General features: G+C 44.8%; 52 protein-coding genes and 1 tRNA gene (1 of these 53 running past the window's edge). 20 read left to right on the top strand and 33 right to left on the bottom strand.

Annotated features, from left to right (window positions below; all coding sequences use genetic code 11):
- From rbsB to rbsD, 4 genes are all read right to left on the bottom strand, one after another.
- Positions 1-808 carry the 5' portion of a ribose ABC transporter substrate-binding protein RbsB gene (gene rbsB / locus KI742_RS21485; RefSeq protein WP_005373143.1) on the bottom strand. It extends 71 nt beyond the left edge of the window, so the window shows 808 of its 879 coding nt (coding positions 1-808); it begins with the start codon at positions 806-808; its stop codon lies off the left edge, out of view.
- 87 nt (positions 809-895) lie between these two features.
- Positions 896-1,879: a ribose ABC transporter permease gene (gene rbsC, locus KI742_RS21480; protein ID WP_005382618.1), complete on the bottom strand. Its 984-nt coding sequence runs from the start codon at positions 1,877-1,879 to the stop codon at positions 896-898.
- Positions 1,876-3,381, bottom strand: a complete 1,506-nt coding sequence (gene rbsA / locus KI742_RS21475; RefSeq protein ID WP_213916884.1) for a ribose ABC transporter ATP-binding protein RbsA — start codon at positions 3,379-3,381, stop codon at positions 1,876-1,878. Before rbsA ends, rbsC begins: the two co-directional genes overlap by 4 nt.
- Before the next feature lie 23 nt (positions 3,382-3,404).
- The gene (gene rbsD, locus KI742_RS21470; protein ID WP_005382620.1) at positions 3,405-3,824 is read right to left on the bottom strand and encodes a D-ribose pyranase; all 420 of its coding nucleotides are present in this window, start codon (positions 3,822-3,824) and stop codon (positions 3,405-3,407) included.
- Positions 3,825-4,297: 473 nt separating this feature from the next.
- On the opposite strand from rbsD, the gene KI742_RS21465 reads away from it, so the two are divergent.
- Complete coding sequence (locus tag KI742_RS21465) at positions 4,298-6,658, top strand: EAL domain-containing protein (RefSeq protein WP_054574642.1); 2,361 nt, start codon at positions 4,298-4,300, stop codon at positions 6,656-6,658.
- Positions 6,659-6,797: 139 nt separating this feature from the next.
- Here the strand turns inward: KI742_RS21465 and KI742_RS21460 are convergent, their stop codons facing one another.
- Positions 6,798-7,373, bottom strand: a complete 576-nt coding sequence (locus tag KI742_RS21460) for an imm11 family protein (protein WP_206954258.1) — start codon at positions 7,371-7,373, stop codon at positions 6,798-6,800.
- Positions 7,374-8,210: 837 nt separating this feature from the next.
- On the opposite strand from KI742_RS21460, the gene KI742_RS21455 reads away from it, so the two are divergent.
- The 3 genes from KI742_RS21455 (at position 8,211) to KI742_RS21445 (ending at position 10,048) form a co-directional block, all read left to right on the top strand.
- Positions 8,211-8,852 carry a murein L,D-transpeptidase catalytic domain family protein gene (locus KI742_RS21455; RefSeq protein WP_005373154.1) on the top strand — a complete coding sequence of 214 codons (642 nt, stop codon included), beginning with the start codon at positions 8,211-8,213 and terminating at the stop codon, positions 8,850-8,852.
- A gap of 327 nt (positions 8,853-9,179) precedes the next feature.
- Entirely contained in the window at positions 9,180-9,638 is a 459-nt protein-coding gene (locus tag KI742_RS21450; protein ID WP_017633653.1) for a hypothetical protein, read from the top strand.
- Positions 9,639-9,724: 86 nt separating this feature from the next.
- A complete protein-coding gene (locus tag KI742_RS21445; RefSeq protein WP_042522561.1) occupies positions 9,725-10,048 on the top strand; it encodes a hypothetical protein in 324 nt (107 codons plus the stop codon).
- A 124-nt stretch (positions 10,049-10,172) separates the two neighbouring features.
- On the opposite strand, the gene KI742_RS21440 is transcribed toward KI742_RS21445, so the two are convergent.
- The 3 genes from KI742_RS21440 to KI742_RS21430 all read right to left on the bottom strand — a co-directional run bounded on the left by KI742_RS21440 (position 10,173) and on the right by KI742_RS21430 (position 11,947).
- Positions 10,173-10,853: a DedA family protein gene (locus KI742_RS21440; RefSeq protein ID WP_206954257.1), complete on the bottom strand. Its 681-nt coding sequence runs from the start codon at positions 10,851-10,853 to the stop codon at positions 10,173-10,175.
- Between the two features lie 50 nt (positions 10,854-10,903).
- A complete protein-coding gene (locus tag KI742_RS21435) occupies positions 10,904-11,359 on the bottom strand; it encodes a hypothetical protein (protein ID WP_115386591.1) in 456 nt (151 codons plus the stop codon).
- A gap of 69 nt (positions 11,360-11,428) precedes the next feature.
- Positions 11,429-11,947 carry a DUF4136 domain-containing protein gene (locus tag KI742_RS21430; protein WP_053304498.1) on the bottom strand — a complete coding sequence of 173 codons (519 nt, stop codon included), beginning with the start codon at positions 11,945-11,947 and terminating at the stop codon, positions 11,429-11,431.
- Positions 11,948-12,318: 371 nt separating this feature from the next.
- On the opposite strand from KI742_RS21430, the gene KI742_RS21425 reads away from it, so the two are divergent.
- Positions 12,319-12,393, top strand: a tRNA-Gly gene (locus tag KI742_RS21425).
- A gap of 16 nt (positions 12,394-12,409) precedes the next feature.
- Here the strand turns inward: KI742_RS21425 and KI742_RS21420 are convergent.
- Both KI742_RS21420 and KI742_RS21415 read right to left on the bottom strand, forming a co-directional pair.
- Entirely contained in the window at positions 12,410-13,267 is an 858-nt protein-coding gene (locus tag KI742_RS21420) for a sterol desaturase family protein (RefSeq protein ID WP_005373167.1), read from the bottom strand.
- Between the two features lie 7 nt (positions 13,268-13,274).
- Positions 13,275-14,285 carry a DUF2804 domain-containing protein gene (locus KI742_RS21415; RefSeq protein WP_033906458.1) on the bottom strand — a complete coding sequence of 337 codons (1,011 nt, stop codon included), beginning with the start codon at positions 14,283-14,285 and terminating at the stop codon, positions 13,275-13,277.
- 305 nt (positions 14,286-14,590) lie between these two features.
- On the opposite strand from KI742_RS21415, the gene gdhA reads away from it, so the two are divergent.
- Positions 14,591-15,943, top strand: a complete 1,353-nt coding sequence (gene gdhA / locus KI742_RS21410) for an NADP-specific glutamate dehydrogenase (RefSeq protein ID WP_005373174.1) — start codon at positions 14,591-14,593, stop codon at positions 15,941-15,943.
- A 76-nt stretch (positions 15,944-16,019) separates the two neighbouring features.
- Here the strand turns inward: gdhA and KI742_RS21405 are convergent, their stop codons facing one another.
- From KI742_RS21405 to KI742_RS21395, 3 genes are all read right to left on the bottom strand, one after another.
- Positions 16,020-16,487: an OsmC family protein gene (locus tag KI742_RS21405; protein WP_017820322.1), complete on the bottom strand. Its 468-nt coding sequence runs from the start codon at positions 16,485-16,487 to the stop codon at positions 16,020-16,022.
- A gap of 99 nt (positions 16,488-16,586) precedes the next feature.
- Positions 16,587-18,944 carry an ATP-binding protein gene (locus KI742_RS21400; RefSeq protein ID WP_285385180.1) on the bottom strand — a complete coding sequence of 786 codons (2,358 nt, stop codon included), beginning with the start codon at positions 18,942-18,944 and terminating at the stop codon, positions 16,587-16,589.
- Complete coding sequence (locus tag KI742_RS21395; protein WP_017820324.1) at positions 18,937-19,905, bottom strand: cytochrome-c peroxidase; 969 nt, start codon at positions 19,903-19,905, stop codon at positions 18,937-18,939. Before KI742_RS21395 ends, KI742_RS21400 begins: the two co-directional genes overlap by 8 nt.
- A 498-nt stretch (positions 19,906-20,403) precedes the next feature.
- Between KI742_RS21395 and KI742_RS21390 the strand changes: the two genes are divergently transcribed.
- Positions 20,404-21,780 (top strand): nodulation protein NfeD, encoded by a 1,377-nt coding sequence (locus tag KI742_RS21390; protein WP_042523608.1) that lies wholly within the window; start codon positions 20,404-20,406, stop codon positions 21,778-21,780.
- Between the two features lie 10 nt (positions 21,781-21,790).
- Positions 21,791-22,573 (top strand): slipin family protein, encoded by a 783-nt coding sequence (locus tag KI742_RS21385; protein ID WP_005373196.1) that lies wholly within the window; start codon positions 21,791-21,793, stop codon positions 22,571-22,573.
- A 41-nt stretch (positions 22,574-22,614) separates the two neighbouring features.
- On the opposite strand, the gene KI742_RS21380 is transcribed toward KI742_RS21385, so the two are convergent.
- Complete coding sequence (locus KI742_RS21380) at positions 22,615-23,049, bottom strand: globin (RefSeq protein ID WP_149192078.1); 435 nt, start codon at positions 23,047-23,049, stop codon at positions 22,615-22,617.
- A 243-nt stretch (positions 23,050-23,292) separates the two neighbouring features.
- Between KI742_RS21380 and KI742_RS21375 the strand changes: the two genes are divergently transcribed.
- Entirely contained in the window at positions 23,293-23,949 is a 657-nt protein-coding gene (locus tag KI742_RS21375) for an NAD(P)H-dependent oxidoreductase (RefSeq protein WP_064354707.1), read from the top strand.
- 96 nt (positions 23,950-24,045) lie between these two features.
- Here the strand turns inward: KI742_RS21375 and choV are convergent, their stop codons facing one another.
- The 14 genes from choV to KI742_RS21305 form a co-directional block, all read right to left on the bottom strand.
- A complete protein-coding gene (gene choV / locus KI742_RS21370; protein ID WP_132937138.1) occupies positions 24,046-25,224 on the bottom strand; it encodes a choline ABC transporter ATP-binding protein in 1,179 nt (392 codons plus the stop codon).
- A gap of 2 nt (positions 25,225-25,226) precedes the next feature.
- Positions 25,227-26,069, bottom strand: a complete 843-nt coding sequence (choW, locus tag KI742_RS21365; protein WP_005392552.1) for a choline ABC transporter permease subunit — start codon at positions 26,067-26,069, stop codon at positions 25,227-25,229.
- A gap of 77 nt (positions 26,070-26,146) precedes the next feature.
- Complete coding sequence (locus KI742_RS21360) at positions 26,147-27,085, bottom strand: choline ABC transporter substrate-binding protein (protein WP_005382646.1); 939 nt, start codon at positions 27,083-27,085, stop codon at positions 26,147-26,149.
- A 36-nt stretch (positions 27,086-27,121) separates the two neighbouring features.
- Positions 27,122-28,837, bottom strand: a complete 1,716-nt coding sequence (gene betA, locus KI742_RS21355; protein ID WP_005373209.1) for a choline dehydrogenase — start codon at positions 28,835-28,837, stop codon at positions 27,122-27,124.
- A gap of 180 nt (positions 28,838-29,017) precedes the next feature.
- Positions 29,018-30,478, bottom strand: coding sequence for a betaine-aldehyde dehydrogenase (gene betB, locus KI742_RS21350; RefSeq protein WP_206954251.1), 1,461 nt, complete (start codon positions 30,476-30,478; stop codon positions 29,018-29,020).
- Between the two features lie 18 nt (positions 30,479-30,496).
- Positions 30,497-31,096, bottom strand: a complete 600-nt coding sequence (gene betI / locus KI742_RS21345) for a transcriptional regulator BetI (protein ID WP_064369302.1) — start codon at positions 31,094-31,096, stop codon at positions 30,497-30,499.
- A gap of 602 nt (positions 31,097-31,698) precedes the next feature.
- Positions 31,699-33,720: a diguanylate cyclase gene (locus tag KI742_RS21340; protein WP_373417464.1), complete on the bottom strand. Its 2,022-nt coding sequence runs from the start codon at positions 33,718-33,720 to the stop codon at positions 31,699-31,701.
- 462 nt (positions 33,721-34,182) lie between these two features.
- Positions 34,183-34,941 carry an SDR family oxidoreductase gene (locus tag KI742_RS21335; protein WP_154204290.1) on the bottom strand — a complete coding sequence of 253 codons (759 nt, stop codon included), beginning with the start codon at positions 34,939-34,941 and terminating at the stop codon, positions 34,183-34,185.
- Positions 34,942-34,950: 9 nt separating this feature from the next.
- Positions 34,951-35,847, bottom strand: coding sequence for a 3-hydroxyisobutyrate dehydrogenase (gene mmsB, locus KI742_RS21330; protein WP_206954248.1), 897 nt, complete (start codon positions 35,845-35,847; stop codon positions 34,951-34,953).
- Between the two features lie 19 nt (positions 35,848-35,866).
- Positions 35,867-36,997: an enoyl-CoA hydratase/isomerase family protein gene (locus tag KI742_RS21325; protein WP_285385183.1), complete on the bottom strand. Its 1,131-nt coding sequence runs from the start codon at positions 36,995-36,997 to the stop codon at positions 35,867-35,869.
- 10 nt (positions 36,998-37,007) lie between these two features.
- Positions 37,008-37,784, bottom strand: a complete 777-nt coding sequence (locus KI742_RS21320) for an enoyl-CoA hydratase (protein WP_053809174.1) — start codon at positions 37,782-37,784, stop codon at positions 37,008-37,010.
- Positions 37,785-37,833: 49 nt separating this feature from the next.
- Positions 37,834-38,988 (bottom strand): acyl-CoA dehydrogenase family protein, encoded by a 1,155-nt coding sequence (locus KI742_RS21315; protein ID WP_005373226.1) that lies wholly within the window; start codon positions 38,986-38,988, stop codon positions 37,834-37,836.
- A 93-nt stretch (positions 38,989-39,081) separates the two neighbouring features.
- Positions 39,082-40,575, bottom strand: coding sequence for a CoA-acylating methylmalonate-semialdehyde dehydrogenase (locus KI742_RS21310; protein WP_053304725.1), 1,494 nt, complete (start codon positions 40,573-40,575; stop codon positions 39,082-39,084).
- Positions 40,576-40,645: 70 nt separating this feature from the next.
- Positions 40,646-41,824, bottom strand: a complete 1,179-nt coding sequence (locus tag KI742_RS21305; protein WP_046264876.1) for a thiolase family protein — start codon at positions 41,822-41,824, stop codon at positions 40,646-40,648.
- A 209-nt stretch (positions 41,825-42,033) separates the two neighbouring features.
- Between KI742_RS21305 and KI742_RS21300 the strand changes: the two genes are divergently transcribed.
- From KI742_RS21300 to KI742_RS21270, 7 genes are all read left to right on the top strand, one after another.
- A complete protein-coding gene (locus KI742_RS21300; RefSeq protein ID WP_005373242.1) occupies positions 42,034-42,420 on the top strand; it encodes a MerR family DNA-binding transcriptional regulator in 387 nt (128 codons plus the stop codon).
- A 45-nt stretch (positions 42,421-42,465) separates the two neighbouring features.
- Positions 42,466-43,635: an isovaleryl-CoA dehydrogenase gene (locus tag KI742_RS21295; RefSeq protein WP_130546303.1), complete on the top strand. Its 1,170-nt coding sequence runs from the start codon at positions 42,466-42,468 to the stop codon at positions 43,633-43,635.
- 114 nt (positions 43,636-43,749) lie between these two features.
- Positions 43,750-45,357, top strand: coding sequence for a carboxyl transferase domain-containing protein (locus KI742_RS21290; RefSeq protein WP_285385188.1), 1,608 nt, complete (start codon positions 43,750-43,752; stop codon positions 45,355-45,357).
- Positions 45,358-45,461: 104 nt separating this feature from the next.
- Positions 45,462-46,244, top strand: a complete 783-nt coding sequence (locus KI742_RS21285; RefSeq protein ID WP_285385189.1) for an enoyl-CoA hydratase-related protein — start codon at positions 45,462-45,464, stop codon at positions 46,242-46,244.
- Positions 46,237-48,285, top strand: a complete 2,049-nt coding sequence (locus KI742_RS21280; RefSeq protein ID WP_285385190.1) for an acetyl/propionyl/methylcrotonyl-CoA carboxylase subunit alpha — start codon at positions 46,237-46,239, stop codon at positions 48,283-48,285. The genes KI742_RS21285 and KI742_RS21280 overlap by 8 nt, the downstream gene beginning before the upstream one ends.
- The gene (locus tag KI742_RS21275) at positions 48,266-49,168 is read left to right on the top strand and encodes a hydroxymethylglutaryl-CoA lyase (protein ID WP_285385192.1); all 903 of its coding nucleotides are present in this window, start codon (positions 48,266-48,268) and stop codon (positions 49,166-49,168) included. The genes KI742_RS21280 and KI742_RS21275 overlap by 20 nt, the downstream gene beginning before the upstream one ends.
- Before the next feature lie 173 nt (positions 49,169-49,341).
- Complete coding sequence (locus KI742_RS21270; protein WP_053349206.1) at positions 49,342-49,662, top strand: DUF1840 domain-containing protein; 321 nt, start codon at positions 49,342-49,344, stop codon at positions 49,660-49,662.
- Positions 49,663-49,760: 98 nt separating this feature from the next.
- On the opposite strand, the gene KI742_RS21265 is transcribed toward KI742_RS21270, so the two are convergent.
- Positions 49,761-50,627: a mechanosensitive ion channel family protein gene (locus KI742_RS21265; RefSeq protein ID WP_005373258.1), complete on the bottom strand. Its 867-nt coding sequence runs from the start codon at positions 50,625-50,627 to the stop codon at positions 49,761-49,763.
- A 334-nt stretch (positions 50,628-50,961) separates the two neighbouring features.
- Between KI742_RS21265 and KI742_RS21260 the strand changes: the two genes are divergently transcribed.
- Positions 50,962-51,510, top strand: a complete 549-nt coding sequence (locus KI742_RS21260; protein WP_285385193.1) for a sugar O-acetyltransferase — start codon at positions 50,962-50,964, stop codon at positions 51,508-51,510.
- Between the two features lie 9 nt (positions 51,511-51,519).
- On the opposite strand, the gene KI742_RS21255 is transcribed toward KI742_RS21260, so the two are convergent.
- Entirely contained in the window at positions 51,520-52,953 is a 1,434-nt protein-coding gene (locus KI742_RS21255) for a PLP-dependent aminotransferase family protein (protein WP_285385198.1), read from the bottom strand.
- Positions 52,954-53,089: 136 nt separating this feature from the next.
- Here KI742_RS21255 and KI742_RS21250 point away from each other — a divergent pair, with 136 nt between their 5' ends.
- Genes KI742_RS21250 through KI742_RS21240 form a run of 3 tightly spaced genes read left to right on the top strand, consistent with a single transcriptional unit; the run spans position 53,090 to position 55,639 of the window.
- Positions 53,090-54,454, top strand: a complete 1,365-nt coding sequence (locus tag KI742_RS21250) for a cytochrome ubiquinol oxidase subunit I (protein WP_285385194.1) — start codon at positions 53,090-53,092, stop codon at positions 54,452-54,454.
- 28 nt (positions 54,455-54,482) lie between these two features.
- Complete coding sequence (cydB, locus tag KI742_RS21245; protein ID WP_258483393.1) at positions 54,483-55,490, top strand: cytochrome d ubiquinol oxidase subunit II; 1,008 nt, start codon at positions 54,483-54,485, stop codon at positions 55,488-55,490.
- Positions 55,491-55,510: 20 nt separating this feature from the next.
- The gene (locus KI742_RS21240) at positions 55,511-55,639 is read left to right on the top strand and encodes a DUF2474 domain-containing protein (RefSeq protein WP_005373267.1); all 129 of its coding nucleotides are present in this window, start codon (positions 55,511-55,513) and stop codon (positions 55,637-55,639) included.
- Positions 55,640-55,708: 69 nt separating this feature from the next.
- On the opposite strand, the gene KI742_RS21235 is transcribed toward KI742_RS21240, so the two are convergent.
- The 3 genes from KI742_RS21235 to KI742_RS21220 form a co-directional block, all read right to left on the bottom strand.
- The gene (locus KI742_RS21235; protein WP_285385195.1) at positions 55,709-56,464 is read right to left on the bottom strand and encodes a PhzF family phenazine biosynthesis protein; all 756 of its coding nucleotides are present in this window, start codon (positions 56,462-56,464) and stop codon (positions 55,709-55,711) included.
- Between the two features lie 139 nt (positions 56,465-56,603).
- On the bottom strand, positions 56,604-56,945 hold the full coding sequence (locus tag KI742_RS21225) for a hypothetical protein (protein ID WP_130546315.1): 342 nt from the start codon (positions 56,943-56,945) through the stop codon (positions 56,604-56,606).
- 108 nt (positions 56,946-57,053) lie between these two features.
- Positions 57,054-57,671: hypothetical protein (locus tag KI742_RS21220; RefSeq protein WP_285445307.1), on the bottom strand; the 618-nt coding region annotated here is incomplete at its 5' end.

The raw sequence follows: 57,671 nt of genomic DNA, 5'->3' as shown, positions 1-57,671 counted from the left end.
CCGTTTCAACACCTAAAGCACCGATAAGGTCTGGTTGCTGAGCAATAGTTGCCGCTAGTTTGCCACGGTTAACTGCTGCAATGCCGTCTTCCGTACCATCAAAACCAACGATAACGACATCTTTGCCAGAAGCTTGAACTGCGCGAAGTGCACCTAGCGCCATTTCATCATTCTGTGCAAATACCGCTTGTACATCCGGGTTAGCCGCTAGCAGGTTTTCCATTACGTTTAGACCTTTTGTGCGGTCAAAGTCAGCTGGTTGGCTCGCAAGAAGATCCATATCGCTGCCCTTCACGGCATTCATAAAGCCTTCACCGCGCTCACGCGCTGCCGATGTGCCCGCAATACCTTCAAGTTGAATGACTTTTGCTTTTTCGCCGACTTTTTCCATGATGTAGTGGCCTGCCATTTCACCACCAATTACGTTGTCCGAAGCGATGTGACTCACAACTTCACCACGGCTTGCACCACGGTCTAATGTCAACACAGGGATCTTAGAACGGTTCGCCATACGAATTGCATTAGACACTGCATCAGAATCCGTTGGGTTGATAAGAATTGCTTTTACGCCGCGAATACTTAAATCCTCGATGTTCGACAGTTCTTTACTCGGGTCATTTTGCGAGTCCAGTACAATTAAGTCGTACCCCAATTCTTTCGCTTTTGCTTCCGCACCGTCTTTCATCGTTACGAAGAACGGGTTGTTTAGCGTCGAAACCACAATCGCCATGGTATCTTGAGCTTGCGCCGCTACCGATACGGTTGAAGAAAGAAGTGCAGCAGAGATAAGAGTTGCAAGTTTTTTCATCGTTCTAGTCCTTTGTGTAGGGTGAGCCAGTACACGTCCCCTGACTCGGTTTGTATTCACTGTTTTATATATACAGATTGTTATGAATTACTTGTTTTTGTTGTCTACCAATACCGCAAGCAAGATAACCACTGCTTTTGCAATCATTTGGTAGTAGGAAGAAACATCAAGTAGGTTAAGTGCATTGTTCAAGAAACCGATGATCAGCGCACCAATCAAGGTACCCATGATACGGCCTTTACCGCCCATCAAGCTGGTACCGCCAAGAACAACCGCTGCGATAGCGTCTAGCTCGTAGCCCATACCTGCTGTTGGCTGCGCCGAAGAAAGACGAGACGTTACGATAATACCTGCAAGCGCTGCTAGCATACCGCAGATGGCGTAGACACCAATCTTCACTCGGTCTACATTGATACCTGATAGGCGAGTCGCAGACTCATTGCCGCCTAGTGCGTAAACATAGCGACCAAAGCGCGTGTGGTTAAGTAAATACCAAGCCGCAGCGAACACAACCACCATTAACCAAACAGGAACTGGAATGCCTAGCGCGTAGCCAGTACCAAACCATGCGAACGCATCCGCGGTGTCAGTAAAGCCTGTCGAGATTGGACGACCTTCGGTGTACACCATGGTCACACCGCGTAGTAACGTCATGGTAACCAGCGTAGCGATAAATGCCTGCACCTTACCCTTCGCAATAATGATACCGCTGATCGCACCTAACGCTGCACCTGCGACTAAAGCAGTTGGAACCGCCACTAGCACCGGAACCTCAAGCGCAATCATGCTTGCCGCAAAGGCACCACACAATGCCAATACCGAACCAACACTTAAGTCGATGCCTGCTGTTAAAATAACTAATGTCATACCCACTGCGATAATGGCATTCACGGAGGTTTGACGAAGAATGTTGAGAATGTTGTCGACCGTAAAAAAGTTCGGGTTCAAAAATGACACAACAACGATCAGAAAGATCAAAGCTATCAGTGATTTTTGCTCAATCAGCCACTCTTTTGTGAACAACTTCTTGTTGCCAGTTTCGGTTGGTTTGCTCATGGTATTCGTACTCATGCTGCTTCCTCATTGATCTCTTTGCCTACGGCACAGGCGAGTAATTTTTCTTGATCGGCGTCTTTCGCATCAAATTCGCCAGTGATACGACCTTCATGCATCACTAAAATACGGTCGCTCATGCCGAGCACTTCAGGCATCTCGGAAGAAACCAAGATGATGCTCATGCCTTCGGCCTTAAACTTGTTGATGAGCTGATAAATCTCTTTTTTTGCTCCGACATCAACACCACGTGTTGGCTCATCCAGAATCAGAACTTTAGGTTTCGTCATTAACCCTTTCGCAATCGCAACTTTTTGCTGGTTACCACCAGATAAGTTGCCGATGATTTGATCTCGCGTTGGGGTTTTAATGTTGAATAACTTAATAAAATCTTCCACTGCAATCACTTCGTCGCTGTGTTGAATCTGGAAGCCTTTGGTCAGCTGGTTTAGCGAACAAAGTGACATGTTCTCCTTAACTGAAAGACCTAAAACCAAACCATCGCCTTTGCGATCTTCAGAGATGTAAGCGATACCATTTGCCAAGCCATCTTGCGGGCTAACCGGGTTAATAGTTTTGTTATCAAGATTGATAACACCATGCTCACTAGGTAATGCGCCGTAAATGACTTTCATGAGTTCAGTGCGGCCTGCGCCCATCAAGCCAGAAATTCCAAGAATCTCACCACGCTTGAGAGTAAAGCTCACATCCTGAACGCCAGATCCAGTCAAACCAATGACTTCAAGACAAGCTTCGCCATGTTGGACATCAATACGTGGATATTGCTCTTCTAATTTTCGGCCAACCATCATTTCAATTAGGCCATCTTCATCAGTGTCGGACACCTTGCACTCACCGATAAACTTACCATCACGAAGTACGGTAATGTCGTCACAGATTTCAAAGATTTCTTTAAGACGATGCGAAATGTATACGATGCCGCATCCTTGCTCGCGAAGCTCATTAATCACTTTAAACAGTGATTCCGTTTCGGTATCGGTCAATGCGTCCGTTGGCTCATCCATAATGATGACTTTCGACTCAAACGAAAGTGCCTTTGCAATTTCCACCATTTGTTGTTCACCAAGGCTTAAATCGCCAAGCAATGTTTTTGATGAATGCTTTACATTGAGACGTTTTAAAAGCTTGTCAGCTTCGTCATACATTTTGCCCCACTGGATACGCCCTAAGGATCCAGTGAACTCTCGTCCCAAGTAAATATTTTCGGCAATCGTCAGTTCAGGAATCAGGTTCAGCTCTTGGTGAATAATACTAATACCAGCTTCCTGTGAATCGCGTGGCCCTTTAAAGGCCGCCGGCTGACCTTGATATTGAATGCTCCCCGTATCCATGTGGTAAATGCCTGTCAACACCTTCATTAACGTTGACTTGCCTGCTCCATTTTCACCCATCAGCGCCATAACACGGCCTGGATAAACATTCAGGCTTGCTTTGTCGAGTGCTTTTACGCCCGGAAACGCCTTCTCAATTTCGCTTAGTTGTAGAATGGCTTGAGTCATAATCTGTCCTCAATATCTCTGGCTTAAAAAACCACGCCCGCTTGGAAAATAACGTTCGCATATGGCGAGCATTCGCCGGTTCTTACGATAGCGCGACTTTGCGCCGTACGTGCTTTAAACGCTTCATGTGACACGTAGCTCACTTCAATAGATTTGCCCGTTTCTTCACTCTCTTTGCTCAGTTCGTTGAGCAACGCTTCATGCAAAACTGGGCTTGCATCAGAGAACTCTTCCGCAATGATGACCCCTTCGATTTGGGACTCAGATAGAATTACGCGAACAGTATCAAGAAAACTTGGTACCCCATGCGTTAGCGCCAAATCGATTCGCTGAACATGCTCTGGGATTGGTAGACCAGCATCACATATCGTGATCTCGTCGGTGTGGCCTAGCGTCGCCACCAAGTAAGAAATATCTGAGTTAATTAGGGTACTTTTTTTCATCTCATCGACCTTTCGGTTACACGTTCATACAACCATGAGCGCCTGTTTTAAAGTGTTTTCGTTATTAACAGAAAACTCATCGAAACGTTTCGATGAAATAATAATTCGTCATCGCAATTTGACCAGTGTGAGATCGATAAGGTGTGAGAATGATCTGTAATTCAATTGTCATTGAATAGGAAAAGTGCACTTGAGTCACACTTTACCATCGAAACGTTTCGATGACGGTATTTCCCTGTCATTACGGTTAGGTTTTATACAGGGAGGAAGGAAAAGAGACGTCCTACTACTGAGAAAACCTCTAGTTAATAAGCTCGAAACCTTTCACGTCATCACAATTCTTAGATAGCTGCCTGATTTTGGAGAACGCTCACCTTACAATCTGGTTACAATTTGCCAAAACACATCATCCGTTCAGTACCTTACCTGGTACGCGACGTTTGTAGGGACACAAACGGAAACTAAGAACCATAATGAAGTTAAGCAATAGAGTCATTTTGCTTGTCGCGCCAGTGATCTTATTAAGCGCGTTAGTATCTAGCTATATTATTTATAGCATTCAAAAAGTGACGCTCATCAAGCGGGAAGACAGCTATATTCAGTTGCAAATGGAAAAGCTCGCCGGGCAGTTTCGACAAGCGAATATTTTTCTTAATAGTTATGCCTATACGCTCAGTAAAAGTGATGTATTACAAGACTATTTGGTAAATCATAACAACCCCTATCGTGAACGAGTCTTGTTTAACCGATTAGACGAGACCGCTGAAGTATTGAGCCATGGTTACAAAGGCGATGCAAGCATGGCGATCCTCGACGGCAAACAAAACCTTCTCTACTACACAGAAAACAAATATTACGAATCATCGGGCGTGGTCGACCCAAAGGTGTTAGAGTACATATCACGAAGTTTCAATGAGAGAGAGGCTTTCAGTCACACTGGCTTTATTTATAACTCCAGTGGACAAAGCATTCTTCTTCAATATGAGGTCGTCGACAAAAGAACGGGGACTCACCCTTTGAGCTTTGACTCGAAAAATGTGTTTTTTGTGGTAGTTTCCGTATCACTTGAAGCCTTTAACGAGATTAAGCATGACATCGAGTTTGACACGCACAGCGTGATTACTTTCGCCGACAAACCCATTTATCTTGATATTCCTCTCGCTCAAACCATTGAGCTGCTGCCGCACTTTTATGCCGTGCTTTCTCCTGCCGAATATTTAATGTGGAATAAAGTCGATAAAGTGTGGCTAGAACTTGCTTTCTCCTTTGGCGTAGCGGCGTTTTTCACCATCACATTAATCATTTTGGTGTTGTACCGCTATGTGTTGCGCCCTGTTTCTCGCCTTGATAAGCAGCTGAACGAACTTGAATCTAATCAACGTGACAATATTGAAAAGCTAGAAACAAACGATGAAATAGGACGCCTCTCTGCACGCTTTTTTGATATGTATGAGGAACTTAATGTCATCTATAAAAAGACAAAACGCCTAGCTGAAACGGATCACCTGACGCAACTCGCCAATCGCCATCGTTTTCATGAGCTTGCCACTCGTGAACTTATCTCCCCTTCGCAGTTTCTGTGGGTTGTTTACGTCGATCTTGATAACTTTAAATACGTGAATGATAAATACGGGCATGAATTGGGAGATAACTTATTAAAAGTGTTCTCATCACACATCAAGAATGCCTGTCAAAAGTTCTCGCACGATTACAACAGCCCCTGCTTTGCCGCCAGGTTATCTGGTGACGAATTTGCAATTTTGCTGAGCTCAAATCAAGAGGTAAAACGCTTGCCTGATTTGCTTGCATCAGAGTTACTAAAACCGATTAGTAATCTCAGTTCATCTTGGAGTAATTCATTTCCCGTTACGGCAAGCGTAGGTATTGCACAATATCCTCAAGACGGTACTGACATCGCGAAGTTACTCTCCAGTGCCGATGCGGCTATGTATCAAGCAAAACGGGCAGGGAAAAATCAATACGCCTATTATTCAGCCGCTCTCAATATTGAGTCTCAAAGACGAAGTCAGCTTGAACGTGCGCTCCGAAAAAGCAATGTAGAGGAAGAATTCCACCTTGTTTTTCAACCCTATATGAACAATCGAAGCAACGAAATTGAGGGGTTAGAAGTCTTGTTGCGCTGGGAAGCCGAAGGTATCGGCCCTATCCCCCCAAAGGAGTTTATTCCAATTGCAGAGCAAGCCGGATTATTTGATAAAATTGACCGCTGGGTTTTCGCCAATGCAACGGCGGAATACCATCAATTAAGGAATATTTTCGGTAAGGATATTGTTCTTTCGGTCAATCTTTCATCAGCAGAGCTAAACTCGATAGAAATGGCAAACTACATCCATGAACAAGCGACACTGCACAGTGTTAAACCAGAATGTATTGAGATAGAAATAACCGAAACCTTTGCCGCAGAACAACAAGGCACGGCCCTACTTGATGAGCTATCAAAACGTGGCTACCGTCTTGCAATTGATGACTTTGGTTCTGGTTACACATCGTTAACTCAGCTCGTTCAGTATCCGGTTCAAAAAATCAAATTTGATCGAGAGTTCCTCGTTACATTGATGAACACCAACAACGGACATGTGATCAAACCTATTATTGAGCTATGCCATGCCCAAAATAAAACGGTTACAGCAGAAGGTATTGAACACAATATGATGCATGAATGGTTATCGGCATACCGCTGCGACTATATGCAAGGCTATTTATTTGGCAAACCAATGACTAAAGAACAATTGAGCTTGTGGTGGCAATCGGCAAATGACGACAGTCGATTTGATGCGTCCATGGTCAGCTCAATTAGGGTTTCAAGAACATAAGTTAAGGGGAGAAGTACAGCAGTCACAGCTGTGGCGGCTGTATTTAGTTGTATATGAGCTTAATTGATAGATGCTCAGCTTTTGTTCCCCCATACCTATATCTATGACTTTAGTTGAGTAAATTACTATTTATTCGTTTTTAAACCAGCACTTCCTTGAAATCCAAACCGGTCAAATTCAGCGCTTTGACTCTATCGTACAAGCCACCTTTTTTGTCCGTGCAAAACGTTCTGAGCCCAGCACCTTTTACTCTGAACAAATCAGATTCATTAACGGCTTCTCTATTCAAAACGAGTTTCTTAAACGGTCTAACACGACTTAGCTTACCATGACGAAGATTATACTCGGTAGCAGAGGTATCAATGGCATCAATTTGAGTGACAATGTTTAATGCTCGCCAAGGCTTTCCTTGTAGATTTAATGGTAAAAATTCGACATTCTCGCTTAACACATTGAGCTTATCCGCAATAGAAGCGGATACAGCAAGAGTAAAAGATCCCCATGCTGCAATATCAGGCCTGGGTAATGGCTTTTCACCCTTAACGTCTAACCATTCAATATCAATACTTTTCCAACTGGCTTTAACAGGCTCTCCATAGAGTTGGATAGGTTTGCTTGCCGTTACTTGAAGAGACATTTCCAATGACGACTCTCGCAACATTGCAAAATCATTAACATTGGGAGTGACAATAAACACTTTATTAAATGCTGTCATAACCGTCCTTAAATCAATTTGAGCGCTTTCAAACCAAACCAAACCAAACCAAACATAATAGATAGAGTTTACTTTCATGTTCAAAAATTTAATGAATTCAGATCTGGCGTTCTTATATTTTAATTTCTAAGTTTTATTATTTATATATTTTAATCCACACGATAGAATTATTTTTTCAATTTTTACTATGTACCCTTCCTTATGTAATCGAATAAATTAGAGAATAAACAATAGCACGCATCACTTCACTTTTGTCGAGCTCATCACTCTCACTTAAACGATACATTCACAAGTTCAATTTTTGTACGACTTAGACTTGGCTTTGTCAATCGTGAATTAAAAACAACCGATTCACCGCTGTTTTACTGCCTTTTCTTACCACCCTGTTGTTTATTCATACATTATAAATGCACTTATACACATAACGATTCGGCGTTACGATTTGTTACGAGTTAAATCACAAACTTTTGAGGTATTGGATAAAGCGTAGAAAAAGAAAACACATTGAAATAAAAAGAGTTTCTAAAGTACGAAAAATAAAACGCCGTTTTTATAAATTAGCAACTTCACAAATATCCTTAAACACAGTTTTATTAATTACATATATCAGATATTATTTACGCCGAAGTTTATAGAAACCATCGTTAAACTTCATATTTTATATAAGTTTCAATTAGTTAGTTTTTAACTCGAAAACTTATCGTCAACCCAATATCAAGCACCTAAGCGTGCAATAAGAAACATTGGGAATAGAATTATATTGATGTGCATGTTGTTTTAACGAATGCATGAAGCAATCGGTAAATTTGTAACACCATAGAGTTTTATTTAGCCAAGATGAAAAAGTTAATTTTATTATTTACATGTGCGCTGTTGTCTGTCTCACCTTTTGCTTTTGCAAAACAATCAGATAACGAACCCAGGGATCATTTACGACCAAAGCAAGTTGAACATGTGTTTAAACAAGCCAAGCTAGATGGCATAGTAGACTTTAAGTTGTTCAGTGACGCTTACATCGCTTATCAGAAGACACCCGATAGAAAGAAGTCGGTACTAACGATCATCGACTATAGTAAACCATCAACTGAAAAGCGTTTTTATGTGGTTGATTTAGATAAAAAGAAGCTAATCTACAATACGTATGTTTCTCACGGCGTGAACAGCGGAAAGAAAACAGCGACACAGTTTTCAAATGTCGTGAACTCGCGAAAAACATCATTGGGCACTTTTTTGACTGATACCACTTACTACGGCTCAAATGGCTATTCACTTCGATTAGATGGGCTAAGCTCTGGATTAAACGACAAAGCTCGCGAGCGTTACATTGTCGTGCACGGTGCCGATTACGCAAACCCTTCCTTTATCAAGAAGAATGGATACCTCGGACGCAGTTGGGGTTGCCCTGCTTTACCAGAGAAGTTGTCTCGCGAGATCATTGACACTATAAAAGGCGGCAGCGTTATTTACGCAAGCGCGTAATACCTATGTGACACATATGGGGAAGAAAAAAGAAGATTCTATTTCTTCCCCAGTAATAATCCTGTTAGCTTAATCGTCCTGTGCAACGACTCTCTTTCCATTTTCGCTTACTCGAAAGCGAAAATTATTGTGTTATTCGCTCATATACCTAAGTGCGATCAGAAAACTCTGTTCATCCCCCTTCCATCTCGTTAGTATACGCTGAGTTCATCAGACACTGGCTTTCATCGTTATCATAGTTCCACTAAGATTCCTTAATCATGGTGGGTAACTGTGGCTTTATATGTTTAGGGTTACTTCTTGCGTTATCTACACCGTATATTATTGATGCTTTCTTTGTCCCTGCTCTCAGGGCTCATCACAGCTTCATATGCGCATGAGTGGCACCACACCAAACATTACACTTCCGAGCGTTTACTTAAACTCTCACAACAAGACGATTTTGAGCTAGCACACACTGATTTTCATGCCTCAGCTTCTCTGAGTTCTTGGGGATCAGAAAGTTACTACCTACATATAAAGCGCGAGTTGTTCGGGCTTGTCTCCTGTCGCCGAACATCAGCTACTGATGGCGTTTTATCATCAGATTTTACTCCTGATTATTTTTTACTTATTGCTTTCTCTTCTCCACCACTACTGGAGTTGGCAAAACAAGCATCTCGCTTACCTCTAGACAGTTATGGCGGACTCATGAGTCAACGCTCTCTTTATCGCCTCTCAGGAAGAAAGGAAGCGAACTTAATGTACGTCTTTACTCATGGTCGCAACGCCTTCTCTGTTGTTTAACTTTTTATGACATACAGAGAACACGAAAATGTAACGATAAGAGCCAATATGCTCATTGTTACTAGAACCAATTTGAGGTCCATATAATGACAAGAATCGCTACAACAATCGCACTAGCATTACTATTTTCAGCGGGCTCAACCTTTGCAAACACAGAAACTAAGCCAGAAGAAATGAGTAACGACACTCTGTTAGAGTGTGCCAACGTTTCTAACGCACGTATTGCAGTTCCGGAACACAGAGCGATGTTCAGACACTACTTAATGTCTGAGAGAGACTACAGCTTTGACCAGCTATCGTCTGCCGAACTTGAATTTAAAGCAGCAGATAAGAATGAGTCTGAAGTAGAGAACATCTACAAGTCTCAGTGCAAAGAAGTTGGCGAATACTTATATAGCATTGGCTATTAAATTCGAAACCCTAACGACACTCAAAAAGAAAGGCGCAATGTATGCGCCTTTCTTTTTACTGATAAAAACCTGTCGATTAGATGTCTAATCTGCATACAAGCTTAAAAGTGCAAATCAAGTAAACTTACTGAGAAAACTCAGACACATCCTTGGGTTTACAGAACGCTCGACGTGCTTTAACAAACAAGAAACTAAGCACTCCAATCACAAGAGTAATTATTGGTGCCGCCATTAATAGCATTGTGATTGCTTTGCTCATATTTTCCGGTAGCAAAGGAAGTAATGAACCAAAACCGCATAATATCAGTGTCCATAAAATCGCACTCAGCCACGCAAAGTAATGGAATTTACTAATACGTTTCACTCGCAACCCCATCATTAATGGCAATAGGGAACGAACAACCGGAATAAACCGCGTGCACAAAAGCGCAACCAATCCATGTTTACTGAGTAATACGTCGACTTGTTCCAAACGCTTTTGAGGAACCGCGCTCACCCAGCCTTGGACCTTAGGTAAGCGATTTAGCCACTTGCCTTGTAAATAAGCCGCCCAACTTCCCAATCCCGCACTAACAGCTATCACCAACATGATCATAATTGGGTCAAGGACGCCAACCGCCGCCAGCGTACCGGACAATACGACGACACTGTCGCATGGGAAAGGTGCAGCGGGAATAAAACCACTTTCCAAAAAGATAATCACAGCAACAACAAAATAAACTAAACCTGCACTGCCTGGCGCCATTAACGCCGTGAAATCTTGATGCCAAAAGGCACTCAAGACCTGAATTATCGAATCAAACATAAACCGCTCCTAAGCATAATTAACCAAAAGTTTCAAAAACATGGAATGTGTTAGCGAGCATGTATAAAGCGGTATATCAAATTCGATTCTTTTCTCACGCCGATTCTGTATTTAGAGTGATTAAAAATACTTTCAATACAACAATCTAAAGCCTCATTGCCGATGCGTTTTAGCCGCTTCATCGAGTAAATTGCCGAACGATGCGCCCACCATGCTACATCAAGCATTTCAAACCATTCGGGTTCTACATCGTCGTTCGAGCTCATTTCCTTAGCATGGCTAACCCTCAATATATTCCGGCTGTTTAAACTCGGATAGTCTTGTTGTATTGGAGAGACAGGATGTTCTGAAAAGTGCTTCGACTTAGCGTCAACAGCGATATTCTGGTTATGAAAGGAAAGAAAATTTGGGTGTGAGTGCGCCAGGCTCATGCTCGGAGCCAACAAGCAGAAAAGTAGTCCGAGTAAAGCAATCAGAATCGTACGCACAAAGGTAACTAAAGCCAAAATAATAAGTTCTTTTAACCCTGTGCGTAACTATTGGCAATTAGTATTCTTAATCGTTAAGAATACTAATTATTTTTCACCGTAAGGGTAGCTTTCAAACATCTTCGCGATTTCTTCTTGGATGAGAGATTCTCTTTTCTCAGAGCTCATTGACTCAGACAGTTTACGACTTGAAACGCCTTTCCAAACGACTTGATTAGCCTTTGCATCAACCAGTTCAACTACCAACTTCCCATACTTACGTTCTTTATATCTTTCTGGGCTTGAAGTGATCACACCAAAGCTATTCCAGCCATAGCCAAAGCTCACCGACGATCCTGAAGAAACAAGCTCGGATTCTTCTACGATATCATGATGTACGTAAAGGTCACCGCCACTATTTACCTTATTTAAACCCTTACCCTCAAGCTGTTCAGCAAGCCCTTGCTCAATACGTCGACCATCAATACTGGTAGGAGCTTCCGCCTGAGCACCGAAGTCAAACGTTCTGTAAGCTGAAAAGTCGGCTTGTTTATCTACATCGGTTGTAACGGTAGTACAAGCAGATACCAGCATCACCACCAGCCCTAATATCAAACCTCTCATCATGTTAAATCTCCTTTGGTTAAGCTGACTGTTTCAGCAGAATTACCCTGTGTTATACATACGCATCAACAGTAAAAAGTAATCATTTCAATATCTAGTCTTGACCATGAAACGTGACTGTTCAATAAACGAGATTAACCTTTACACAGAAAATCTTGAATATCATCAACATCTAAACACCTAAGAATTCGGTGTTTACGACCTAATTGGAAGCCTCTAGGCTTAGTAACGAAATCGCGAGTACCACAAAAAACCAGAGACAATGAACACTTTGACATCAGTCCGCTACTTTTTTAGGCAACTGACAAACATTTGATGAGAAAAGACTTTTCTTTTTCGTCCAGTGTGGCATATTAACCGAGTCCTATCGATGCGCGGGCATCGTATAATGGCTATTACCTCAGCCTTCCAAGCTGATGATGCGGGTTCGATTCCCGCTGCCCGCTCCAATCTCTTTATCTCAGTTTACTCATAAAAATCCGATGGCGGAGCGAACAAACGGCGGCAGCGTTGTTTCCATGATAAGTTTGGTCGAGTTACGTCATAAAACATGTCTTTCCATTCTGCAAACGTCACGCGGATGGGATTAAAGCTGTTTACAGGTTTAGAAACCCCATACCGAACCGTTTCCACCTCTGGTTCAAACGTTCCGAACATTCGATCCCAAATAATTAATACACCCGCATAATTTTTGTCGATGTACTGACGGTTCACACCATGATGAACGCGATGATGAGACGGCGTGTTAAATACCCACTCTAGTGGCCCGAGCGAACGAATTGATTGGGTGTGAACAAAAAACTGTAAGCCCAGATTAAACAACACAACGAAGACAACCCATTTTGGCTCAAAACCAATAATCACCAAGGGCAACCAAAAAATCCACATCCCCGCTAGCGGATACATTAAACTTTGACGAAAGGCGGTACTAAAGTTCATTCTTTCCGAACTGTGATGAACAACGTGCGCGGCCCACATCCAACGAATACGATGGCTAGCCCGATGAAACCAGTAATAGAAAAAATCTTGCAGGACAACAAGTAAAAGAAAAGCTGAGACGCTCATTTCGATATCAAACAAACGCCAATCGAACCACCACAAATACAACTGAGCAATCAGTAAACCCGTGAGTATGTCTGTCGCTTGGTGTAAGCCCGCAAGAACAAAATTACACGCTACTTCAGGGAAGTAATACGTCGCGCTTTCAGGCAAGCGTCCCCTTCTTTGTCCGAACCAATATTCGGCAAGCATGCAGAAAAAGAAAACTGGAGCCAGAATCATCAGAAGTAATTCTGGGCGGTCCATCAACTGCGTCCAATCCATTGTGTTTCTACCATTTTGCATAGTGATCTTCAGTAAGACCCATAACTTCTTCTAACTGATGTTTGATGCCATTTCCATCGATAATATAGCCAGAGAAATAACCGATGTACTGACGAAAGTTACTTTTGAGAAGCCAAAAATTTTTCTTCTCTGAGCGTCGATTCAAAGGCGTGAACTGTAAGTTAACTCGTTTATCTTCAGACGTAATATGCCACTTTTGCCCTTCATCACTTCGTGAAAACTGAAACTGCACAGGTTGCAAAAAGTGACGCTGACCATTAATCCACAATACATTTTCGCAATAGCCAGTTTCATTAACGCCAGCTGCCAAGTTCAACCCCAGACGCCTGTCATCCTCAAAGCAATTGATACTTGCCCAGCGCCAACTTGTTTCTCGCCGCATGTACCCAGCGGAAAAATCGTAACCAGCAGCCACCTCTGAAAGATCTTGCTCTTTTCCTAATATGAACAAGTTACCGTCTACTGCTAACGCATTGTGCTTCTGAGTATATGTCCAACCCGCATAACCTGTTGGCGTACACAACATTAATGGCAAACTCATATTTTCTGGACGTAAATAGAGATCCGCATTGACTGACTCTGTCACAAAGTGGACGTGCCAAATACCATCCTTAATAGAAAACTGAACTCTTTTGTTAGCAAGATGGGCAAGACTGCACCAACTGGAAGGCTGAGTTTGATAACCTATATTAAAAGGTTTCAACCATTGTTGCTCAATCAACTTATTCTTTTTAATATCAAACAGGTAGCAAAAGCCGGATGCTAAATACCGTATATCAGCAATCGCTACTCCAATGACGTAATTAGGTGTGACCAAATTGACGAACTGAAACTGCTTATAATCGCGATAACGGCGCCACTTAGACACCGGCTTATCCATCTCATCGAGGTAGGTAAATTTATCTAGCTGTAACGATGTTGGAATTCCATCAAGGTGGCCAAACGCTGGTAGGCCATTCTGCTGAATAAACGAGTTCAGAACCTTAAGCTCATCCATATAGTTGTCTTTTCACAAGTTATCACACACAAAAACTTTAACATGACGTTAACATAAACAATTTGCGTAACTGCACAACAACATCGACTAAAGTGATTTCTGCTTGTTATATGTGAAACTGATCACTCAACCATCCGCTTACTTAGCTAGCCCTGCCTATTTCAACCAACACAGCCTGGGTTAGAAGCTGCACATTCTCATCCGCAGGAAAGACCACTACAACCATTGAATCTTGGTCAAAATCACTATTTAATGGAAATACATTCATATAAACTGATTGCCTATTCACATCAAGGAAGAAATCTATGTCATACATACACGATACTATTGTTGCGTTGCAACACAGTAGCCCTGCGCAAAAAGAATTTTACCAAGCGGTAGAAGAAGTATTAACTTCTCTCGCGCCGGTAATAGAAGGCAATAATAAATATAAGGAACAAGCGATTATCCAGAGGATCGTCGAGCCAGAACGTCAAATCATGTTTCGAGTTCCTTGGGTTGATGATGCTGGAAATGTACAAGTAAACAAAGGTTATCGAGTTGAATTCAACTCTGCTTTGGGGCCGTACAAAGGAGGATTGAGATTCCATCACTCAGTCAATGCGAGCATCATAAAATTTCTCGGCTTTGAGCAAATCTTTAAAAACGCACTGACTGGCCTTCCTATCGGTGGCGGCAAAGGCGGTTCAAACTTCGATCCTAAAGGAAAATCCGACGGCGAGATCATGCGATTTTGCCAATCATTTATGAACGAGTTGTACCGTCACATCGGTCCTACCACCGATGTGCCCGCAGGCGATATCGGTGTCGGGGCGCGCGAAATTGGCTATATGTTTGGTCAATACAAACGATTGACGGGCCGCTACGAAGGTGTGCTTACAGGCAAGAGTCTGCTTTGGGGTGGCTCACTCGCCAGAAAAGAAGCGACAGGATATGGCGCCGTCTATTTTGCAGAGTGCATGCTCAACGACCGCAACGATTCATTGAAAGGGAAAACTTGCCTCGTTTCTGGTGCTGGCAACGTGGCTATCTACGCCATTGAAAAACTGTACCATATGGGAGCAACGCCAGTTACATGCAGCGACTCTCGAGGTACGATCTATCATGAGCACGGTATTGATCTTAAGCTCCTAAAACAACTGAAAGAAGTGAAAAGAGCAAGCTTAGAAGAATATTTAGAAACTTACCCTGAAGCAGAATACACACCAGAGGGCGACTATCCTAATGAAGGACATGCTGTTTGGCGATATCAGGCTGATGCTGCCTTCCCTTGTGCGACTCAAAATGAATTAACGTCAGACGACGCACTGGCTCTTATCGAAAACGGATGTATTTTGATTAGTGAAGGGGCGAACATGCCAACCACCCGTGATGCTGCCAATATTATCGTGGACTCGGACATAGCTTATGGGCCTGCAAAAGCAGCCAATGCAGGCGGCGTTGCAACCAGTCAACTTGAAATGGCGCAAAACGCCAGCATGCAAAACTGGACGTTTGAACAAGTGGATAGTCAGTTGCAAACCATCATGAAAAATATTTTCATCAATGCAAACGAAACCAGTAAAGAGTTTGGCCAACCTGGAAATTTAGTTTTAGGCGCCAACATTGCAGGCTTTAGAAAAGTCGCTGATGCAATGATTGAGCAAGGTGTCGTCTAGATGAACGAGCCAGCAGGATGACTGCTGGCTTAATATAACTCCGCAATAGGCCGCGCTTTTTGATAAAGAGCTCCACTTAATTCGCAATAAGCGTTGTCACTTCTGTTTTAACGGAGTTGGCGATAAAGCAATTCTCATGGGCCATGTGGTGCAGTTTTTCTAATTGAGATGGTGTCGGTTGTTTTTCACCTGAAAATGTTATCTTAGGGTTTAACGTTACCTTTGATACCCACTCTTTTCCGTTTTCGCCTTTTTCAAGCTCCCCTACCGCTTCATCGAAGTAACTGTCCACAACATAACGTCGCTTTGCTGCAATAGACAGGAAAACGAGCATATGACAACTAGAAAGTGCCGCGACAAACGCTTCTTCTGGATCAACGTTTTCTTCTACGGATAGTGGTAATGGTACTACGTGGGGAGATGGAGATGCTGGGACTTGCAACCCTCCATCAAATTGCCAAATGTGTGCCCGACTATACTTATTATCACTAAACTCTTCGCCAGCTTTACGATGCCATTTGATTAAAGCGGAATGCTTACTCATTCTAACTCCCTGATTTTCCGACGACGAATCAACACTATCCGTCCTTGCCACAGTAAACCACAACAAAATGAGTTAAGGAAAGCATCGCACTCACAGGGACTATAAAATCTGTTGAGGATCGGCATTGTTCTTCTGGATATCATCCAAAAGTCTATGAGACTGATGGATGTTGACCTGTAACCGATTGATCAGCATCTGTAACTGCTCAATCTCGGGACTTTGGTTGGCTTTAAGTTGAGTTTCCAGGGTCTCCGTTTGGCTCGCCAAAATAGGTAAACTTAGGTTCAGTGCCATCCCTTTCGTTTTGTGCAACGTCAGCGCTAATGAAGCAAAGTCTTCAGCCATAAAGTATTCAATAAGTTCATCAACCGAAGTCTCAAAATCGACAATAATGCTTTTTAGCAACTCGTCGAGCGCTTCTGGCTCATCTCGTAAAGAAGTAAACATGCCTGAGCGGGAGAGTTCTTCCTCTGTTAACCTTAAGTTCTCGATTGGCTTACGTTGCAATTGAAGCACATTGCTGTCACTCGTTAGTGGCGGATTCTGTTTCGGTTCGAGTCTGGCGGCAAACTGTTTGAGAGCGTCTGAAAAGCTCTCATGCTGTAGCGGTTTCGTAAGCACATGGTCTGCTCCTGCTTCAATAAAGCTATCGTGAGCTTCACGAAATACGTCTGCCGTGTACGCAAAGAGTAATGTCTTGATACCTAACTCTTGTCGGATAACGCGTGTCGCCTCAACGCCATTCATCTCGGGCATATGGTTGTCCATCAAGATCAGGTCGTACTCGTTCTCTTTCGCCTTTTTAACCGCGATTAATCCATTTTCTGCAACTTCCACTTCATGCCCAAGCTTTTCGCAAAACCCTTTTGCCACAATGGCATTCACACGGTTATCATCAGCAAGTAGTATCTTTAAATGGTGTGATTTTGCGCGAGGTTTCGGTGCTTCTTGCTGCTTTTTCGGAGCAGATTCTACCCAAGGAATCGGCAACTCAACGATAAATTGACTTCCAACGCCTTCTATACTCTTCAGAGTAATATGGCCACCCATCAAATCGGTTAGTTTTTTGACGATGGCTAACCCAAGCCCTGTTCCGCCGAACCTTCGAGTCGTTGATGAGTCTGCTTGCTCAAACGAGTTAAAAATATGCTCGTGCTTGTCTGGCGCAATACCAATACCGGTGTCGCTCACGCGCATGACCAACAACTGATTCGATTCATCTAACTCAGTTCTAACCAGCACATGCCCTTCATTGGTAAACTTCACCGCGTTACCGGCGAGATTAAACAAGATCTGTCGTAAACGCGCACAATCTCCAGTAAATTCAGTATATTCAGAAACCTCGTTTTCCAAGATTAACTCGATATTTTTTTCATCAACAAGTGGTTTTATTGCGCTACACACCGGAGAAAGCACTTGATCGAGCTTAAACTTAGCTTGCTCAAATTCCAGTTTGTTTTCTTCAACTTTAGAAAAATCCAAAATATCGTTGAGGATAGTCATCAGATGCTGGCCAGAATCAAGAATAACCCTAATATGCTCTTTCGTCGTCGGCTCTTTGGTCTCTTCTGCAATCATTTGAGAAAGCCCTAGTACACCATTCATCGGCGTCCTTAGTTCGTGACTCATTGCAGCGAGAAAATTTGATTTCGCTTTTGCCGCTCGCTCGGCTTTGTTTCTCGCCTCTTCAATTTCAAGATTCAACTGTTTTAAGTTATGCATTCGGTGATGTGACTGATAAACAAACGCGCTAACTAGAAACATCACCGCAATAAATACAAACAACCACGTAAAACGCGCCTCACTTTGAGCAATATTGAGTAACCGATGCTCTGAGCTTTCGACAAACTCAATATAAGTGTGATCAAGCAGTTCATTCGTCAGCAATTCAATTCTTTTATCACTCGTTTGAAGCCGCTTAAGGAAGTTCGCTTCCTTTTCACTCTCAACTTCCGTTTGTGTTAGAAGCAACTGGTTGAGAAATTCAAAATAACGACTGCCACCCAATGATTGACCGCTCTCGATAGAAACATCTTGCTGATATAAATTGAACAACATGAGTAATGCATACCGATTTTCTACCTGAACACCAATTAACATATCAAGCTTCAACGTTGTTTGAAGCACTCGCTCCTTAAACTGTTCAAGCGTATCCCTAACTTTTATACGATTGGGTGTCACGGGAAACCAAACTGATGCCTTTGATGATTCCAACAGTGCCTGTGCTGCGATTTCTATCTCTACTAAAGATGTTGTTAACTCATAGTTTTTTCTATCTTCAACGGCATATCGGTTCACGATAACATCACGCTCTTCAATCAACTCATGTCCGATGTTCATTAGCTCTGCATGAAATTCTTGAGCGTTTTTTGAGTTCATATACGACATATACGCCAGTGTGCAGCACGTCAGTATCCCAATAAAAAAGCAAAAGTTGATCAGTTTGAATTTATTCATTTTCCAACACCTCTAAAATTATGGGTCTAGGTGCTGTCAACGACTGCAAGAATGCTTCAATGTCCGCGACATTCTCATCGTTCATCGTTATACCGAGCTGGGTTTTAGCCATGATTTGTATCGCGTCGGATAACTTATCGACTTGCCCATTATGAAAATAAGGACTCGTTAGCGCGACATTGCGTAAACTGGCTACTCTAAAATAGAATCGCTCTTCATCCTCTATCGTAACGAGTTGCCTGCCCGAGTCCTCTACGACTGGCTTATCCTTGAAATAGGCGAACCTTTGGATCATCGCTCCGCCGATATTTTTGCCCTGATGACACTGCACACAACCTGAAGTCTGAAATGTTTTCCAACCTCTGATTTGCTGTTCACTCAATACATGCGTGTAACCCAATAAGTAAGCATCGAATGGTGCGCCAGGCGTCTGCAGCCCTTCAACAAACTCCACAATAGCGGACTTGATATTATGAACGTTAATCGGCAATTCACCGTCACGATTAAATAGCGCTTGATAATGTTCACTCTCTTTTACATATTGCTCTATTGTTTGCCAGTTTGAGTCCATTTCCATTGGATTATGGATTGGACCATCAATCTGAGCCATCAAGGTGTTTTCCGTACCATCCCATAAAAAACGATAATTTAACGCTGCATTAAACACTGTTATAGAATTTCTAATTCCATCACCTTTCACCCCCGTAGAGACTGGTGTATTTTCAGCGCCATTGGTTTGCAGATTGTGGCATGTCGCGCAGCTGACATTACCATTTGACGATAATTGAGGATCGCGGAAGAGATGCCAGCCAATTCTCGCTAGCTTAATATCCACATTAGGATCACCCTGTATGGGCTGAACTAGGGAGATATCACCTAACATCTTCGCGTTTCTTGCGGTTGTTGTTTGGCTCAAAATGAGTGTTACAACAGCTAGTGCGATTGCGCTGAATTGCCTCATCAACTACATACCTTAAACTTGTCATTGATATGAATTTAGTTGCATTTTGGCGTTTTTTCCACCGACAGGAAGTTGAAAAAACGAGTTAAGTATTGCTTTGTTTAAGGCTTTGGTTGAAGAGGGAGTAATAAGGCGAATAGGAAGAAACCTATCGCCTTATGAGTAGCTAACGTATTGAAATCTGAGTTTAGTGTAGAAAAGCCAAAAACCGTTGAAACCAAGTCACCTCTCCATAGGAGATCAGATCGAAAATAGTAAAGAATACGGCACAGATAACGGCCAACTTAATCAAACGCTGAACAATAAACATAAACATCACAATTACCAATAATTTGCTTTAGTTTACTATCTCACACAGCGTTTATATATAAAAAAGTAGTCTCCTAATTAGCCTCGGGAACTTATTCATTAGAACCTATACTCAAGCATCTCTAAGTTATTTGGATATACTTGAATTAGGATTTCAAAAAGTCCCTGTGACCACACAAGGAGGACTGCATGAAACGACTATGGATATGGTTCTTACCTTTACTCTTGATTGCCAGTCAAGCACTGGCGAATACCGTTTGGATTGTTCCTGTCAAAGGCGCTATAGGGCCTGCTACTAGCGACTATTTATCTCGTGAAATAGAAGAAGCTCAACTAAACGGTGTCAGTTTAGTGATCTTAGAGATGGACACACCAGGCGGCTTAGATAGCGCAATGCGAGATATTATTCACGCGATTACCACCTCCTCGACTCCCATTGCAACTTGGGTCGGCCCATCTGGTTCTAGAGCTGCCAGTGCAGGAACATACATCTTGCTCGCTAGTCACGTAGCCGCCATGGCTGAAGCGACAAACCTCGGAGCTGCAACGCCCGTCGCGTTAGGTGGTGCGCCTCAACCTCCTTCATCGGATGATGGCAAAGATCAAAACGCGGAAGAAACGCCAGAAGGAACCAACGAAAGCTCAGAGAAAGTTCCCGCTAAAACCGCAATGGAGAAAAAGGTAATTAACGATGCCAAAGCCTACATTAAAGGCTTAGCAAAACTTCATGGACGAAATGCAGAATGGGCAGAGAAAGCAGTAAGCGAGGCGGCGAGCTTGGATGCAACAGAAGCATTAGAATTAAACGTGATCGATTACATCGCCAATTCGCCAGAGGACTTAGTCAAAGCCATAGATGGGCAAACTGTTAAAGTAAACAATCGCACTGTGACATTGTCACTTGAAAATCCAACATGGGTTGAAAGAACGCCAGATTGGCGAGCAGAAATGTTAGCCGTTATCACCAATCCAAACGTTGCCTACATCCTAATGCTCATCGGCATCTACGGTTTACTTCTTGAATTTTACAACCCAGGAATTGGCTTACCCGGTGTGCTAGGTGGGATTTGTCTGCTTCTTGCCATGTACGCACTACAAATGATGCCCGTCAACTACGCAGGTCTTGGTCTGCTGTTACTCGGTATTGCACTAATGATAGCGGAAGCATTCAGCCCGAGCTTTGGTATTTTGGGCTTAGGCGGCGTTGTCGCCTTTGTACTCGGTTCGATATTTCTCATGGACAGTGAGTTACCAGGATTCCAGATCGCCCTTCCTTTGATTTTTGGTATTGCCATATTTTCCGTGGCTCTAATCGTGCTGACCGTCGGCCTGCTGCTCAAAATTCGTCGCCGGCGTGTAACGACGGGTTTAGAGACTTACCCTGGGAAGGTCGCCGTGGTAAGCGATGACTTTATCGATGGCGAAGGACGCGTTCAACTCAACGGTGCGTTATGGCGAGCTAAAGCCAAAGACCATCAACAATTCAAACAAGGTGATCACGTCACCATTGTTAATGTTAAAGGGCTGACCTTAACTGTGATGCCTGATGACCGCCAAAATAAATAGGAGGCGCTTTATGATGCTCTATACCGTTGCGGTGATCGTGGTGCTGCTGTTCGCACTAGCGACCCAAATGTTCAAGGTTTTGAGAGAATACGAACGTGGGGTTGTGTTCTTTCTTGGTCGATTTCAAGAAGTCAAAGGACCTGGTTTGATCATCCTTATCCCATTTATTCAGCAAATGGTGAGGGTTGATTTACGTACTGTCGTTTTGGATGTGCCGACACAAGATTTGATTACCAAAGATAACGTTTCTGTGCGCGTCAACGCGGTCGTTTATTTTCGCGTAGTCGATCCTCAAATGGCGATTAACAATATTGAAAGCTACAGCGATGCCACCAGCCAGTTAGCACAAACCACGCTGCGCTCGGTATTGGGTCAGCATGAACTCGATGAATTGCTATCAGAGCGAGAACGCCTCAATAAGGATTTACAATCCATTCTCGATCAACAGACTGATGACTGGGGAATCAAGATTGCTACGGTTGAAGTCAAACATGTTGATTTAAATGACAGCATGGTCAGAGCCCTAGCCCGTCAGGCAGAAGCAGAACGTAACCGTAGGGCGAAGATCATTCACGCTACTGGTGAGTTAGAGGCTTCAAATAAATTAAAAGAAGCAGCGCAAATGCTCAACGAAGCACCGAATGCACTGCAATTACGTTACATGCAGACACTCACTGAAATCACTACAGACAAAACATCCACTATTATTTTTCCAATGCCGATCAATCTTGTCGAAGCTGTCAGTGATATCGCCGAAGCGGTGAAAAAGAATAAAGAGACACAAGATAAGTAAGATTCTGCCCCTAGGAAGTAACGACCACTCACGTTACTTCCTTATTTGGTACTCGCTTTAAGGATGTGCCTATCTTCTTTATCACATTCTTGTTTCATTACTTCTAAGCCCGTTTTAAAGCATGTTCGCCAAGCGGTTTCAACATCGGCATCATACCCGGAATCACACTGTCGAACCGTTTCTAACAAACTCTCAAGCCAAACATCAAAATCCTGCGGCTCTATACCAATATCTGCACTTGCATGCTTTTTCCCATACTTTTCCACCATTTTGTGCGCTTCGGTCGAGGTATCTGCCATCATAAAAAATACAATAGACCCTCTAAGCATTCTCACTTGTTGGTGCATGTCTATACCGTCAAACTTCTGTCTAAAGTTGGCACTTTTCGACCATAAATTTTTGTAGAACAAGTCGAAAAACTCCTGATCTGAAGTACAACGTTCATAGCTATCATTAAAAACTTCAATCACGTTCATGTTGCTTTCCCCTACGCCTCAATATGAGTTTAATTTAATATCAAATAAAAGCTTCCAAATAAGGACTTTTAAGTTTCAAATCGATCAACTCACATCGATTTTCAACAAAAAGTAAAAAGTGATTTAAATAAACACCCTCTTATCAATGAAAAAATATCCATTATCATGAACCCATATTCGAGGTACGCATGGTTGTCGATGCTAGTGCATCCTCATCTGTCATCACATAAAGAGGATATAAACGTGTCCCATCAAATCATTACAGATCTAAATAGCCGTTACACTGCAAAAAAATATGATGAAACCAAGCGCGTTTCTCAAGAAGACATGGCGATAATCAAAGAAGCACTGCGTTTGTCGGCGTCTTCTATCAACTCACAACCATGGAAATTCATCGTTATTGAAAGTGATGAAGCGAAGCAACGTTTCCACAATACGTTTGCAAATATGCATCAGTTTAACCAACCACACGCGAAAGCCGCATCACATACGATTCTGTTTGCTTACGATCCTAAATTTACTAAAGAGAAATTTGCGAAGCGTGTGGATGCAGAAGTAACATCTGGCCACTTGCCAGCGGAGATGTACAACAACTTTATGGGTGCTTACGCTTTTGCCGATGCAAATACGGACGAAAATGGCTTCAACGGAAACTGGACAAAAGCACAAGTCTATTTGGCACTAGGCAACCTACTACACACATTGGCACGACTAGGCATTGATTCAACACCGATGGAAGGTGTCGATCCGGCTCTGATTGGAGAAGAGTTTAAAGAAGAGCTCGAGGGCCATATTTGTGAAGTTGCGCTGGCGATTGGCTACCATAAAGATGGGGAAGATTATAATCATGGTCTTCCAAAAGCACGCCTTGCAATGGATGACGTAATTACGACTCTATAGTCGACCATTGTCTTAGCTTAGCGACTTAACTCATTGTTTAAACTAAAAAGAGCCGCATTAATGTGCGGCTCTTTTTTACTTGGTTCTGCGTCAACGTTACGCAACTTGCTCTGACTTAAAATTACCAAGCAATGCATCGTAAAGCTCATTGTCGCTTAACACACCAACCAACTTATTATCTTCAACCATAAGCAGAGGCTGATTGCTACGCTGTTTAAGTTCAATCGCTTCTCGCATACTGATTTCTGGACTAACCTGAACCAGAGAGTTTTCATTAACTTCGTCAAGGTTCGAAGAGTCGCTCTTCCATTGAATCAACGATTTATCTTTATCCGCTAAACTTAACCCCTTGCTCTCTTGTATCACCCAAATATCTTTGTCAGGGCAAATTAGAACACGCGTATCTTCGCGAACCAAATCGTCACGCATTAAGGAACGTCCCTTCAGCACATTTAATGGATTAGTGTGAGCAACAAAGTCCGCCACATAATCGTTTTCTGGAGCAAGAATGATCTGTTCTGGCTTGCCATGTTGAATCAGCTTTCCTGATTCCATAATGGCGATGTTGTTGCCGATTTTAAGCGCCTCATCCAAGTCGTGACTCACAAAAAGAATGGTTTTGTTTAGCTTTTCTTGAAGCAGAATCAATTCATCTTGAAGCTGAGCACGAATCAATGGATCAAGTGCTGAAAACGGTTCATCCATTAACAAGATATCAGTGTCCATCGCAAACGCTCGCGCTAGGCCAACACGCTGCTGCATACCACCAGAGAGCTCGTGCGGGAATTTCGTTTCCCACTCAGACAAACCGACCATTTCGAGCTGTTCACGCGCTTTTTTACGGCGCTCTGCTTTGCCAATGCCTTGCATTTCTAGACCAAACGCAACGTTATCTAATACCGTTAACCATGGCATCAATGCAAACTTCTGAAACACCATGGATACGCGGTGAGTACGAAGGTGGCGCAACTTCTGTTCGTCACAGTTAGAGAGCTCAACCATGTCGTCGCCGTCTTTAATTTTCAGAGAGCCACGAGAAATTTCGTTCAACCCGTTAACTGTTCGCAGCAAACTTGATTTACCCGAGCCTGAAAGCCCCATCAAAACACAGATCTCACCCTGTTTCACGTTCAGCGAAACATTATCAACCCCAACCACTTGGCCAGTTTCGTCGATGATTTCTTGTCGAGACTTCCCTTGATCTAACAGTGCTAGCGCCTGTGCTTGTTGCTGACCAAAAACGACATCAAGATTGTGAATAGTAATAGCGTCCATGATTATGCCTCCTTCTGGTTTGGTGCTTTACACAAGCGATCAAGAATGATGGCAACGAGTACAATCGCTAAACCCGCTTCAAAACCTTGTGAAATGTTTACCGTATTCAGTGCACGTACGACTGGCTTACCAAGCCCATCAGCACCAACAAGCGCCGCAATGACAACCATAGACAAAGACAACATAATACATTGCGTAACGCCAGCCATAATACTTGGCAATGCCGCAGGTAACTCCACCTTAAACAGTAGCTTCATGCGGCTGGCACCAAATGCTTTACCCGCTTCAAGTAGCTCCTCCGGCACTTTAATAATGCCGAGGTACGTCAATCGAATTGGCGCAGCGATAGCGAAAATGATGGTCGAGATTAGACCAGGGACAATACCTAAGCCAAACAGAACCAAGGTTGGAATTAGGTAAACGAATGTCGGTACGGTCTGCATCAAATCGAGTATTGGCCGCAACAAGGTGTATAACCAAGGACGGTGCGCCGCCATAATGCCCAACGGCACGCCAATTAATACGGAAATCGTTGTCGCTGCAAACACAAGGACAAAGGTTTCCAGCATTTCTTGCCAGTAACCAAGGTTGAGAATTGCGAGTAAGGCCAACACGATAAATACGACAAGAGGAATGCTGCGATGTAAGAACCAAGCAATTGCCGCCGTCATAATGATTGGCGCTGCAGGTGGCATCCATTTAAAAATGTCCACCACGAAAAGAATGATCGTTTCAAGTGTAATAGAGATTGCATCGAAAAAACCCGATGCATTGATGGTTAACCAATCGACGCCAGTTTCCATCCATTGGCCCAACGGTAGTTTGTTGTCCGTAATAAAATTCAAAATAAAACCTTTGTGTTAATGAAGCGGGCAAAACTCTGCCCACTTTCTTTTAAAAAAACGAGCTCAAATACTGCTTATTAAGCGTTTGTTTTTAAGTAGTTTGTAATAGCTGTTAGCGCATCTTGGCCATCTACCGTTTTCACGCCCTCTAGCCACGCTTCAATTTGCTCTTGGTTTGCATTCAACCATGCTTGCGCTGCTTTTGATGGCTTCTGTTTCTGGTTAAGAATCGCTTCCATCAGTTCATTTTCCATTTCTAGGTTAAACTCTAGATTTTTCACTAGCTGACCTACATTTGGACACTCAGCGAGGTAATTTTTACGTACGTTTGTGTAGACGTTCGCGCCGCCGTAGTTAGGACCGAAGAAGTCATCACCACCCGCTAGATATTCCATTTCAACGTTACTATTCATTGGGTGCGGCGCCCAACCTAGGTACACAATCCATTGATTGCGGCGTGCGGCACGTGATACTTGAGAAACCATGCCAGCTTCACTGGACTCAACTAGGCTGAAATCTTTTAGGCCGAATGCGTTGCTATCAATCATTGACTGAATTAAGCGGTTGCCATCGTTTCCTGGTTCAATGCCGTAAATGCGGTCTTTAAATTTGTCGGCATGTTTTACTAGGTCAGCGAAGTTGGTTACGCCTGCGTCATAAACGTATTTTGGAACCGCTAGCGTGTACTTTGCGCCAACGAGGTTCGCGCGTACGGTTTCAACAGTACCTGCATCACGGTATTTCGCGATATCACCTTCCATCGTTGGCATCCAGTTACCTAGGAAAATGTCGATATCGCCATTAGCCATAGAGGAGTAAGTTACAGGCACAGACAGAAGATCGGTCTTCGTTTTGTACCCCAACCCTTTAAGTAACTCTGATGTAACGGCAGTGGTCGCTGTGATGTCAGTCCAACCTACATCTGCGAAACGAACCGTTTCACATTGGTTGGCGTAAGCGCCTGTTGCTAAAGTACTTAGTGCAATTGTTGAGAAGATTTTTGTCATCTTAGACATGTTGAATTCCTTGTAATGATTACTGACTTTTTCATTTTATGAGATCGAATCGAGATCTCTTTTTGGCGGATGCATTCGTTGCATCTCTTGCCAGTCCGGTGCAATCCAAACTGGTACGTTGTTCGACGTTTCTAGGGCGTTATCCAAAATCATATCCGCGGCGCGTTCTGCCACCATAATCGTTGGCGCATTTAAATTACCGTTCGGAATGGTTGGGAAAATAGAAGAGTCCACCACACGCAAGCCTTGAATACCGCGTACTTGGCATCGCTCATTTAAGACGGCTAATGGGTCGTTATCTGCGCCCATTTTGCAGGTACAAGATGGATGGTAAGCACTCTCGACGTTTTGCTTCACCCATTCATCAATCTGTTCATCCGTTGTGATGTTCAGACCGGGTTGGATCTCATCCCCACGAAACTCATCCATGGCTGGCTGATTGAGGATCTCGCGAGTAAGGCGAATACAATCACGCCAATCCTGCTTATCTTGTTCAGTGGAAATGTAGTTAAACTCAATCTTCGGCTTATCATTCGGATTCGCAGAGACAACTTCGACCGACCCGCGACTTTCTGGCTTGTTAGGTCCAACGTGCACTTGGAAACCATGACCATCAAAAGCAGCTTGCCCGTCATAACGCATTGCCGCTGGCAAGAAGTGATATTGAATATTTGGCCACTTTAGCCCTTCTCGAGAGCGGATAAATGCACACGATTCAAAGTGGTTAGTAGCACCAAGGCCTTTGCGAGTTAATATCCACTCAGTGCCAATCAAGCCCTTGCTCACCAACCCTAATTTGCTGTTGAGCGTGATAGGTTGTTTACAGTGATATTGGAAGTACACTTCTAAGTGATCTTGCAGGTTTTTACCTACTCCCTCCAACGAGTGTTTCACCTCAATGCCCGCTTTTTCTAAAACTGCCTTAGGGCCAATGCCTGAAAGCTGCAACAGCTGAACGGAGCCAACCGAACCCGCACTCGAAATCACTTCATTATTCGCAAAACATTGCTGAATTGAACCTGACTTTTCAAATTCAACGCCTACCGCTTTCTTGCCTTCTGCACCAGTTTCTTCTAATAAAACTCGATGAACCGTCACCCTCTTCATTAGGGTGAAGTTTTTGCGTTTTTTAGCACGGCTTAAGTATGCATTAGAGGTTGAAGCGCGTACGCCTTTGTCGACGGTCATATGCATTGGGCCAAAGCCCTCTTGCTGATAACCGTTGTAATCTTTTGTTTCTGGGTAGCCCGCTTCTTTGCCTGCATCAATAAAAGCTTGGTACAGCGGGTTGAGCTTCATATCGTTGCCGTTACATGTGCCGACTGGACCGTGATCGCCCCGATATTCATCAGCACCACCAATCCAAGACTCTGCTTTACGGAAATAAGGCAAACACGACTGATAATTCCAGCCTTTCGCGCCTTCCTCTTCCCACTGGTCAAAGTCACAAGCGTGTCCGCGAACGTAAACCATGCCGTTGATAGATGAGCTACCGCCCAGAACTTTTCCGCGAGGACAATGAAGTTGGCGACCATCCAACCCTTGCTCTTCAACCGTCTCAAACTGCCACGCGTATTTTTCAGTGTTCATCGGGTAAGAAAGCGCTGTTGGCATTTGGATAAAAATACTTTTATCCGACCCACCCGCTTCGAGTAATAGGACCGAATTTTGACCACTTTCACTTAAGCGATCCGCTAACACACAGCCGGCCGAACCCGCACCGACGATGATGTAATCGTAGTGTTGTTGCATTTTTATTCTCCTAGGAGTTAATACTCATCACCGTAGATAAGTGAACGAAATTAGCGTAGGAAAAATGCTTGAGAACAAGGCGGAAATTTTGATAAGTAGTTAACCTACAATCAAAATTGACAACGTAGTTATCGAGCATTTTAACAAGCTAAAGTGGTCAGTTATCTACTATGAGTAGTATCATTTGTAAGGGCTTTCGAAGTCGCTTAGCTGAACCAGAACACTCTTCGTTTGTGTGTAATGTTTAAGGGTTTCGACTCCGTTTTCACGGCCAACACCTGATTGCTTGTAGCCGCCAACTGGCATTTCCGCAGGTGAGTCACCCCATGTGTTCACCCAACAAATACCCGCTTGAATTTGATGGATCACACGGTGCGCACGAGATAGGTTTTGAGTAAATACACCTGCCGCTAAGCCATAATCGGTGCCATTTGCACGCGCAATCACTTCCGACTCATCGCGGAATTTCAGAACTGACATTACCGGGCCAAAGATTTCTTGTTGAACGTGGCTCATGTCATCATCGCAATCGACAAATACGGTTGGAGCAACAAAGTTACCATTGGCTAGGCCATTGTCTGTTACTTTGTAGCCGCCAGTCAGTAACGTCGCGCCACTCGCTTTCGCGGCTTCAATCGCTCCTAGAACTTTCGATTCATGATCTTTAGAGATTAGCGCGCCAATTTGCGTGTTCTCATCAAGCGGGTCGCCGACGACTAACAGCTCGGTTCGGGCTTTAAGTTGTGCGATAAAGTTGTCATAAATACCTTCATGGACAAATACGCGTGTACCGTGCGTACAAACTTCACCTTGGGTGTAGAAGTTCGCCACCATGGCCGCAGAAACGGCATCGTTTAACTTCGCATCATCAAAAATAATCAGCGGAGACTTACCACCAAGCTCCATCGTTACTTGTTTTAGAGTCTTAGCGCTGTCACTCATGACGACTTTACCGGTGCCTGACTCACCCGTGAATGACACTTTTGCGATATCAGGATGCGCCGTTAGCATCTGTCCTACTCGGTAATCCCCTTGCACGACATTAAATACGCCATCTGGCATGCCCGCTTCTGAATAAATTTCGGCGAGCTTAAGCGCCGTTAATGGTGTTTCTTCTGATGGCTTGAAGATCATTGCGTTGCCCGCAGCCAGTGCTGGCGCCGATTTCCACATCGCAATTTGAATTGGATAATTCCAAGCGCCAATACCCGCGCAAATGCCCAATGGCTCACGACGTGTATAGAAAAACTGATCGTCGCTGAGTGGCTGCTGTTCACCTTGTAGACTTGGAGCAAGGCCAGCGTAGTACTCAAGAACATCGGCACCTGTTGTGACATCAACCGCGATAGCTTCTTGAATTGGCTTACCAGTATCTGCCACTTCCAATGCAGCCAGCTCGTCATTACGCTCACGTAAAATGGCAACGGCTTTGTGTAAAATACGGCTGCGCTCAATCGCAGTCATCGCCGACCATGCAGCAAAACCTTTCTTTGCCGATTCAATCGCTGCTTGAAGATCGTCTTGGTTCGCTTGTTTAATGTTGGCCAATGGCTCACCATTCGCCGGATTGTAAGTGGTGAAGTGTTCATCTGAACACCCGTCGTACATCGCACCATTGATATAGTGTGCTTTCATTTCCATTTTGAAGACCTGTAACTTTTATATTTTTTCAGAATAAAACGTAAGTTGTTTTTCGAGATAATCGTTGATGATGACTCTCGCTCTTTCTGCATCAATGCCTTGCGGGTTGAGCGTTCCGCGCAGCCAAATTCCATCAATAAGTGATGCAATACCATGAGCAACCAATTCAGCCTGCTCTGCATTTAATAATGCTTTGAGTTCTTTTCTTAGGTGGGACAATAGACGTCGTTCGTTGACACGCTGCAAACGCTTGAGCTGCTCGTCATGCATTGAGTACGACCAAAACGCCAGCCAAGTCTTAGCAACTTGGTTTTCTGCCTGATAGCCGACAAAGTTACCATCAATGATGGCGTTAATTCTTTGGTGATGAGCATCACTTGGCAGCTCACGTAACTTCTGTGTGATAGTGGACGAAAGCTGACGCAAGATTTCTCGCATCGTTTCCTCCAGCAATCCGTGCTTACCACCGAAATAGTGGTTGATAATCCCCGTTGATACACCGGCTTCTTTGCTGATTAACGAAATACTCGCCGCGTGTAAACCGACTCTATCAATCACTGACATTGTCGCTTTCACAAGCTGCGGTTTTCTGATTTCAGGCATCCCCACCTTTGGCATTTTGCGTCCCTGTTATTTTTAATTGAACGGTTAGTTAAATATAAAATGCCTGAAAATTAATTCGAACTCAAATTATTTTTAAAGAAAATTCTTAGTAAAAAAGGATGAAAAGTTGAGGGTGTACGAAAAATTGCTCAGCAAGAACTTGTCGGGATAACTAGATTTTAGTTTAAGAAAAAACAAATAAGATAAAAAAATCAAATAGTTAACTATTAATCTATTTTTAAAACGATGATGAACGAGTTGATTTTTGAACAACAAAAATCTGTGCCACAAAAAATTTATATCGACCACTAATCATTTCACCTGTACACGGTTTGTTTGCACAAAGAATAGACACACTAGTTTGTTATAGTTTTGTAGACACAAGTGGCATTCGCACTTTGAAGGTGAAGAAGGCAAAGAGAGGTTATATTGAACGCCATGAATATGCGATTCGATACCCTTAAGCCATTTTTAAGTAATATCGCCAAGTGACTTTAAGATGTTAGATTCAGCGTTTTATATTCGAAGCAAGGATCTCAAAGTCACTTGGCTATCAAAGTAAATGGGAGGGATAAGTTCAGATTCATCGTGCGATGAGCCTGAACTCTTGATTTCTGTTAGGCTAGCGAGCGACCTTTCACGCAGTTGCGTCCGTTCGCTTTCGCTTGATAAAGCAATTTATCGGCCTGATCGCAAAGTGATTTAAAACTCATCTCATTATCTTCAGTGGTAACGACTCCAAAACTACAGGTCACTCTCACTTCTTCTTTCTGTTCCGTAACAAAGCCATGTAGGGATAAAGCGCTACGTAAACGTTCTGCAGTAATAAGGGCGTTTTTATGGTCTGTATTGGGCATAACAACAACAAACTCTTCACCACCAAAGCGAGCAACAATGTCGTTCTCACGTACAGTTTCCTCCAACACTTTGGCAACGCCCGTTAGTACGGTATCTCCAAACACATGCCCATAGGTATCATTTACCTGCTTGAAATAATCCACATCGATTAACGCTAAAGTTACTGGCCCCGATTGTGGTTTATTTGGCACCATTTTCTGTTTATCGAGTTTGCTATCTACCCATTTATTTAAAGCTAGATAACCGTACTTAACTTGCTCGACTTGCTCAAAAACAAAGTGTTGTATCTTTTCTTGCTTAGATTGAGGTACCGGTTTCTCTTTTCGCTCACGCCTCACTTCTACTGGCTTAGTGAACCAGTCCTCTAAAAAACGGCGATTGAACAACCCTGTCAATGTGTCTGTCTTTGCGAGGCGACGCATTCTCAAACGCGAGCGATTGACGACGAGAAATACTACCGCCATCAAAAATAGAACACCGATGAGCGCAAGTAGCGCTTCACCCAATAAGTAAAAAGTACGACGGTTATTTTCTAGCTCCATACGCTGCAACACATTGTTCCAGTTGAGATCTTCGTTCTCATATTCAAGTCGTTCCAATTCAAATAACGTCTGCTGGCGCTCAAGATTTTCAACTTCTCTTTGATTGCTAAATTGGATAAATTTATCGTGATAGTTACCGTAAGTTTCGAATGCTAGTTTAAAGTCATTGCTTCCCGCATAGGCCATAGCGGCGACTTTTAGTAGCTCCATTTGCTGTTGCTTGACGTATCGACTCTCTATAATCTCCGGCAGCATTGGCGCGATCATCGCTAAAAGTATTTCAAATTGCTGCTGCTCTAACATATATTCGGCTTGTAACAACTTAAATGTTGCCAAATACGCGCTAGACGTTTCTCTGTACTGTAAATTCTCCGCCAGCTTCAAGTGGTTAACCATCTTCTTTTCTTGATTCGTCTCGCGATATAAAGCTGCAAGTTCAAGGTTAACTCGAAATCTAAAGCGTCCATCACCGATAATTTGAGCCAGCTTTAACGCTCGCTGATATGACGCTATCGCCTCTTCGTATTGGAACTGTGCTTTATGAAGTTTCGCTATCGTCAAAACGCTCAACAACTCATTGAACGACATACGCCTATCCCTAAAATAGCGATATGCTTGTTCCAAAAGCGCCTCAGATCGGTCGTAACCCTGAATTTTGACAAGTACGTCACCTAGCTCTAGTGCTGCACGTTCTACCAGCCCGTGAACACCTGAAGATTCAGCCGCATCCATGGACGACATAAGTGCAGCATAGGATTTTTTAAACTCACCTTGCTCATCGTAATAGCGTCCTTTTAGCAACAGGATTTCTGATTCAAGTTGCTTATCACCATTCTCACGCGATGTTTCCAACAAGCTATCCAACGCAGAAAGCGCGGTATCGATATTGCTCTTTCCAACCATAGTTCGCATCTGAATCAACTTAAACAGGAGATACTCATGGCTCTGTGGACGTACAAGCTCCAATCCTTTTTGAACGACACTCTGACTCTCTTCTACGCGCCCTAGCAGCTCTAAAACCGTGGCCTTGGCAAGCCAGTAACGCACCAACAGCGCTGTTGGTTGGTTTTGTAGCAAAGACTCTTCTTCTAACGCTTCAATCAAAGCTAAAGAACTCTGAGGTAATGCGTAAATTTGATTTTCGATGCCTTCTAACGACTGTAAAAACTTACCTTCCTGTTCCACCTTTTCTGTGGAGGCCTGAACAGAAAAACACAGACACCCCAATAATAGCGGCATCGTCCTAAGCGAATGAAATAGTGACATTATTGCTCTTCCCTAATGGGTAGTTACTTCAGTGTAATTGAGAATTCTGATTATTTATTATTAAGACAACTGAAGGTTATTCAGTCAGCCTCATATTCCCATGTATTTTGCGCTGAATAATAAATCACCATCTTTAGATGCCGAAATAGTTTTCGGTCACAATATAACCAATGAGAGTGTTTTTTACACACCAAGAATAATGATCTCGTTAGTGAGACAAAGGATCGTCTTAGTTGTGAGTTGATACATTTACATGACAAGCAATATAGAACTAGCCATTCACATTAGAAATAGAATCAATTTTTATACCGTTCGATGAGATAGCAGTCGACCATGCATCCAATACATTTTTCAGATAGAAGCAATAAAAGAAAGGAGAAAGTGGAAGGAAGCGGACAATCAAACTCGCTCCCCTTTTTTATGTTGCAGAGGGGGTTACATTCGCATTCCGCCATCGACTTCGAACACTCGTCCGGTCACGAATTCGTTGGTTAACACGTATTTTATGGTCGATGAAATTTCATCCGCCAAACCTAAACGTCCAACCGGAATCATTCCGATTAAACGTTCCATCGCTTCAGGTTTTATTTGGTCTGTCATGGCAGTTTTGATGACACCCGGAGCAATCGCCACTGAGCGAATTCCGAAACGCCCTAACTCTTTCGCCCACACCGTTGCCATGGTGGCTACCGCCGCTTTAGATGCTGAATAGTTGGTTTGACCAATATTCCCGGCACGCGCAACGCTGGATATGTTGATCAGAACCCCTTTGCTATCGGTGTTCAGCATTACCTTGCTCGCTTCACGGCCACACAGGAAAGTGCCTGTTACATTCACATCTAGAACAGACTGAAATTGTTCCAGCGACATCGTGTTAACCTGACCATCTTTGACTTTAATGAACATACCATCACGCATAATACCTGCGTTATTGATAACGCCGTTGAGCTGCTTGAAATCTACCTCAATTTGCTCAAAAGCAGTGCACACCTGCTGTTCGTCAGTCACGTTCGTCACATAAAAACGAGCGGTAACGCCGAGAGATTCACATTCCGCTTTCGTTTCAGCCAGTTGATCTGAATTGAGGTCGATAAGCGCAAGATGAACGCCATTTTCCGCCAGTGACAGTGCCATTTGTTTACCCAGCCCCTGCCCTGCCCCCGTGATCGCAATGACCTTATTTGCTAACTCCATAAGCGCTCCTTAGGCCTGATTTTGCTTTTGGTAGAACTCAAACAAGCTTGAAAAATCTTTTTGCCCGTTGCCCTGACCGTTGTGAAAATTAAACAGATTACGAGCCAAGCTGCCCATTGGCGTTGATGTTTGACTGGCAACCGCCGCTTCCATCGCAAGACCCAGATCTTTAGCCATTAACTGGCTCATAAAGCCGCCTTGATAACCATTGCTTGCAGGCGTATTTTCCATCACACCTGGACAAGGGTTATAAAGCTCTAGCGCCCAGTTACGCCCTGAACTTTGCAACATGATGTCGGAAAGCACTTTGGGATCGAGTCCGTTTTCCATCCCTAAATTGAGTGCTTCACAGGTGCCGCTCATCAAAATGCCCAACATCATGTTATTGCAGATCTTCGCCACCTGACCAGCTCCAGCATCACCAGCGTGGAAGATGTTTTTACCCATGTGGCTAAGCACCGCTTTGGCTTGAACAAAGTTCTCTTGTGAGCCGCCAACAATGAAAGTTAACGTACCTGCTGCTGCGCCCGCAACGCCACCAGATACTGGTGCATCAACAAAACTGATACCAAGTTGCGATGCTTTTTCGCCAACCAAACGAGCAGTCGCCGGATCGATGGTGGATGAATCAATCAGCAAGGTGCCTGATTCGACGCTATCTAAGATGCCATCTTGACCAAGATAAACGCTTTGAACGTGTTGGCTCGCTGGCAGCATAGTGACAACCACCTCCATACCTTGTACTGCCTGCTGAACGGAATCGGCACTTGAAGCGCCCAATGCGGTCAACTCCTCAACTGCGCTTGGGTTCAAATCAAATACTTCGACATTCAAGCCCGCTTTGAGTAGATTCTTAGCCATAGGCGCACCCATGTTACCAAGGCCAATAAATGCAATTTTGTCCATATCGTATTTCTTCCTTGTACTAAAGTGCCGCTATAGCTACCGACGATGCGGTCAGTGGGTATTCTGCTGAGTCAATTGGCGAGAAGAAGCGCTCCAAAACTTGTGGCGTTACGTCAGAAACCGTGCGATGTTGCCAAGTCGGTTGATTGGTTTTATCAATAATCAGCGCACGAACCCCTTCTCTAAAATAACCTTCTAAGCCACAACGTAGTGTTAGGTTAAATTCCATATCAAAACACGCTTTCAAAGAGAGGTTTTGATACTGCGTTAACTGCTGATAAGTGATACTGAGCGACAACGGACTGCCATAGTTCAGTGACTTCTGCGCATTGACGAACCACTTGTTATCAACGTTAGCACGGCTGATTGCATCAACAATTGACGCTAAGTCACCCGAACATAACTGCTCAATCAATTCCGCATAGGGCATCAACATCCCTTCGGTTGGCTCGTCCACGTGTACCGAACGCAGCGTAGTGGCGATTTTTTCGTTGATGTTCGCTTCACCTTTCCAACTTACCGATGCAAGCAGATCCAGCAGCACTTGCTTGTTTTCTGGCTGTGCAATCCATTGGCTTAACCCCAACGCTTTCATATCTGTTGCGTTAATTTGGCAAGCCGTCAAACTTAAGAACAGTGCCAAATGTTTTGGCAACTGGTTTAGGAAGTACGTCGCACCTACATCTGGGTAAAGGCCAATTTTAATCTCTGGCATTGCAAAGCGTGTGGTCGTTTCTGCAACGCGATGGCTAGCACCCATAAATAATCCCACACCGCCGCCCATCAAGTAACCATGTCCCCACGCGATGATCGGTTTTGGATAAGTATGAATAAGATGATCACAGCGATATTCGAGGTCAAAGAAGGTTTCCATCGCTGAAAACGCAGAATCAAAATCTTGCTCTTTGTTTTCAAGTGCACGGTAGATCGCTTGAATATCGCCACCAGCACAAAACGCTTTTTCACCTTGAGCATGCAAGAATACCGCGACGACGCTGTCGTCCGTTTGCCATTCACTAAGCTGTTTGTACAACTTCTCAATCATCACGTAACTCAACGCGTTGAGAGCAGCTGGATTATCAAGCTCCAGCACACCAATAACAGAGCCATCAGCGCACTTAAGCTTTGAAACATTTACTGTACCTGTCATTTGGCCTCCGCTAGCTGTTTGTCCATTGTGGCTTGCGCTTTTGCAAAAACGCATTCACACCCTCAGTCTGATCTTGTGTATTGAACAGCTGTAAAAACAGTTCACGCTCTAAAACCAATCCAGCCGCGTGAGTTTGGCTGCGTCGACCTTGAATGAGCGTTTTGCACGCAGAAATGGATTTCGGTGATTGGCCCGCAACACGCTGTGCTAGCTCCATAGCCGCTTCGAGTGCTTGACCTTTCGCCACCACCTCTTCGACTAAACCAATTTTTTCCGCTCGCTCGGCCGTCACTCGTTCGCCACATAGAATCATACGCTTCGCCCAGCCTTCACCTACCAACGCGGTCAGGTTTTGTGTCCCACCCGCACACGGCAACAAACCTACCGATGCTTCAGGAAGTGCCATTTGTACTTGTTCTTCTGCGATACGAATGTCACACGCCATCGCCACTTCCAGACCGCCGCCCATCGCATAGCCATTAATCGCTGCGATAGAAACCCCATCGAATGCAGAAAGCGCTTCAAACGCTTCACCAAATGCGAACGCCATGTCTGCTGCTTGTGATTTATCGCCGGATGCAAAGTTATTAAGATCTGCTCCAGCAGAGAAGAACTTCTCGCCTTCGCCTGTTAAAACCAACGCATAAATAGAGCGATCATTGCTAAGTTCAATCGCCAACTCTTTTAGCTGATTCAAAGACTCAAGTGTCCAAGTGTTCGCTGGCGGATTACTAATCGTGAGCTTGGCAATATGCGCTTCGCGCTCTAATTTGATTTGTGCCGTCATAATCTTTCAGTCCTTTTTAATTTCTTTAGGTAAGGCTGTGTCTCGCTGACTAAAGCAGCTCAACGCCTTCCGTTAGTAATCGTCTTGCGACGATCAGACGCATGATTTCGTTGGTACCTTCAAGAATTTGGTGAACACGAACGTCTCGGAAATGGCGCTCGACTGGATATTCTTTTATGTAGCCATAGCCACCGTGAATTTGCAGCGCCTGATCGCAGACTTTAAAGCCCACATCAGTAGCAAAGCGTTTTGCCATGGCACAGTACGCACTTTTTTCTGCGTGCTGGGCATCGAGTTTAGCGGCAGCGAGTCGTACCATTTGACGCGCAGCGACCAGCTCAGTCGCCATATCAGCAAGCTTGAACTGCAACGCTTGAAATTGCGCCAGTGAACGGCCGAACTGTTTGCGTTCGTTCATATATTGCTTGGCTTCGTTCAGTGCTTGTTGCGCAGTACCGACGGAACAAGTGGCGATATTGATTCGGCCGCCATCCAGACCAAGCATGGCGAACTTAAAGCCTTCTCCCTCTTCACCCAACAGATAGTCAGCCGGAATACGAACATTTTCGAAGGTAATCATGCGAGTTGGCTGGCAGTTCCAACCCATTTTGGCTTCTTTTTTACCGTAGCTAATGCCTTCGCAATCAGCAGGAACAACGAATGCAGAAACGCCACCCGCTCCTTCACCACACGAACGCGCCATCACGACCAATACATCTGTATCACCCGCGCCAGAGATAAACACTTTTGCGCCATTGAGGACAAACTCATCGCCATCACGCACTGCGCTAGTCGTTAGAGAAGCGGCGTCAGAGCCGGCATTAGGTTCGGTTAAACAGTAGGAAGCGAGCTTTTCACCCGAAATTAGATCCGCGCTAAACTGCTGCGCCACTTCGGCTTTGGCAAAGCTGGTGATCATCCACGTCGCCATGTTGTGAATGGTCATAAACGCAGTAGTCGCGGTACAACCCATAGCCAACTGCTCGAAAATGATCGCCGCATCCAAACGAGATAACCCCAAGCCACCGTGCTCTGGCGGCGTATAGATGCTCAGAAAACCAAGTTCACCTGCTTGACGCAGTACATCTTTAGGGAAGTGATGGTTTTCATCCCACTCGGCCGCATGAGGCGCTAACATTTGGTCTGCAAACTGCTTTGCTACTTCGGCAAACGCGAGTTGATCTTCGTTTAATTCAAAATCCATCTTGAAGTCCTAAGGTCTAATTCGTTGCATTTGTATCCGAGCCAAGCCCACTTAAACGGTGGCGCTTGGCTAGAGGTGTCGCTAATCCAGTAATTAGCTAAGTTGAATGGTCATGTTTGGACCGCTTGGAATGTCATCTTCAAACCAACGCGCGGTGACAGTTTTCGTCTCGGTGTAGAAGCGAACCGCTTGTTTACCGTAAGCATGCAGGTCGCCGTAGAAGCTGCCTTTCCACCCAGTAAATGAGAAAAATGGCAATGGCACCGGAATCGGCACGTTGATGCCTACGTTACCTACTTCGATATTGTGTTGATACTTTCTCGCGGCAGCGCCGTTCGCCGTAAAAATAGACGTACCATTACCAAAGCGGTTTGCATTGATCAGTTCAATCGCTTCATCTAGGTCATCCACTTCCATAGTTAACAGCACAGGCCCGAAAATTTCTTCCTGATAAATCGACATGTCTGTGGTCACGTTGGTAAACAGTGTTGGCCCCACCCAGTTACCGTTCGGAAAGCCAGGCACTTGGCAGTCTGTCCCGTCCAGAACACAATTCGCGCCTGACGCTTTGCCTTCATTAATCAGATTCACCACTCGCTGCTTCGCTTGAGGGCTAATCAGCGGACCATAACCAGCGGTTTCATCATCCCACGCGCCAGGCTGAACCTGAGCTAACGCCTCTTTAAGCTCTGGAATCCATTCTTTGGTTTCGCCGACAAACACGGCAACCGAAATCGCCATACAGCGTTGGCCTGCAGCACCAACTGACGCGCCAACTAGGTTATTGATGACTTGCTGTTTGTTTGCATCCGGCATGATGACCATGTGGTTCTTAGCACCTGCAAATGACTGCACGCGTTTCAGGTTGTCTGTACCTGTTTTGTAGATGTACTCACCAACGGGCACAGAGCCAACAAAAGAGATCGCACGAACAACTGGATCAGTCAGAATGCGGTCGACTTGCTCTTTGGTCCCGTGAACAACTTGCAATACGCCTTTTGGTGCGCCAGCTTGTTCAAACAGCTCCGCCAGTTTCATTGCCGTTAGTGGCACTTGCTCTGACGGCTTCAAAACAAAGGTGTTGCCACAAGCGATCGCCATCGGGAACATCCACAATGGGATCATCGCAGGGAAGTTAAACGGTGTAATGCCAGCACAAACGCCGAGCGGTTGAATGTAAGAGTAACCATCAATATTGGTCGCGACGTTCTCAACCGTTTCGCCCATCATTGAGCTACAAATGTTTGCAGCTTGCTCTACCACTTCAATTCCGCGCCAAATGTCACCCTTTGCATCCGCGAGGGTTTTGCCTGTCTCACTTGAAAGCAGTATCGCCAACTCATCGTGTTGCTCTTTTAACAGATGTTGGTAGCGCAACATCAATCTAGCACGCTCCGGCGCTGCAACTTCTTTCCAGCGTTTGAACGTTTCTGTTGCGCTGGCAATCGCCGCATTCATTTCCGATTCCGTGGCACAAGGTACTTGTGCAATCACTTCGTTGGTTGCCGGGTTGGTTACATCTAGCCATTGTTTTGAATCGGAGATGGCAAATTCACCACCGATATACTGCTTTACTTGTTCTGTCATGATGACATCCTTGTATTTTTCAGCTTGTTACTGACTACTGTTATGTAAGTGAAACTTTGTTGAGAATGATTTAGCAGATTTCAATCGCGATAGCGGTAGCTTCGCCGCCGCCAATACAAAGCGATGCAACGCCACGCTTACCACCAGTTTGTTTTAGCGCATGAATCAAAGTGACAAGGATTCGATTGCCACTTGCGCCTATTGGATGCCCCAGCGCACAAGCCCCTCCGCGAGGGTTCACTTTGCTCTCGTCCAGTTCGAGAGCTTTCACCGCGTATTGAGTCACGACAGCAAAAGCTTCATTGATTTCCCAAAGGTCCACGTCTGATTTGTCCCAGCCCGTTTTTTCCAGCAGCGATTCAATCGCGAAGACTGGTGCGATGGTGAACTCATCAGGCTGTCTTGCATGCGTGCTGTACGCGACAATTTTGGCTAGAGGCTGAAGGTTTTCCTGACGACCAAACTCACTATCGACTAAAATCATTGCCGACGCACCATCCGAAATGGAACTAGAGTTTGCTGCGGTTACGCCGCCATCTTTGGCAAACGCAGGGCGTAAGGTAGGAATTTTAGTGACGTCGAGTTTGCTCGGTTGCTCATCATCTACAACCAAGGTTTCGCCGCGTCGACTTTTTACGTTAACAGGCACGATCTCTTCTTTGAACAAACCTTGTTCGATTGCTTGCTGCGCACGAGTCACCGACTGTTGCGCCCAGGCATCCATACTTTCACGGCTGAACTGATACTTTTGCGCCGTCTGTTCTGCAAAGACACCCATCAGCTCGCCTTGGTAGGCATCCTGCAACCCGTCATAAAACATGTGATCAAGCACTTGCTCGTGACCTAAACGGAAACCATCACGCGCTTTCTTTAATAGATAAGGAGAAGACGACATGTTTTCCATGCCACCAGCGATGACAGCATGCGCATTACCAGATTGAATAAGGTCATATGCCAGCATGACGGTTTTCATACCCGATCCACAAACTTTGTTCAGTGTCGTACAACCAATCGATTGTGGCATTTCAGCTTTAAGACTTGCTTGTCTTGCAGGCGCTTGCCCCACACCGGCGGGTAAAACGCACCCCATCAACACTTCGTCTATTTTGTGCACATCGAGTTGGCTTTCGGCTAGCGCCCCTTGAATGGCTTTCGCACCAAGTTCCGTGACATCTGTTGAAGCTAATGCACCTTGAAAAGAGCCGATAGGCGTTCGCTTAGCGGCAACAATCCATGTTTCATTTTTCATTCCATTAACCTTTTGTTGACGTTTACGTCATAACTATACTAACATTTACGTTAACGTCAAGTTTGAGGTTATTATTTGTTCGAGTGACTCTTTGATTTTGAGTAAATGCGAGTGATATCAAGGCTCAAGAGTGGATGTTGTTTGTTTACTTTAACGTTAACGAATTGTATATTCATGTGAATGTTATACGAAAGTCGTAAGGTTAAGGAATGAACACATTTAAGATCAGCGAGCTCGCGAAAGAGTTCGACATTACTACTCGAAGCATTCGCTTCTACGAAGATTTAGGTCTCCTAACTCCAGAACGTAAAGGCAACACTCGAATCTACAATGGTCGCGATCGAATTCGACTAAAACTGATTTTGCGAGGTAAGCGATTGGGCTTTTCTCTTGCAGATATCAAGGAGTTATTTGAACTCTACGATACCGATCAAAGTACTGAGCAGTTGAACTATATGATTCGGTTGATCGAAGAGAAGAAGGCAGCATTGCAACAGCAAGCAAACGACATTCAAGCGGTAATGATGGAGTTAAATGCTGCGCAGTTGCGATGCCAAAACACACTGAGATCCATGAAAGGCGAAAAAGTCACCTAACACCTCAACTCTGGGATGTAGGTGACGTAAAGGCAAGGACACGCAATGAAATCTACCTACTCTTCCCTGAACTTTGTTTATGACGAAAATACCGATTTGCTTCGCGAGCAAATCAATAGTTTTGCTGCAAGAGAAATTGCGCCGCTAGCGCAATCTATCGACCAAACTAACGACTTTCCAAACCATCTTTGGTCCAAATTAGGTGACATGGGTCTTTTAGGTGTGACCACCAGCGAAGAGTTTGGTGGTGCAGGCATGGGCTATCTCGCCCACGTTATCGCTATGGAAGAAATCAGCCGAGCATCCGCTTCGGTTGCGTTAAGTTACGGCGCTCACTCCAACCTTTGCGTCAACCAAATCCACCGTAACGGCACACAAGCGCAAAAAGAGAAATACCTACCTAAGCTCATCTCCGGTGAACATATCGGCGCCCTTGCTATGAGTGAACCCGGCGCCGGCTCTGATGTGGTCTCTATGCAGCTTAAAGCCGAACGTAAAGGCGATATTTTCCTATTAAATGGCAACAAAATGTGGATCACCAACGGCCCTGATGCACACACCTATGTTGTCTACGCAAAAACCGACCCAAGCCAGCACTCCAAAGGCATCACGGCATTTATTGTGGAACGCGGATTCCCTGGATTTACTCAAGCACAAAAACTCGACAAGTTGGGTATGCGCGGCTCGAATACGTGTGAGCTGGTCTTCCAAAACTGTGAAGTCCCTGCGGAGAATATTCTCGGCGCAGAAAACCAAGGCGTGAAAGTATTGATGAGCGGCCTCGACTACGAACGCGTGGTGCTTGCGGGTGGCCCACTTGGCATCATGCAGGCGTGTATGGATATCGTTGTGCCTTACATTCACGACCGAAAACAGTTCGGTAAATCCATCGGTGAATTCCAGCTAGTTCAAGCAAAAATCGCGGATATGTACACACAAATGAATGCCGCTAAAGCGTATGTTTACGCCGTCGCTGCCGCTTGTGATCGGGGTGAAACCACCCGTAAAGATTCTGCTGGCGCGATCCTCTACAGTGCGGAACTGGCAACCAAAATGGCGTTGGATGCGATTCAGTTACTTGGCGGTAATGGTTACATCAACGAGTTTGATACTGGTCGTTTGTTGCGTGATGCCAAGCTATATGAAATTGGTGCGGGCACTTCAGAAATTCGCCGCATGCTTATTGGTCGCGAATTGTTTAACGAAAGCGCCTAATCATCATACCTAGGCGCTCTGACTCTAAATAACTTCCTTATTCAACCTAAATCTTATTCAACATAGATAAAGACGGGTGGTGTCACCCGTCTACCGAATGGAGATCGGCTATTTATGGCTTGTTTGACGACCAAAATTAATACCCATTCAGAGCAGTATCAGGAAAACTACCGCTCTATGGTGTCGCTTGTAGATCAACTTTATACCGTGACTGCCCAAATAGAAGATGGTGGCGGTGAAAAAGCTAGAGAACATCAGCAGAAGAAAGGCAAACTTCCGGTTCGTGAGCGCATTCTTGCCCTACTCGACCCTGGTTCGTCCTTTCTAGAAATTGGTCAGTTTGCTGGCTGGGATGTGTATCCAGATTACGTTCCATGTGCTGGAGTGGTTGCAGGTGTGGGTGTGATTGACGGCACTGAGTGCATGATCGTCGCGAACGACGTGACGGTAAAAGGCGGCAGTTACTACCCACTTACCGTGAAAAAGCACTTAAGAGCACAGGAAATTGCAGAAAAATGCCAACTGCCGTGTGTTTACTTAGTCGATTCTGGCGGCGCTAACCTACCCCGCCAAGATGAGGTATTCCCAGATAAAGACCATTTTGGCCGTATTTTCTACAACCAAGCCCGTATGTCGGCCAAAGGCATTCCACAAATTGCGGTGGTCATGGGGCTATGTACCGCTGGCGGCGCTTATGTTCCTGCCATGTGCGACGTATCCATCATAGTCAAAGAACAAGGCACGATTTTTTTGGCAGGTCCACCTCTTGTAAAAGCAGCGACAGGTGAAGAAGTCAGCGCGGAAGATCTTGGTGGCGCAGACGTTCACTGTCGCACCTCTGGCGTGGCGGACTATTACGCAGAAAATGATCACCACGCGTTAGAGTTGGCAAGACAAGCGGTTTCTCAAATTAACCACTTGAAACCCGTCCAACTCAAGCAAAAAACGCCACTGGAGCCGCGTTTTCCTGCCCAAGAGCTGTACGGCATCGTCGGAACCGATCTCAAAAAGCCGTTTGATGTTAAAGAGGTCATTGCCCGAATTGTTGATGATTCCCAGTTCGATGAATTTAAAGCCTTGTTCGGCGAAACCTTGGTCTGTGGCTTTGCCCATATTCACGGTATGCCGATTGGCATTGTCGCTAACAACGGCATTCTATTTTCAGAGTCGGCGCAGAAAGGGGCGCATTTTATTGAGCTATGTGCACAGCGCAAAATTCCTCTGCTTTTCTTGCAGAACATAACGGGCTTTATGGTCGGTCAGAAGTACGAAGCCGAAGGCATCGCCAAACATGGTGCGAAAATGGTAACTGCTGTTGCGTGTGCAGACGTGCCGAAGTTTACCGTAGTGATTGGTGGATCGTATGGCGCAGGAAACTACGGCATGTGTGGCCGCGCTTATGATCCAACCATGATGTGGATGTGGCCAAACGCGCGCATCTCCGTCATGGGTGGAGAGCAAGCGGCTGGCGTGATGGCGCAAGTGACCCGCGATATCAAAACTCGCAAAGGTGAAAGCTGGAGCGCAGAGGAAGAGGAAGCGTTTAAGCGTCCTATCGCGCAGCAGTACCAGACTCAAAGCCATGCGTATTACGCCAGTGCTCGCCTGTGGGACGATGGCATTATTGATCCTGCAAAAACACGTGATGTTGTGGGCATTGCTCTGTCTGCTGCGCTTAATGCGCCGATACCAGACAGTAAATTTGGCATCTTCCGTATGTAGTCGGATGCAAGGCAAACCTTAACTCCTCGCGAATACCGATGTTTAACAAGTAATGGTTAGCGAGCATTGAAATACAGACTGAAATGTCAGACAAAGGAAGTCACATGACCGGACTACTGCTTGAAAAAGACAACAATGGCGTTGCTTGGTTGAGCCTCAATCGACCAGAGAAACACAACGCGTTTAATGATGAATTAATTGCTTCACTTATCGAAATCTTGGAAAAACTTGAGAGAGACAACTCTCTACGTGCATTGGTACTAACGGCGCAAGGTAAACACTTTTCTGCGGGTGCGGATCTTGGCTGGATGCAGTCAATGGCAACCAAAACCGAGGGGGAAAATCTGCAAGATGCACAGCAGTTAGCGTTGCTCTTGCACAAACTGGATACCTTTAGCAAACCAACCATTGCTATGGTGCATGGCGCTGCATTTGGCGGCGCACTTGGGCTTATCTGCTGCTGCGATATCGCTATCGGTACACCTGAAAGCCGCTTCTGTTTGAGTGAAGTGAAACTCGGTTTGTTACCCGCCACCATCGGACCCTACGTCATTCGAGCGATTGGACAACGACAAAGCCGACGCTACTTTTTAACCGCGGAACTGATTGATGCCGAGACTGCGCTATCGATGAGTATTCTTCATCAGATAGACGCTCAACCACGTGAAGCCGTCAATCGCACCATTGATCACCTGCTCAACAACGGTCCACAAGCCATGCAGGCAGCAAAAGCACTCTGCTTACGTTGTGACAATCAACCTATCGATCACTCATTAATTGAATACACCAGCCAAGCTATTGCAACCGCCCGCATGTCCAGCGAAGGACAAGAAGGACTAGCTGCATTTTTTGAAAAGCGCGCCGCCAATTGGAGGAATCATGTTTAAAAGAATACTGATCGCAAACCGCGGTGAAATTGCCTGCCGAATCATTAAAACCGCAAAAAGCATGGCCATCGAGACAGTTGCCGTCTATTCCGAAGCGGATCGCAGCAGCTTACATGTTAAACAAGCAGATTTCGCTGAATTTATCGGCCCTGCTCCGGCGAGTGAGTCGTATCTTGATATCGATGCGATTATCGGTGCTGCGAAAAAATGGCAAGCCGATGCTATCCACCCTGGGTATGGTTTTCTTTCCGAGAACCCGAAACTAGCCAAAGCGTGCAGCGAAAATGGCATCGTCTTTATTGGCCCTTCCACCAGCGCAATTGAGGCGATGGGCTCGAAGTCACAAGCCAAAGCCATTATGTCAGAGGCGAACGTGCCTTTGGTTCCGGGCTATCACGGCACAGACAACAGCGTTGAGCACTTATTAGCCGAAGCGGAAAAAATCGGTTATCCAGTGATGCTTAAAGCGACACAAGGTGGCGGCGGTAAAGGCATGCGAGTGGTCAACAGCACAGCCGAAATGCCGCTGGCTATCGATGGTGCGCAGCGTGAAGCACTTTCAAGTTTTGGCGATAAGCAGCTTCTAATCGAAAAATGCATATTGCAGCCTCGCCACGTGGAAGTTCAGGTATTCGCTGACCAGCATGGCAACTGTGTCTATCTTTCTGATCGTGATTGTTCCATTCAGCGTCGTCACCAAAAAGTAGTCGAAGAAGCGCCAGCCCCCGGTCTTAGTGATGAACTTCGTAAACAAATGGGTGAAGCCGCGGTTCAGGCCGCTCAAGCGATCGACTATGTTGGCGCTGGCACGGTGGAGTTCTTACTCGATAGCCGAGGTCAATTCTACTTCATGGAGATGAATACCCGTCTGCAAGTTGAACACCCTGTCACTGAATTGATCACCAGCGTTGATTTGGTGGAGTGGCAATTCAAAGTTGCGGCTGGCGAGCATTTACCGATCTCACAATCTGAAATCACTCACAACGGTCATTCAATCGAGCTGCGAATTTACGCCGAAGATGCAGACAATGACTTTATGCCGTCGACTGGCCGCATTGACTACTTAAAAGAACCCGTATCAGACAGTAATGTGCGCCTAGCGTACGTACGAGTTGATAGCGGTGTTACCCAAGGCGATAGCATCAGCGAATATTACGATCCAATGATCAGCAAGCTGATCGTCTGGGGGCAAACTCGTGATATCGCCCTAAAGCAGATTAAGCAGGCGTTAACTCAATATCACGTACGTGGCGTAACGACAAACATTGGTTATCTGCACAGTATTATTTCGCAGCCAGCCTTTGCCGAGATTGAGCTCGATACAGGTTTCCTCGTAACACATCAACAAGGCATAAATGAGCAGCAAGACGTGTCGGATTCAATCTGGCTTACATTGGCGGCGGTTGCTCACCGGAATGATCTCATTTCAAAATCAGACAGCTCAACATTACCCGCGCCAACCAGACGAGGTTTTAGACTGTCAGTTGACAACGTTTACCGATTTAACTTCACGGATGCCAATGCCAACCATCAGGTACGTTTGCAACAATCATCGCAAGATACAGGATCTCACTTCACTGTCCGATGTGGTGAGGAGCTGCATCAGGTCATCCTGCTTGAAAGTGACAACCAGATTATCGTCGATATTGATAATGTGCGTTACACCTTTAATGCACTTAGCGATGAACAAAGAACAACACTATTTTATCTTGGTCAGCAGCGCACGTTCGCTCATCAACCTAACTTTGACTCTGCAAAAGATGTAGATGATGAACTAAGTCCAACCGCACCACTCAACGGCATAATTTCAGCAGTTATGGTGGCTAAAGGTGACGAAGTGGCGGCGGGCGATCCGCTTTTGGTACTCGAAGCAATGAAAATGGAATACACCATCACAGCTCCGGTCGCAGCAACAGTCGACGAATTGTTTTATCAGCACGGGGACCAAGTACAGCACGGTTCCATACTGCTGAATTTGTCTTTGATATCGGATAACGTCAGTGAAGATAAGGAGCGCGAATATGCTACCAGCGAAGGTTAATATCGTCGAAGTCGGCGCTCGTGATGGTCTGCAAAATGAAACGGCAGTGACGCTGGTTGATAAAATCCGTTTGATTAACCAACTAAGCAGCAGTGGCTTAAAGCATATTGAGGCGGGATCTTTCGTCTCTCCAAGGTGGGTGCCTCAAATGGCCGATTCCAATCAGGTGTTTGCTGGTATCTCAAAAAAGCCTGACGTGGTTTATAGCGCTCTCACACCAAATCTCGCAGGGTTAGAACGTGCGCTGGAAAGCGGTGTAAAGCAAATTGCGGTATTTGGCTCCGCTTCAGAAACGTTCAGCCAGAAGAACATCAACTGCAGCATTACCGAAAGTCTCGCTCGATTTGAGCCCGTTATCGAATTGGCGAACCAGCATAACATTCCTGTACGCGGGTACTTGTCTTGTACCATGGTGTGCCCATATGAGGGAGTAATCAAGCCAGAGCAAACTACCAAGGTCGCCAATACGTTGTTTGATATGGGATGTTATGAGATTTCGCTCGGTGATACTGTCGGTAAAGCAACGCCTAATCGCGTTATCGCCATGCTGGATTCGTTGTTAACGCTACTGCCAAAAGACGCGCTCGCAGTACATTTTCATGACACTTATGGGCAAGCATTAGCCAATATCTATCAAGCCTTGTTAATGGGCATCAACACCATTGATAGCGCAGTAGCGGGGCTCGGCGGCTGCCCTTACGCGAAAGGAGCTAGTGGCAATGTTGCAACGGAAGATGTACTTTATCTGTGTGAGCAACTTGGGATTGAAACAGGCGTTGACCTTAGCGTCATCAATGAAGCGGGTTGGCAAATTTGCCGTGCGTTAGGAAAGTCTCCTGCTTCTAGGGTCGCATTAGCTCTGGGCGATCCGTATAGCTTGTAAATCATCAACAACCAATCAGGTAATGTATTTCAACGGGCATGCAGACGTACGTGCCCGTTTTTTGTTGTTACTCATAAAAACCTTAACGCTCAACGGTCTTCATCACATTAATTAGTGTCTGATTTCAGCTACAATTTAGTTTCAAAGCGAACATATAAAACAGGATCAGGTAAATGCTCATAACATTTCGTTGTCGAAGCCACTCAAACGTCACAATGTTTGGTGATATTGCATTAGATATGCTCAAAATGATGGGGCACAGCGGCACTGTGCCGGGATCAATTTCCGCTCAAGATGTTCCTGACGCGCTATCAAAATTAACTTCTGCTCTATCTGCGAAAAATGCAGCTGAAGAAAACCTCCCTACTGATGTAGACGAAGAGGAAGAACAAGCAGAGCCCGCGGTAAGCCTAGGACGCAGAGCGTTTCCTCTGATTGAGTTGCTAAAATCAGCAATCAAAGAAGAATGCGAAGTCATGTGGGACAACCAATAACGCCTTCAAACTGGTTTCTAGCGAGGTGAATCCGTGTTGTGACCGCCTCGCTATGGTTACTCGACACCAAGATAAGAACACCAATACCGCTTATCGCCCTATCCGTTTCTCTCCCTAGACAACTTGATTTGCCCATCAATGTGCACATCTCGTTGTGGAAACGCGATTTCAATGCCGTGCTTTTCGAAAGCTTCGTAGATTTCAAAACGCATGGCACTTGCGACCGAGCGAATACCGCCCTCAACCGTTGAGTTAATCCAAAAATAAGATTCGAAGATCAAAGCATTGTCACCAAAGTCTTGAAAAAACACATCTGGCGCTGGCGAACTCAGAACTTGCGCTTGCTGCGAAGTCACTTCCGCCATTAAGGCAGCAACCTGTTTGACATCGCTCCCATACGCGACACCGACGACGACAGAGCCACGAACTAATCTGTCGCATAACGTCCAGTTGATCACCACGTTCTCAATCAACTGACTGTTGGGTATGAGCATATGAACACCATCGGTTCGTCTGATTCTCGTTGAGCGTGTATTTATTTGCTCGACAGTGCCTTTGGCGCCCTCAACCTCTAAAAAGTCCCCAATTCGGATTGGCTTTTCACCAATCAAAATCCAGCCACTTATGAAGTTGTTAATGATGTTTTGCGCACCAAAACCGAAGCCGATAGCGATGGCACCAGACAGAAAGGCAAACGCGGTAATTGGCACATTTATCATCGAAAGTGTGGTCATAAAAATAATGGCGAGAGCGATGACAAATAATATCCGTTTAACCAAATGAATCACGTTTGGGTCTTTCCCCGATGAAGACATTCTTGACGTAACGGTTTTGATCAAAATTTTGGATAACCATAAAGCGACAATGACCCATGTCGGCACCATCAATATCGCCCACAACGTGATAGGTTGTTCGTTAAAGGTAAACAGTGTTGTTTCTAAAAATGAAATGACCCGTTCGAACATAAAGTGCTCACTCTTGATTCATCGTTGCCAGCAAGCCAGAGCGCATAAGTCTTATATTTTTAGCCCAATCGATAGCGCAAGCGGCTCAATTAAGTTCTTCTTATTAACTATATAGTAATCTACGTAAAACGCTTCGAGTGGTTTCCCACTTTGGCTTCAACCGATTAAGCCATTTAGGGAGTACGTCTTTGTGAACTAAACGAGCCAATCAACCAACTTGAGACGCAAGGCAAATCAGTGATAACTTTCTGATTTTTAAGCATCAAATTTTCACTTCGAATCACTCTCATTTATTATGCACCTTATTGCAAATAACATTGATGGAATGATTGTCATGTCAGAACTGACTCGGATGCGCTCTGGAGAAACCTATAATTGTCTGGATGAAGAACTAAAGCTAATGCGCGCCAAAACCGCGCAGCTTGTCTTCCAATTTAACCACGAGCCAAACCCAGATATACGTAGACAACTATTGGCAGAAATGGGCGTCCAATTAGAAAACAGCGCCTGTATAGAGCCACCGCTTCAACTTACCTACGGTTGTCACTTGTCCATCGGAGAAAACACCTACATCAACTGGGATGCCATTATTCTGGACAATGGGCAGGTTGAGGTTGGCGCGAACGTCATGATTGGGCCTAGAGTGCAAATTTACACAGCCGCTCATTCACTCGATACACAAAGACGCTTCGCCGGAGATGAGATCGCCAAACCGGTAAAAATCGGCAATAACGTTTGGATTGGTGGGGGCGCTATCATACTGCCGGGCGTGACCATTGGCGATGAGGCCGTCGTCGGCGCTGGCTCTGTCGTAACCAAAGACGTTGCGCCGGGCGATCGAGTTGTTGGAAATCCGGCGCGCTCCATTAAACCAAAAAACTGAAGAAAGTCGCTATTTCGCCAAATGCTCGCGAATAATATTAGCGAGCAGATTGAGAGCATGAACATATTTGTCATTGAGCTCAAAAGAAGCGTTAAGACGAATACAGTGATCGTATTGTTCTGTCAGGCTGAACATCTTTCCCGGTGCGATGCTGATATTACCTTTTAGCGCTTCTCGATATATCTGCAAGGCATCAATATGCTTGGGAAGCTCTAACCAAATAAAGTACCCACCGCTTTGGCTTAACACTTTGACTGCTTCAGGTAACAGCTCACTAAGCAGAACCGTCATCTTACTTTTACGTTCAAACAGCTTTTTCCGTAACTGCTTCAAATGAGATTCATAATTGCGGCTTGTTAAATAGTGTACCAATGTCATTTGCACTGGTGCACTCGTCGCTAATGTACTCATTAACTGTAACTTTTGTACCTCTAGCGCCCGCTTTCCCGCCGCAACCCAACCAATACGTAGCCCTGCGATTAATGATTTTGAAAACGAGGAGCACAACATGGTATTGCCCGTGTCATCAAACATTCTTAGTGGATAAACCGAGTCATTCCCTGCATGCAGTTCGCTGTACACGTCATCTTCAATCACTGGCACGTTATATCGCTGTGTCAGTTCAATCAGCTTTTGTTTTTTCTCGTTAGAAAGCGTAAAACCCAGAGGATTCTGGAAGTTCGACATCAGCCAGCACGCTTTCACATCGTGTGTTTGCAGCGCTCGTTCCAATGAGTCTAGGTCAATGCCCGTGACTGGGTCTGTTCTTACTGAGAGCGCTTTCAAACCTAACCGCTCTAAGGATTGCAATGCACCATAAAATGCAGGCGACTCCACAACCACCCAATCTCCCGGTCTTGTGCAGGCTTGCAAACTGAGCGTTAACGCCTCCAGCGCGCCTGCCGTAATGACAATTTCATCGGGTGAAATTTCAATGCCTTTCGCAGCATAACGCTTCGCGATGATGGTGCGTAATTGCTCGTTTCCCGGCGGTAAGTTATCAAAGGTGGTGGAAATCGGCATATTGCGAGCGGCTGCGCTCATCGCCCGATTCACGTGATATCGTGAGTACAAACTTGGGTCTGGATAGGCAAAGCCAAAATTGATCATGGATGGATTTTTACTCGCCTGCAGAACATCAAAGATAAACTCATTGATGTCTACCTGCTCAGTCCACGAAACCGCGGCTGGCGCTTGGGGTTCATTTGAGCTCTTAATATTGGGCGCGACTCGATAACCAGATCGCGGCTGTGACGTGACCCAGCCTTGAGATTCCAGAATTTGATACGCGTGCAACACCGTCATCAAGCTCAAACCCGAGTGTTCAGATTGGCGACGCAGCGAAGGCAGCTTGTCACCCGGATGCCATATCCCCGATTTTATCTGCCTTTTAAGCTGTTCCACTAACTCTTGATACTTCGCCAAACGCAAATCCCCTTCCATAAAGCCGAATTCAAAATAATAACACTTCAATATTTAATCTGTTATAGGTTTATAGTCACTGTCTGTACCTACTTCCCTCATTCCGCTCCTTTTAAAATAGCTCTCTCATAAAACTTAAAAGATCAAAGGAAGTTTAATGTTTGGCCTCGACGCATTTATGCTTGCACGGATACAGTTCGCCTTTACGGTATCCTTTCATATTATTTTCCCCGCTATCACCATAGGTTTGGCCACCTATCTCGCCGTGCTGGAAGGCTTATGGCTAAAAACACGTAATCCCGATTACCAAAAGCTCTATCACTTCTGGTCGAAAATTTTTGCGGTTAACTTTGGAATGGGTGTTGTATCTGGTCTTGTCATGGCCTATCAATTCGGCACCAACTGGAGTGGTTTCTCCGACTTCGCTGGTTCTATCACAGGCCCATTACTGACTTATGAAGTGTTAACGGCTTTCTTTCTCGAAGCCGGATTTCTTGGCGTAATGCTGTTTGGGTGGCGTCGCGTCGGCGAAAAGCTGCACTTTTTTGCAACCTCGATGGTGGCGTTAGGAACGATCATTTCGACGTTCTGGATTCTCGCCTCCAACAGTTGGATGCAAACGCCACAAGGCTATGAAATTGTCGACGGACGTGTGGTGCCAACCGACTGGTTTGCTATCGTTTTCAATCCTTCATTTCCTTATCGTTTGGCGCACATGAGCGTCGCGGCTTTCGTCAGTTCAGCACTCTTTGTAGGCGCGTCAGCCGCTTGGCATTTATTGAGAGGCAATCAATCGACTGCGGTAAAAACCATGTTTTCGATGTCGCTCGGGATCTTAGTGTTCCTTGCGCCACTCCAAGCCGTGATTGGCGATGTGCACGGGCTAAACACTCAGGAACACCAGCCCGCCAAAATCGCTGCCATCGAAGGACATTGGGATAACAGCGATGGCAAACCAACCCCATTGATATTGTTCGGCATGCCAAACATGGAACAAGAACGCACAGACTATGCCTTAGAAATTCCTGTTTTAGGAAGTTTGATCCTACGCCACAGTTTAACTGAGCCAATCCCGGCGCTGAAAGACTTCCCGAAAGAGGAACGACCGAACTCACCTATCGTCTTTTGGTCATTTCGAATCATGGTCGGGCTAGGACTTCTGATGATTTTTCAAAGCTTCTACAGCATATGGTTACGAAAAAAGAACACGCTTTATACTTCGCGTTGGTTCCTCAAGTTTTCATTGTTTATGGGGCCATCTGGTCTTATCGCAATACTCGCTGGCTGGTTTACGACAGAGGTTGGTCGGCAACCTTGGGTCGTGTATGGCGTACAAAAAACGCGTGATGCGGTTTCTGCACACGGAGACCTACAAATGAGCATCAGCCTGCTGTGTTTCCTTGTTGTATACAGCTTGGTATTTGGTTTTGGTTATTACTACATGATCCACCAAATCAAGAAAGGCCCCGATGCAATCGAACACGATGAGCACGACATGACGACCGTTTCAGGTCGCATTTAGAATTTGTCACAAAGTGAAGGTAGAAAATATGCATTTTGATTTATCCGTGATTTGGTTCGCGATCATTGTTTTTGCCACTTTGATGTACATCATCATGGATGGCTTCGATTTGGGTATTGGAATACTGATGCCCTTCATCAAGGATGAAAAACAAAAAGACGTCATGGTCAACAGTGTCGCGCCAGTTTGGGACGGCAACGAAACTTGGATTGTGCTTGGAGGCGCATCTCTATTTGGCGCTTTTCCGATGGCTTACGCGGTAATAATTGAAGCGCTAACCATCCCTTTGACGTTGATGTTGATTGCTTTGATCTTTCGTGGCGTAGCGTTTGAGTTTCGCTTTAAAGCATTGGAAAACCACTTAAAGTTCTGGGATCGCTCTTTTATGGTCGGCTCGATTTTAACCACGTTTTTCCAAGGCACAGTTGTTGGTGCGGTAATTCAAGGCTTTGCGGTGGAAAACCGCGTCTTCGTAGGTAGCCAACTCGACTGGCTCAGCCCTTTTCCCATCTTTTGTGGTTTGGGTTTAGTCGCAACGTACGCGCTGCTTGGTAGCACATGGCTCATCATGAAGACGGAAGGTGAACTGCAAAACACGATGTACCGCTTCACTAACAAAACACTACTGGCGATGATCTCCGCATTAGTCATTGTGAGCACTTGGACTCCACTTGCTTACCCTGCCATTGCGGAAAGATGGTTTTCTCTGCCTAATTTGTTCTACTTACTGCCCGTACCTGCCATTACTGGGCTGGTATGTTTGAAGATTGCCGACTCCGTTAAAAAGCGTAAAGAGCGCAGCCCTTTCGTGATGGCATTGGTGATCGTGATTCTCGGGTTCGCTGGGCTTGGCATCAGTATCTGGCCAAATATCATTCCTCCTAGCATATCAATATGGGAAGCAGCGGCTCCTGCAAGCAGTCAGCGCTTTATGCTCGTTGGAGCAGTGATCATCATCCCGATCATTCTGGCTTACACCTTTTGGAGTTATTACGTCTTCTCTGGAAAAGTGAAAGAAGACGAAGCGTACCATTAACGAGTTGATAAGGAGTGAGTATGAAAATCAAAAATTGGTGCCGACAATGGGCTTGGATGGTTGGAATTTGGGTCGTTAGCGTCGCTGCATTAGGGTTAGTGTCTATGTTATTTCGCGTCATGATGACCGCTGCAGGGTTAAAATCTTAGCGCGGCATTTTTAAGTCAATAAAAAATGGATGCCTCTAGATCTTGTGTAAGAGCTAGAGGCGTTTGCATTCAAGTCCGACTTTTCACGTGTGCAGACAATACGATCGTAGATTCTGAACCACGAGCCACTTCAAAATAACCACCAGCACGAGATAGCTGACGAGCCGTCAATTTTTCTTTGCCCAGCTTTTCAAACCAATAAGGCGCTAATGAGCACTGAGCCGAGCCTGTGGCAAGATCTTCTGAAATACCGATTTTAGGTGCAAAGTAACGCAGCACATAGCCACTATCAGAGCTTTGAGCCGTCACGATGACCGCATGAAACTCATCCATTTTAATCAGCTCATCAAAGTTAGGTTGATAGCGAACAACATCATCTTCGGATTCGAGAACAACAACCAAATCACGCGTTGTAAAAGCATCTAAGGGGTCATTGGAAAAGCCTGAAATACCCAAGGGGATGGCATGAGGCTTGGCTTGCCAACTTGGCATCACGATCCTGTACATTCCATCCAGTCCAGTAACGGTAATATGGCCATACTGGCTTTTTAGAATGACCTCATTCTGATGATAGTTGGAAATGATTGCAGCGCCTGCGCCCAAACTTCCGTGTCCACATAGGTTGATCTCTCCTTCTAGGCTAAACCAGCGAATGTGGTAGTCACTGCCAGACTGAACCATAAATGATGTGACAGGTTGAGCGACCTGATGAGTGATTTGAAGTAATTCAGAATCACTCAGCCAGTGATTTAGTTCGACAACGCCACATGGATTACCTTGAGCTAACTCATCACAAAATACATCAAATATTTGCGCTTTAATCATCCATCATCCTTACTGTTTGGCGTCTTGTTGACGGGTGAGCGACTCAATACTGATACCACTGCATACCGCCTTAATCACTAAAACCAACGCACAGTAAAAATGCCATGCGTTGCGAACCCCTCTTGAACAATTTGTTCGCTTAAATTCTGTAGCACCAAGCCACACTCGCCCAAAACATAATGTTCAAAGCCCAGATCATCACACTTTGAACAGGAAGCATGTGGAAAACTAACTGTGGACATGCCCTAAGCTCTCTCAGAGAGAACAGCATTTGAGGCTGAAAGTCCCAACTGGTTGCTAAACGCAGACCTCTTTTAAACCAAGGGTGATTCACCAAATATTCAGCGTAAGATGAATAAATTGTCCACAAACCCAAAAGACCAAACAGCTCAATTATTGAGATTACTTCCAAACTAAAGGGCAATAATGAAGGTCCTCCAATAAGCAAAATAGCCGCAAATATCCATTTTCTATTTCTCATTACACATCCTTGTTAATGATTTAATCTAACTGCGTATATAAAAGATTCGAGAAAAGCTTGTCAGTTCCTAAGCTTTGAGGAATCAGGCCTGACAAGCATATGTATTAGCTATTTCTGATCGTCAAATTCATTAACGGTTTTTAGCCAAATAGCAAATTGGTTCAAGGATGTCTCATGACGTCTCTTAATATTTAACTCATCACAAATAACATCTATTGGCGCTTCTGGGTTCTTCTGAATCGCAAACTTAGCAAGCCCCAAAGCCTCCTCATACGACAGCTCATTCCACTTTCGTTCATAACCGAATGCCTCTACACCCCGCCACTCAATCAAATCGACCATATTACTCGGCGAAACCCAGAGTGTTGGAGAGTACCCATCGCTCTCTTTGATACCAGCGAAAGTATCAAGTATTTTTCTCATATACTCGAGTTGCTTTTTGCTTGTACGTGTTAAGCCATGTAGGTTGGCTATTTCGAGGGTAAGTGCATGCAGTGTAGTACCAGGGCGTTCGATAAGGATGTCTTTAGCAAGTTGAGTGAGCCTATCAACGTATTCAGGTTTAAAATAATTTGCGGCATCCAATGTAATCGATGAAGCGTTCTCGATTTCATCAAATTCTTTACCAGAGCTCCCCGTTTGTTCAAGACAAAAACCTGTGCCTGAGTTTAAAGTTGAAGGACCTCTCGCTAACACTACTTTTCCCTCTGCTTCTGCTTCTGCTTC

Origin of the sequence: Vibrio sp. D417a, assembly GCF_030248595.1 — a bacterium.
Lineage (GTDB): Bacteria > Pseudomonadota > Gammaproteobacteria > Enterobacterales > Vibrionaceae > Vibrio > Vibrio alginolyticus.
Note: the sequence above shows the minus strand (reverse complement) of the source record. Positions and strands in the feature narration are given on the sequence as shown.

What these genes read in the sequence shown, in the direction of transcription:
- rbsC (WP_005382618.1), bottom strand. Translation starts at nt 1,879, where the DNA reads ATGAGTACGAATACCATGAGCAAACCAACCGAAACTGGCAACAAGAAG.
- rbsA (WP_213916884.1), bottom strand. Translation starts at nt 3,381, where the DNA reads ATGACTCAAGCCATTCTACAACTAAGCGAAATTGAGAAGGCGTTTCCG.
- rbsD (WP_005382620.1), bottom strand. Translation starts at nt 3,824, where the DNA reads ATGAAAAAAAGTACCCTAATTAACTCAGATATTTCTTACTTGGTGGCG.
- KI742_RS21465 (WP_054574642.1), top strand. Translation starts at nt 4,298, where the DNA reads ATGAAGTTAAGCAATAGAGTCATTTTGCTTGTCGCGCCAGTGATCTTA.
- KI742_RS21460 (WP_206954258.1), bottom strand. Translation starts at nt 7,373, where the DNA reads ATGACAGCATTTAATAAAGTGTTTATTGTCACTCCCAATGTTAATGAT.
- KI742_RS21455 (WP_005373154.1), top strand. Translation starts at nt 8,211, where the DNA reads ATGAAAAAGTTAATTTTATTATTTACATGTGCGCTGTTGTCTGTCTCA.
- KI742_RS21450 (WP_017633653.1), top strand. Translation starts at nt 9,180, where the DNA reads ATGCTTTCTTTGTCCCTGCTCTCAGGGCTCATCACAGCTTCATATGCG.
- KI742_RS21445 (WP_042522561.1), top strand. Translation starts at nt 9,725, where the DNA reads ATGACAAGAATCGCTACAACAATCGCACTAGCATTACTATTTTCAGCG.
- KI742_RS21440 (WP_206954257.1), bottom strand. Translation starts at nt 10,853, where the DNA reads ATGTTTGATTCGATAATTCAGGTCTTGAGTGCCTTTTGGCATCAAGAT.
- KI742_RS21430 (WP_053304498.1), bottom strand. Translation starts at nt 11,947, where the DNA reads ATGATGAGAGGTTTGATATTAGGGCTGGTGGTGATGCTGGTATCTGCT.
- KI742_RS21420 (WP_005373167.1), bottom strand. Translation starts at nt 13,267, where the DNA reads ATGGATTGGACGCAGTTGATGGACCGCCCAGAATTACTTCTGATGATT.
- KI742_RS21415 (WP_033906458.1), bottom strand. Translation starts at nt 14,285, where the DNA reads ATGGATGAGCTTAAGGTTCTGAACTCGTTTATTCAGCAGAATGGCCTA.
- gdhA (WP_005373174.1), top strand. Translation starts at nt 14,591, where the DNA reads ATGTCATACATACACGATACTATTGTTGCGTTGCAACACAGTAGCCCT.
- KI742_RS21405 (WP_017820322.1), bottom strand. Translation starts at nt 16,487, where the DNA reads ATGAGTAAGCATTCCGCTTTAATCAAATGGCATCGTAAAGCTGGCGAA.
- KI742_RS21400 (WP_285385180.1), bottom strand. Translation starts at nt 18,944, where the DNA reads ATGAATAAATTCAAACTGATCAACTTTTGCTTTTTTATTGGGATACTG.
- KI742_RS21395 (WP_017820324.1), bottom strand. Translation starts at nt 19,905, where the DNA reads ATGAGGCAATTCAGCGCAATCGCACTAGCTGTTGTAACACTCATTTTG.
- KI742_RS21390 (WP_042523608.1), top strand. Translation starts at nt 20,404, where the DNA reads ATGAAACGACTATGGATATGGTTCTTACCTTTACTCTTGATTGCCAGT.
- KI742_RS21385 (WP_005373196.1), top strand. Translation starts at nt 21,791, where the DNA reads ATGATGCTCTATACCGTTGCGGTGATCGTGGTGCTGCTGTTCGCACTA.
- KI742_RS21380 (WP_149192078.1), bottom strand. Translation starts at nt 23,049, where the DNA reads ATGAACGTGATTGAAGTTTTTAATGATAGCTATGAACGTTGTACTTCA.
- choV (WP_132937138.1), bottom strand. Translation starts at nt 25,224, where the DNA reads ATGGACGCTATTACTATTCACAATCTTGATGTCGTTTTTGGTCAGCAA.
- KI742_RS21360 (WP_005382646.1), bottom strand. Translation starts at nt 27,085, where the DNA reads ATGTCTAAGATGACAAAAATCTTCTCAACAATTGCACTAAGTACTTTA.
- betA (WP_005373209.1), bottom strand. Translation starts at nt 28,837, where the DNA reads ATGCAACAACACTACGATTACATCATCGTCGGTGCGGGTTCGGCCGGC.
- betB (WP_206954251.1), bottom strand. Translation starts at nt 30,478, where the DNA reads ATGGAAATGAAAGCACACTATATCAATGGTGCGATGTACGACGGGTGT.
- betI (WP_064369302.1), bottom strand. Translation starts at nt 31,096, where the DNA reads ATGCCAAAGGTGGGGATGCCTGAAATCAGAAAACCGCAGCTTGTGAAA.
- KI742_RS21340 (WP_373417464.1), bottom strand. Translation starts at nt 33,720, where the DNA reads ATGCCGCTATTATTGGGGTGTCTGTGTTTTTCTGTTCAGGCCTCCACA.
- KI742_RS21335 (WP_154204290.1), bottom strand. Translation starts at nt 34,941, where the DNA reads ATGGAGTTAGCAAATAAGGTCATTGCGATCACGGGGGCAGGGCAGGGG.
- mmsB (WP_206954248.1), bottom strand. Translation starts at nt 35,847, where the DNA reads ATGGACAAAATTGCATTTATTGGCCTTGGTAACATGGGTGCGCCTATG.
- KI742_RS21325 (WP_285385183.1), bottom strand. Translation starts at nt 36,997, where the DNA reads ATGACAGGTACAGTAAATGTTTCAAAGCTTAAGTGCGCTGATGGCTCT.
- KI742_RS21320 (WP_053809174.1), bottom strand. Translation starts at nt 37,784, where the DNA reads ATGACGGCACAAATCAAATTAGAGCGCGAAGCGCATATTGCCAAGCTC.
- KI742_RS21315 (WP_005373226.1), bottom strand. Translation starts at nt 38,988, where the DNA reads ATGGATTTTGAATTAAACGAAGATCAACTCGCGTTTGCCGAAGTAGCA.
- KI742_RS21310 (WP_053304725.1), bottom strand. Translation starts at nt 40,575, where the DNA reads ATGACAGAACAAGTAAAGCAGTATATCGGTGGTGAATTTGCCATCTCC.
- KI742_RS21305 (WP_046264876.1), bottom strand. Translation starts at nt 41,824, where the DNA reads ATGAAAAATGAAACATGGATTGTTGCCGCTAAGCGAACGCCTATCGGC.
- KI742_RS21300 (WP_005373242.1), top strand. Translation starts at nt 42,034, where the DNA reads ATGAACACATTTAAGATCAGCGAGCTCGCGAAAGAGTTCGACATTACT.
- KI742_RS21295 (WP_130546303.1), top strand. Translation starts at nt 42,466, where the DNA reads ATGAAATCTACCTACTCTTCCCTGAACTTTGTTTATGACGAAAATACC.
- KI742_RS21290 (WP_285385188.1), top strand. Translation starts at nt 43,750, where the DNA reads ATGGCTTGTTTGACGACCAAAATTAATACCCATTCAGAGCAGTATCAG.
- KI742_RS21285 (WP_285385189.1), top strand. Translation starts at nt 45,462, where the DNA reads ATGACCGGACTACTGCTTGAAAAAGACAACAATGGCGTTGCTTGGTTG.
- KI742_RS21280 (WP_285385190.1), top strand. Translation starts at nt 46,237, where the DNA reads ATGTTTAAAAGAATACTGATCGCAAACCGCGGTGAAATTGCCTGCCGA.
- KI742_RS21275 (WP_285385192.1), top strand. Translation starts at nt 48,266, where the DNA reads ATGCTACCAGCGAAGGTTAATATCGTCGAAGTCGGCGCTCGTGATGGT.
- KI742_RS21270 (WP_053349206.1), top strand. Translation starts at nt 49,342, where the DNA reads ATGCTCATAACATTTCGTTGTCGAAGCCACTCAAACGTCACAATGTTT.
- KI742_RS21265 (WP_005373258.1), bottom strand. Translation starts at nt 50,627, where the DNA reads ATGTTCGAACGGGTCATTTCATTTTTAGAAACAACACTGTTTACCTTT.
- KI742_RS21260 (WP_285385193.1), top strand. Translation starts at nt 50,962, where the DNA reads ATGTCAGAACTGACTCGGATGCGCTCTGGAGAAACCTATAATTGTCTG.
- KI742_RS21255 (WP_285385198.1), bottom strand. Translation starts at nt 52,953, where the DNA reads ATGGAAGGGGATTTGCGTTTGGCGAAGTATCAAGAGTTAGTGGAACAG.
- KI742_RS21250 (WP_285385194.1), top strand. Translation starts at nt 53,090, where the DNA reads ATGTTTGGCCTCGACGCATTTATGCTTGCACGGATACAGTTCGCCTTT.
- cydB (WP_258483393.1), top strand. Translation starts at nt 54,483, where the DNA reads ATGCATTTTGATTTATCCGTGATTTGGTTCGCGATCATTGTTTTTGCC.
- KI742_RS21240 (WP_005373267.1), top strand. Translation starts at nt 55,511, where the DNA reads ATGAAAATCAAAAATTGGTGCCGACAATGGGCTTGGATGGTTGGAATT.
- KI742_RS21235 (WP_285385195.1), bottom strand. Translation starts at nt 56,464, where the DNA reads ATGATTAAAGCGCAAATATTTGATGTATTTTGTGATGAGTTAGCTCAA.
- KI742_RS21225 (WP_130546315.1), bottom strand. Translation starts at nt 56,945, where the DNA reads ATGAGAAATAGAAAATGGATATTTGCGGCTATTTTGCTTATTGGAGGA.